Origin of the sequence: Wolbachia endosymbiont of Laodelphax striatellus (assembly GCF_007115015.1) — a bacterium.
Lineage (GTDB): Bacteria > Pseudomonadota > Alphaproteobacteria > Rickettsiales > Anaplasmataceae > Wolbachia.
The window spans coordinates 1,377,299-1,434,969 of record NZ_MUIX01000001.1 but is presented as its reverse complement, the minus strand read 5'-3'; the positions used below and the strand labels follow the sequence as shown (position 1 = coordinate 1,434,969).

Annotated in this window: 50 protein-coding genes, 1 other RNA gene and 3 pseudogenes (1 of these 54 cut by a window edge); 18 read left to right on the top strand and 36 right to left on the bottom strand. The window is 33.8% G+C overall.

Features of this window, described 5'->3' with window-relative positions:
- From BVG17_RS06970 to BVG17_RS06955, 5 genes are all read left to right on the top strand, one after another.
- Positions 1–202: the 3' portion of a hypothetical protein gene (locus BVG17_RS06970; RefSeq protein ID WP_063631150.1), read on the top strand. The gene continues 158 nt to the left of window position 1, outside the view; 202 of the gene's 360 nt are visible here — the last part of the coding sequence; the start codon falls outside the window, past its left edge; it ends in the stop codon at positions 200–202.
- A 204-nt stretch (positions 203–406) separates the two neighbouring features.
- The gene (locus BVG17_RS06965; protein ID WP_063631149.1) at positions 407–1,228 is read left to right on the top strand and encodes a hypothetical protein; all 822 of its coding nucleotides are present in this window, start codon (positions 407–409) and stop codon (positions 1,226–1,228) included.
- Between the two features lie 214 nt (positions 1,229–1,442).
- Positions 1,443–1,571: a hypothetical protein gene (locus tag BVG17_RS10020; protein ID WP_255359869.1), complete on the top strand. Its 129-nt coding sequence runs from the start codon at positions 1,443–1,445 to the stop codon at positions 1,569–1,571.
- 351 nt (positions 1,572–1,922) lie between these two features.
- Positions 1,923–2,456: an HK97 family phage prohead protease gene (locus tag BVG17_RS06960; RefSeq protein WP_063631148.1), complete on the top strand. Its 534-nt coding sequence runs from the start codon at positions 1,923–1,925 to the stop codon at positions 2,454–2,456.
- Between the two features lie 101 nt (positions 2,457–2,557).
- The gene (locus BVG17_RS06955) at positions 2,558–4,756 is read left to right on the top strand and encodes a coiled-coil domain-containing protein (protein WP_241654194.1); all 2,199 of its coding nucleotides are present in this window, start codon (positions 2,558–2,560) and stop codon (positions 4,754–4,756) included.
- On the opposite strand, the gene BVG17_RS06950 is transcribed toward BVG17_RS06955, so the two are convergent.
- Both BVG17_RS06950 and typA read right to left on the bottom strand, forming a co-directional pair.
- Positions 4,749–5,975 (bottom strand): CCA tRNA nucleotidyltransferase, encoded by a 1,227-nt coding sequence (locus tag BVG17_RS06950; RefSeq protein WP_007302692.1) that lies wholly within the window; start codon positions 5,973–5,975, stop codon positions 4,749–4,751. The two genes, BVG17_RS06955 and BVG17_RS06950, sit on opposite strands and share 8 nt — an antisense overlap.
- 333 nt (positions 5,976–6,308) lie before the next feature.
- Positions 6,309–8,138 (bottom strand): translational GTPase TypA, encoded by a 1,830-nt coding sequence (gene typA / locus BVG17_RS06945; protein WP_007302691.1) that lies wholly within the window; start codon positions 8,136–8,138, stop codon positions 6,309–6,311.
- 222 nt (positions 8,139–8,360) lie between these two features.
- Here typA and gltX point away from each other — a divergent pair, with 222 nt between their 5' ends.
- Positions 8,361–9,710: a glutamate--tRNA ligase gene (gene gltX, locus BVG17_RS06940; protein WP_063631147.1), complete on the top strand. Its 1,350-nt coding sequence runs from the start codon at positions 8,361–8,363 to the stop codon at positions 9,708–9,710.
- A gap of 186 nt (positions 9,711–9,896) precedes the next feature.
- Here the strand turns inward: gltX and holA are convergent, their stop codons facing one another.
- From holA to BVG17_RS06915, 5 genes are all read right to left on the bottom strand, one after another.
- Positions 9,897–10,916 (bottom strand): DNA polymerase III subunit delta, encoded by a 1,020-nt coding sequence (gene holA, locus BVG17_RS06935; protein WP_063631146.1) that lies wholly within the window; start codon positions 10,914–10,916, stop codon positions 9,897–9,899.
- A gap of 5 nt (positions 10,917–10,921) precedes the next feature.
- Positions 10,922–11,104: a hypothetical protein gene (locus BVG17_RS06930; RefSeq protein ID WP_015588477.1), complete on the bottom strand. Its 183-nt coding sequence runs from the start codon at positions 11,102–11,104 to the stop codon at positions 10,922–10,924.
- 114 nt (positions 11,105–11,218) lie between these two features.
- On the bottom strand, positions 11,219–12,028 hold the full coding sequence (locus tag BVG17_RS06925; RefSeq protein WP_063631145.1) for a metal ABC transporter permease: 810 nt from the start codon (positions 12,026–12,028) through the stop codon (positions 11,219–11,221).
- On the bottom strand, positions 12,022–12,369 hold the full coding sequence (locus BVG17_RS06920) for an Mth938-like domain-containing protein (RefSeq protein WP_017532635.1): 348 nt from the start codon (positions 12,367–12,369) through the stop codon (positions 12,022–12,024). The genes BVG17_RS06925 and BVG17_RS06920 overlap by 7 nt, the downstream gene beginning before the upstream one ends.
- 3 nt (positions 12,370–12,372) lie before the next feature.
- The gene (locus BVG17_RS06915) at positions 12,373–13,239 is read right to left on the bottom strand and encodes a 4-(cytidine 5'-diphospho)-2-C-methyl-D-erythritol kinase (RefSeq protein ID WP_063631144.1); all 867 of its coding nucleotides are present in this window, start codon (positions 13,237–13,239) and stop codon (positions 12,373–12,375) included.
- A 74-nt stretch (positions 13,240–13,313) separates the two neighbouring features.
- Between BVG17_RS06915 and BVG17_RS06910 the strand changes: the two genes are divergently transcribed.
- On the top strand, positions 13,314–16,622 hold the full coding sequence (locus BVG17_RS06910) for a UvrD-helicase domain-containing protein (RefSeq protein WP_063631143.1): 3,309 nt from the start codon (positions 13,314–13,316) through the stop codon (positions 16,620–16,622).
- Between the two features lie 59 nt (positions 16,623–16,681).
- On the opposite strand, the gene BVG17_RS06905 is transcribed toward BVG17_RS06910, so the two are convergent.
- The 8 genes from BVG17_RS06905 to dnaG form a co-directional block, all read right to left on the bottom strand.
- Positions 16,682–17,083, bottom strand: coding sequence for a cytochrome c-type biogenesis protein (locus tag BVG17_RS06905; protein ID WP_010401557.1), 402 nt, complete (start codon positions 17,081–17,083; stop codon positions 16,682–16,684).
- Positions 17,067–18,080 (bottom strand): hypothetical protein, encoded by a 1,014-nt coding sequence (locus tag BVG17_RS06900; RefSeq protein ID WP_063631142.1) that lies wholly within the window; start codon positions 18,078–18,080, stop codon positions 17,067–17,069. Before BVG17_RS06900 ends, BVG17_RS06905 begins: the two co-directional genes overlap by 17 nt.
- Before the next feature lie 7 nt (positions 18,081–18,087).
- Positions 18,088–18,435, bottom strand: a complete 348-nt coding sequence (locus BVG17_RS06895; RefSeq protein ID WP_063631141.1) for a ferredoxin family 2Fe-2S iron-sulfur cluster binding protein — start codon at positions 18,433–18,435, stop codon at positions 18,088–18,090.
- A gap of 239 nt (positions 18,436–18,674) precedes the next feature.
- A complete protein-coding gene (locus BVG17_RS06890; RefSeq protein WP_241654193.1) occupies positions 18,675–19,652 on the bottom strand; it encodes a TomO hydrophobic C-terminal domain-containing protein in 978 nt (325 codons plus the stop codon).
- Positions 19,649–21,130 carry a group II intron reverse transcriptase/maturase gene (ltrA, locus tag BVG17_RS06885; protein ID WP_143688845.1) on the bottom strand — a complete coding sequence of 494 codons (1,482 nt, stop codon included), beginning with the start codon at positions 21,128–21,130 and terminating at the stop codon, positions 19,649–19,651. The genes BVG17_RS06890 and ltrA overlap by 4 nt, the downstream gene beginning before the upstream one ends.
- 520 nt (positions 21,131–21,650) lie before the next feature.
- Entirely contained in the window at positions 21,651–23,174 is a 1,524-nt protein-coding gene (locus BVG17_RS10255; RefSeq protein ID WP_084241010.1) for a DnaJ domain-containing protein, read from the bottom strand.
- 266 nt (positions 23,175–23,440) lie between these two features.
- The gene (locus BVG17_RS06875; protein WP_063631137.1) at positions 23,441–24,739 is read right to left on the bottom strand and encodes a Na+/H+ antiporter NhaC family protein; all 1,299 of its coding nucleotides are present in this window, start codon (positions 24,737–24,739) and stop codon (positions 23,441–23,443) included.
- A 98-nt stretch (positions 24,740–24,837) separates the two neighbouring features.
- Complete coding sequence (gene dnaG / locus BVG17_RS06870) at positions 24,838–26,589, bottom strand: DNA primase (RefSeq protein ID WP_063631136.1); 1,752 nt, start codon at positions 26,587–26,589, stop codon at positions 24,838–24,840.
- A gap of 145 nt (positions 26,590–26,734) precedes the next feature.
- Between dnaG and ubiG the strand changes: the two genes are divergently transcribed.
- The 3 genes from ubiG to tsaB all read left to right on the top strand — a co-directional run bounded on the left by ubiG (position 26,735) and on the right by tsaB (position 29,741).
- On the top strand, positions 26,735–27,901 hold the full coding sequence (gene ubiG / locus BVG17_RS06865) for a bifunctional 2-polyprenyl-6-hydroxyphenol methylase/3-demethylubiquinol 3-O-methyltransferase UbiG (protein ID WP_063631135.1): 1,167 nt from the start codon (positions 26,735–26,737) through the stop codon (positions 27,899–27,901).
- A gap of 101 nt (positions 27,902–28,002) precedes the next feature.
- Positions 28,003–29,136 (top strand): cation:dicarboxylate symporter family transporter, encoded by a 1,134-nt coding sequence (locus BVG17_RS06860; protein WP_063631134.1) that lies wholly within the window; start codon positions 28,003–28,005, stop codon positions 29,134–29,136.
- Complete coding sequence (gene tsaB / locus BVG17_RS06855) at positions 29,136–29,741, top strand: tRNA (adenosine(37)-N6)-threonylcarbamoyltransferase complex dimerization subunit type 1 TsaB (RefSeq protein ID WP_063631133.1); 606 nt, start codon at positions 29,136–29,138, stop codon at positions 29,739–29,741. The genes BVG17_RS06860 and tsaB overlap by 1 nt, the downstream gene beginning before the upstream one ends.
- Here tsaB and BVG17_RS06850 read toward each other — a convergent pair.
- A complete protein-coding gene (locus tag BVG17_RS06850; RefSeq protein ID WP_172793471.1) occupies positions 29,711–30,295 on the bottom strand; it encodes an adenylate kinase family protein in 585 nt (194 codons plus the stop codon). The two genes, tsaB and BVG17_RS06850, sit on opposite strands and share 31 nt — an antisense overlap.
- Before the next feature lie 235 nt (positions 30,296–30,530).
- On the opposite strand from BVG17_RS06850, the gene BVG17_RS06845 reads away from it, so the two are divergent.
- Positions 30,531–31,241, top strand: a complete 711-nt coding sequence (locus BVG17_RS06845; protein WP_063631132.1) for a class II aldolase/adducin family protein — start codon at positions 30,531–30,533, stop codon at positions 31,239–31,241.
- A 168-nt stretch (positions 31,242–31,409) separates the two neighbouring features.
- On the opposite strand, the gene BVG17_RS06840 is transcribed toward BVG17_RS06845, so the two are convergent.
- A complete protein-coding gene (locus BVG17_RS06840; protein WP_015588462.1) occupies positions 31,410–32,057 on the bottom strand; it encodes a heme exporter protein CcmB in 648 nt (215 codons plus the stop codon).
- Between the two features lie 108 nt (positions 32,058–32,165).
- Here BVG17_RS06840 and BVG17_RS06835 point away from each other — a divergent pair, with 108 nt between their 5' ends.
- Complete coding sequence (locus BVG17_RS06835; protein ID WP_007302671.1) at positions 32,166–32,543, top strand: TraR/DksA family transcriptional regulator; 378 nt, start codon at positions 32,166–32,168, stop codon at positions 32,541–32,543.
- A gap of 35 nt (positions 32,544–32,578) precedes the next feature.
- Here the strand turns inward: BVG17_RS06835 and BVG17_RS06830 are convergent.
- From BVG17_RS06830 to ssrA, 9 genes and pseudogenes are all read right to left on the bottom strand, one after another.
- A pseudogene (locus BVG17_RS06830) lies at positions 32,579–32,945 on the bottom strand (transposase family protein); the annotation flags it as partial.
- A 68-nt stretch (positions 32,946–33,013) separates the two neighbouring features.
- Complete coding sequence (locus BVG17_RS06825) at positions 33,014–34,189, bottom strand: ankyrin repeat domain-containing protein (RefSeq protein ID WP_405054865.1); 1,176 nt, start codon at positions 34,187–34,189, stop codon at positions 33,014–33,016.
- A gap of 332 nt (positions 34,190–34,521) precedes the next feature.
- Positions 34,522–35,802, bottom strand: a complete 1,281-nt coding sequence (gene ispG, locus BVG17_RS06820; protein ID WP_063631130.1) for a flavodoxin-dependent (E)-4-hydroxy-3-methylbut-2-enyl-diphosphate synthase — start codon at positions 35,800–35,802, stop codon at positions 34,522–34,524.
- Between the two features lie 16 nt (positions 35,803–35,818).
- Positions 35,819–36,448, bottom strand: coding sequence for a TRP75-related protein (locus BVG17_RS06815; RefSeq protein WP_012481754.1), 630 nt, complete (start codon positions 36,446–36,448; stop codon positions 35,819–35,821).
- Positions 36,449–36,624: 176 nt separating this feature from the next.
- A complete protein-coding gene (locus BVG17_RS06810) occupies positions 36,625–37,182 on the bottom strand; it encodes a hypothetical protein (RefSeq protein WP_007302667.1) in 558 nt (185 codons plus the stop codon).
- 181 nt (positions 37,183–37,363) lie between these two features.
- A complete protein-coding gene (locus tag BVG17_RS06805) occupies positions 37,364–39,475 on the bottom strand; it encodes a DNA translocase FtsK (protein WP_012481755.1) in 2,112 nt (703 codons plus the stop codon).
- A complete protein-coding gene (locus BVG17_RS06800) occupies positions 39,476–39,754 on the bottom strand; it encodes a YggT family protein (RefSeq protein ID WP_063631129.1) in 279 nt (92 codons plus the stop codon).
- 490 nt (positions 39,755–40,244) lie between these two features.
- Positions 40,245–40,673 carry a ClpXP protease specificity-enhancing factor SspB gene (locus BVG17_RS06795; RefSeq protein ID WP_063631128.1) on the bottom strand — a complete coding sequence of 143 codons (429 nt, stop codon included), beginning with the start codon at positions 40,671–40,673 and terminating at the stop codon, positions 40,245–40,247.
- A gap of 16 nt (positions 40,674–40,689) precedes the next feature.
- Positions 40,690–41,027, bottom strand: a transfer-messenger RNA (tmRNA) gene (gene ssrA / locus BVG17_RS06790).
- A 462-nt stretch (positions 41,028–41,489) separates the two neighbouring features.
- Between ssrA and BVG17_RS06785 the strand changes: the two genes are divergently transcribed.
- Positions 41,490–42,473, top strand: a complete 984-nt coding sequence (locus BVG17_RS06785) for a hypothetical protein (protein ID WP_063631127.1) — start codon at positions 41,490–41,492, stop codon at positions 42,471–42,473.
- Positions 42,474–42,525: 52 nt separating this feature from the next.
- Here BVG17_RS06785 and cgtA read toward each other — a convergent pair whose 3' ends face one another.
- The 7 genes from cgtA to BVG17_RS06745 all read right to left on the bottom strand — a co-directional run bounded on the left by cgtA (position 42,526) and on the right by BVG17_RS06745 (position 48,387).
- The gene (gene cgtA / locus BVG17_RS06780; protein ID WP_015588452.1) at positions 42,526–43,539 is read right to left on the bottom strand and encodes an Obg family GTPase CgtA; all 1,014 of its coding nucleotides are present in this window, start codon (positions 43,537–43,539) and stop codon (positions 42,526–42,528) included.
- Entirely contained in the window at positions 43,527–44,801 is a 1,275-nt protein-coding gene (gene eno, locus BVG17_RS06775) for a phosphopyruvate hydratase (protein WP_063631126.1), read from the bottom strand. Before eno ends, cgtA begins: the two co-directional genes overlap by 13 nt.
- Positions 44,802–45,121: 320 nt before the next feature.
- Entirely contained in the window at positions 45,122–46,120 is a 999-nt protein-coding gene (locus BVG17_RS06765) for a glutamate ligase domain-containing protein (protein ID WP_177429434.1), read from the bottom strand.
- Between the two features lie 9 nt (positions 46,121–46,129).
- Positions 46,130–46,741, bottom strand: a complete 612-nt coding sequence (locus tag BVG17_RS06760; protein WP_063631124.1) for an SURF1 family protein — start codon at positions 46,739–46,741, stop codon at positions 46,130–46,132.
- A gap of 1 nt (position 46,742) precedes the next feature.
- Positions 46,743–47,219, bottom strand: coding sequence for a bacterioferritin (gene bfr, locus BVG17_RS06755; RefSeq protein ID WP_063631123.1), 477 nt, complete (start codon positions 47,217–47,219; stop codon positions 46,743–46,745).
- Between the two features lie 53 nt (positions 47,220–47,272).
- Complete coding sequence (locus BVG17_RS06750) at positions 47,273–47,746, bottom strand: RDD family protein (RefSeq protein ID WP_063631122.1); 474 nt, start codon at positions 47,744–47,746, stop codon at positions 47,273–47,275.
- Positions 47,746–48,387 carry an HAD family hydrolase gene (locus BVG17_RS06745; protein WP_063631121.1) on the bottom strand — a complete coding sequence of 214 codons (642 nt, stop codon included), beginning with the start codon at positions 48,385–48,387 and terminating at the stop codon, positions 47,746–47,748. Before BVG17_RS06745 ends, BVG17_RS06750 begins: the two co-directional genes overlap by 1 nt.
- A gap of 125 nt (positions 48,388–48,512) precedes the next feature.
- On the opposite strand from BVG17_RS06745, the gene BVG17_RS06740 reads away from it, so the two are divergent.
- The 3 genes from BVG17_RS06740 to BVG17_RS06730 all read left to right on the top strand — a co-directional run bounded on the left by BVG17_RS06740 (position 48,513) and on the right by BVG17_RS06730 (position 51,772).
- A complete protein-coding gene (locus tag BVG17_RS06740) occupies positions 48,513–49,586 on the top strand; it encodes a hypothetical protein (protein ID WP_063631120.1) in 1,074 nt (357 codons plus the stop codon).
- A 375-nt stretch (positions 49,587–49,961) separates the two neighbouring features.
- Positions 49,962–51,233 carry a hypothetical protein gene (locus BVG17_RS06735; protein WP_063631119.1) on the top strand — a complete coding sequence of 424 codons (1,272 nt, stop codon included), beginning with the start codon at positions 49,962–49,964 and terminating at the stop codon, positions 51,231–51,233.
- Positions 51,234–51,529: 296 nt separating this feature from the next.
- Positions 51,530–51,772 (top strand): hypothetical protein, encoded by a 243-nt coding sequence (locus BVG17_RS06730; protein ID WP_063631118.1) that lies wholly within the window; start codon positions 51,530–51,532, stop codon positions 51,770–51,772.
- On the opposite strand, the pseudogene BVG17_RS09240 reads toward BVG17_RS06730, so the two are convergent.
- Positions 51,767–52,912: pseudogene (locus tag BVG17_RS09240) on the bottom strand (IS3 family transposase). The gene BVG17_RS06730 and the pseudogene BVG17_RS09240 overlap by 6 nt on opposite strands.
- A gap of 104 nt (positions 52,913–53,016) precedes the next feature.
- On the opposite strand from BVG17_RS09240, the gene BVG17_RS06715 reads away from it, so the two are divergent.
- Positions 53,017–54,594 (top strand): hypothetical protein, encoded by a 1,578-nt coding sequence (locus BVG17_RS06715; RefSeq protein WP_241654191.1) that lies wholly within the window; start codon positions 53,017–53,019, stop codon positions 54,592–54,594.
- A gap of 20 nt (positions 54,595–54,614) precedes the next feature.
- Here BVG17_RS06715 and fumC read toward each other — a convergent pair whose 3' ends face one another.
- Positions 54,615–56,003 carry a class II fumarate hydratase gene (fumC, locus tag BVG17_RS06710; RefSeq protein ID WP_063631223.1) on the bottom strand — a complete coding sequence of 463 codons (1,389 nt, stop codon included), beginning with the start codon at positions 56,001–56,003 and terminating at the stop codon, positions 54,615–54,617.
- 192 nt (positions 56,004–56,195) lie between these two features.
- Positions 56,196–56,384 (bottom strand): hypothetical protein, encoded by a 189-nt coding sequence (locus BVG17_RS06705; protein ID WP_063631222.1) that lies wholly within the window; start codon positions 56,382–56,384, stop codon positions 56,196–56,198.
- A gap of 97 nt (positions 56,385–56,481) precedes the next feature.
- Here BVG17_RS06705 and BVG17_RS06695 point away from each other — a divergent pair.
- Positions 56,482–57,627 (top strand): annotated as a pseudogene (locus BVG17_RS06695) (IS3 family transposase).
- Positions 57,628–57,671: the final 44 nt, after the last annotated feature.

Sequence of the window (57,671 nt, the reverse complement as noted above, 5' to 3'; positions counted from 1 at the left end):
AATAACAGAGAAACTGCACACAGAAATATTAAAAAAACTGCTAGAAGCACCTCAAGAGGCAGCAGCATTTCAATTAGAAGAAAGAGATGAAGATCAGCAAGTAATAGAAGACATACTGGATATGCAAGAAGAATTTGAATCTTTACAAAATTTGGAAAGTACTACTATTGAACAAACAAATATTCAAGGACAGAGCACATAAACTTGTAATAGTTTCAAACTATTACATATAACTTTCCCTACTTCCTTCTTTATCGTTACCCAGTGTTGTGGCACTGGGTGCTCCGCTATTTTTGTATTTTACGACTAAGGAAAGGATATTATTTTTTAGTACTTATTTCTTAATATATTAATATATATCTTGATTAAGTAATTATATTACTATATTGTTTAATTATATATATTAATGTTAATTATTATGTACTTAGAACAATTAAAAAAATTACAACAAGAGTTGCTTGGAATAATTTTTCTCATACTTGCACCAGATAGTGCAGAAGAGGAAAAAGATATGAAAGATCAAGCATTAGAGATTATAGGTATATTAAAAGATCATATTAATGATGATATAGAAATGAATAATCTGAGAATGACAATTTTAGATTGGATTATCTTTTGTGATAGTCAAGATAACGTAAGGTTAAATAACAGATCATTGTTAGACTTAGAAGATGCCGTCAAAAGTATTGGAGGGAAAACTTCACAAGAATTAGGAAAACATTCAGGTTTAAATATAGATAATTTACTCAACAGGCTTATTCAAGTACTAATAAACACAGGAGCTGGTGTATTAGCTGCATCCAGTATAGTATATGTATCGAACCAGGGAGTTCAAAGACCAGAAATTGTTGGGGCAATACTTGGAGGACTATTGATTACGCCAACAGTACTTACAGGATCACTAGCGTTATCAAGACTAGGAGTATCAATACTAGAAAATAGGGGTGTTCAATATATAGAGCCAAGAAGATTATTGTTGCAATCTTTTCGTGAAATAATAAACACATCGAGTGTTGGGTTATCAGCAGCTTTAGGAGCAGGTATAATAACATTATTAAGAGCTAGAAGCGAAGCAACGCTTTCTGGAGAAAATATAGCATTCAGCCTTATATCTGGAACTGGTGCTGCATTGTCAACGGCTTTGGTGAAAAGAGCGTTTGCTCCCGTCTCTACAAATTTGGAAAATGTTGTTACTGAACAACAAAATATTCAAGAACAGAACATATAGCTACCTTTATCGTTACCCCGGGTGTTGTAAAACTAACCTCCCGCTACGCAAATCACCTACAAAACACAATCTTTTTATTTCCCCAAACAATTAGTTGTGAATTTAAGCAATCATATTAATATAGTAAATATTTACTTAATATACTAGTATTCACCTTGACTAAACAATTATAGTGCTGTATCATTCGCACTTAAGCTTTAATAGTGAGGTAGTGATGGACGCACAAGAGTTAGAGAACTTAAAGAAAAGTTCATCGACAAAATCCCAAGATACTGGTGAGAAAACATCAGAAGAGTTGGAAAGAAATTTAAACCCGAATGAAGCCAATAATGATATATTCTAAAATCTATCAAGAATACGAGATGGACAGAGTCATTAATGAATGGTTTTATAGCCGCTGTTTCATTGGGATTTGGCTTCCTTCTAGGAAAAGCTACAAACGAAGCTGTTTCTACAAATCTGGAAAACGCTGCTGTTGAACAACCCAATGTGCAACAAACCCTACCCTTATGTATATAAAATGACAAATTTTATAACTAAAAAAGTACTTCCACATTTTCAAAGCACTGCATACAATAGAATTATATTGTAGTGCCTTATACTCATCCTGAGATATAGGAAAACAATCTATACAACATTTTAAGCTGGTTCAGAGCGCTGGCAAACCCAATACCATAATTTACAAGGAGGACTTATGAATAAGAAATTTCTCTATTCACCATTATCAATAAAAAGCATAGAAGAAAACGGAGTATTTTCTGGCTATGCGAGCGTTTTTAATATAGTTGATAAGCAAAATGATCTGATATTACCAGGAGCATTTAAGAACAACTTAAATAAAAGTCAGATAAAACTTCTTTGGCAGCACAACCCAAGTGAGCCTATAGGTAATATTACAGATATTCGCCAAAATGATATTGGCCTATATATAACTGCACATTTGCTTTTAGGTATTCAAAAAGCAGAGGAAGCATATTTAATGCTCAAAACTGGAACTATTAACGGGCTTTCGATTGGCTATATACCAATAGAGTATGATGTTGATCATGAAAGCGGAGCTCGAGTGTTAAAACAAGTGGAGCTATGGGAAGTTAGTTTGGTCACTTTCCCTGCAAATTTGGCAGCTCAGGTAATCAACGTGAAAAATCAGCACAATGAACAAGAAATGTTAGCAAGAGCAATAGAAAAAGCAAATTCTGTGCTTACGAACATGTATATTTCTGCTTAAAATCTATAAAAATTTTCACATAATTTAACATTTATATTATTATTTATTTAATAATTATATTAATATATATAACTTCAATACTTTGAAAATTAGGTAATTTTATGCTGAATGCTAACAATAAGGTTAATTACGAAACTAGTATTAAACAAAAGGAAAAAAAATACAGCTTATCCACTGTGCTTGCTTGGCTATATCTAAAAACAATCGGACGAATATTGCCAGGGAGATGGAATAAATGGGCAGAGAATATCTTACATTACAATATTGCAGATAATGGGGTTCAGACTGATAATCTTTTCAACTCTGACAGAGAAAAGGAATTGAAGGATGAAAATGAGAAATTACAAGAAAAATTGAAAGAAATGAACGAACTTACAGAACAAGTGAAATCATTAGGAGAGGAAAAAGAAATATTTGCTAAATTTTTTGCAGCACAAGCACAGCAGATTGAAGACTTAGAATTAGAAAATGAAGAGTTAAAGTCTAAACTTGAAGAAATTAAAAAGAGTTATAAAGAATTAGAAGCAATTACACAAAAACGAGGAGAAGAATTTTTAGCACAGTTCAAGGAGAAGTCTAAGGAGATATTAGATTCGCAGAAAGAATTAATTGAGCGCAGTAAAGAATTTGCAAATAAAATAGAAATGCTCTCAGTAAAGGTAGAAGAAAAAGATGGGAAAATAGGTAGTTTAACGCAATTAAATAAAGTATTAGAACAAAAGAAAAAGGAATTGGAGACTAAAAATAACGAACAACAGCAAATCATACTTGATCGAGAGGAAAAAATAGACAAACAAGGCGCTTTAATTACTTCACTTACTGATAAAAATAAAGACATAAATGAAACTGTGAGGAAAGATAATGAAAGCCTAAGAGCGCAAAACACAGATTTAGAAAGTAAAGCTATTAAGTGGAAAAACAAATATGATACTAAAATAAAGGAATTAAAAAATCAACTTGAGGAGAAACAAGCAGAATTAGAACAAGCTAAGGAAAAAGATGCTGAAGTAGAGAATCTTAAACAACAATTAGAGAAAGAAAAGACTAATCTAAATACCATTGAAAAAGAGAAAAAAGAATTAGAAAGTGAAGTTGACAAATTGCAGGAAAAATCACAGAAATTAGAAGAAAGTAACGTTGAAATAAAGAAACAAAAGGCAGATTTGGAGGGAAAATTAAAATCTTCACAAGAAGAGAATAAAAAGTTACAAGAACAAGTACAGACATTAGAAAAAGGTAAAGAGTGGGAATCAGCTGGAATAGATGATAGCTTAAAGCAAACTTCTGCAAAGAAAGAGAAGCAGATTGAGCAGTTACAAGAGGAACGTAAGCAAGCAGAATATCAAGCGAAAGCTGATATTACAAAACCACAGGAAGAAAAAAGAGGTCTGTTAGTTAAAATAGATAGCTTAAAGGAAAATTTGTCAGTTGCGCAAGAACAGTTACAGAAACAACTAAAGTTAAATAATCAAGAGTTACTGGAATTGAAAAAAGAGAAGAGAAATGTTGATACAAAGTTAGAAGATATGGATAAAAAAACTAAAGAGGTAGATGCAATTAGTATAGCATCTACTACAAAAAAAACACTTTTTCATTCTATGAAGTCAAGCTTTTCAAATGGTTCTTGTGATCTTTTCAGTAATAAGAAGCTCAAGGAATTTTTATCTCATAAAAATAGAGAGTTGAAAAAAGGTTTTCCTGAACTTGAAGGAAAACACTTTTGCCATAACGTGCTTGGTGAAACTATAAAATCTCTATCAAATCAAAGTGATGGTAAATTTGAAAGCAATAAGTTACTTGAATTATTAAAAAATAATTTGAAAAAATTAGCAAGTGAGATCATAGAAGCTGAAGTTAAAGGAGTTGTCAAAAAATATTGTAATATTGGAAATATAGATAAGGAGTTACGTGATGGTGTGTTAAAAGGCAAGCTGTTACTTTCTATTAAAAAATGCATGAAAAATTTAAGTTGGGATGAGGAAGCTGCTAATGCAATTACAGATTCTGTCTTGAACAACTTTCATAGCAAAGATAATAGCAATCTCCAAGAAATTGTTTCGGAGGAGTTAATAAAAGGTAGAATGGAATTTTTTTCAAGTAATATCGAGTTGTTACAACTAGCATCAAGCATACGAGATAAATTTTTATCTCCAGATCAGAAAATGTGCGTTCAAACTTCAAAAGAAAACAATGAATATGAATTAACAGATAAAGCTAAAAAAGAATACACACCTAACTCTTCCATGAGTCACACTAATAGCACTCCGGTAAGTGTGAAGCAAGAAGCAAGGTCTAGATAAAACTTTTAGCATAAAGCAACAGCTCCTCCTTTGTTAAAGTGTAGGAGCTGTCTTCCCAGTGTTGTCGTAGCAATTCCAAGTTTCTACCTAAATTTTTTCCTGGCTGGTGACCTATAATTATTAGATCATCCCCAGATAAAGGAAATTTTGGAATATTGAATATATGAGCAAATGAAATATACTCATCAACATTTGTTCCAGACTCAATACCACAAATCTTCATTAAGTCACAATATAATTCCTTACCAAATAAAGATATGTATTTCTTTTGCTCTTTTTCTGAAAGCTCTGTTTTGATATCGTTTGATAATAAAAATAATAGCTTTTTCTTTTGCTTATTTGAAAGACGTAAAAACTTGCTCACTTCTTCTCCAAGACTAACTCTATCTTCAGCAGTCCTAATAAGCAACGCTAATTTTGTTAGTGCATCGATTGTGGGATCTAGGAAAGGCGTATGGCCATACGCTGAGGGTTTTGTAGGAGGTTTAGTGTTGATAAGAAGTGGTGAAGATAAAATTTCGCATTTTACTTCTTTTGGAATAATTTTTTGTAAAACATCAGATTTTTGCATGCTCTTAAGTGTTGGAGCAGGATCATTGCATTCCAAGAGTTTAAATATTTCTTCTCTTATTCTCTCTCCAGAGAGGTTTTGAATCATGTGCGAATGCTTTTTGCACACATCCAATATTTCATCACTTAAATCTCCTATGCATATTTTAGCGTGAAAACGAAACGCTCTTAAAATACGTAGATAGTCTTCCTTAATCCTATCTTCAGCGTTACCTATAAAGTTTAACTTTCGTGCTTTTAAGTCCTGAATGCCACCAAAGTAGTCGTATATATGGCCATATTTGTCTGCATAAAGAGCATTAAACGTAAAGTCGCGCCTTGAAGCATCAGCTTGCCAATCATTAGTAAATTCTACCTTCGCATGTCTACCGTCACACTTTACATCATGCCTTAGCGTTGTAATCTCAAAGGATCTTTTATTTAAAATCGCAGTAATAGTTCCATGTTTTAAGCCAGTTGGAATAGTTTTTATATTACGGAGTTTTAACGCTTTAACTGCTTGATTAGGCAGCAGATTAGTAGCAAGATCGATGTCGTGAATGTCACGCTGTAAAATTGAATCTCTAACACATCCACCAACAAGCCTTGCCTCACCACCAAATTTCTCTATGGCCTCAATAATTACACTAGTTTCGTGATCAATTTGCATTTAGGTTACACATACTGAAAATCATGTTACAAAAAATGCGAAACTTTTGCAAAAATCCTCATATAAAAATATATAGGCAGGAGAGTGGTAAAATAAGAGGGTAAAGTGATAGAGTAAGTCTACAACAAATCCAGTGCCTAGAAACTTATAAGTATAAAAGTAATGTTAAAATACAATGTTTTCGATGATTATAAAAAAGCTGGATGAGCTACTTGCATGACACCTTTGTAGCCTTCTCTTGTCATCCCAGTACCTGCTCAAGTAACTGACACTGGTTCCCTTTATGATGGTGTTATCCGAGTAGCTCATCCAGATTTTTATCAGGAACGTTGATTACTCTTTATTCTTCGCCCTTCCTGCACGTTTACGTTCATTTGGATCGAGGAACTTCTTACGCAAACGTATAGATTTTGGAGTTACTTCTACCAATTCATCATCGTCTATATATGCTATCATATCCTCCAGTGTCATTATTTTTGGTGGAGTAAGCTTTATAGCTTCATCGCTACCTGAAGCTCTTACGTTTGTTAATTGCTTACCTTTAAGTACATTTATTTCTAAATCATTGTCACGACTATGCTGACCGACAATCATACCACAATATACCTTATCTTGTGGCTTAACAAACATAATTCCCCTATCTTGCAGATTGAAAATTGCATACGCTACTGCTTCGCCTTTGTCTGTTGAAATTAAAACCCCATTACGCCTTCCGGAAATTGAACCTTTATGTGGAGCATAACTGTGAAATAAACGGTTGATTATACCAGTGCCGCGAGAATCAGTTAAAAATTCTCCTTGATAGCCAATTAATCCCCTTGATGGCACTAAAAATGTCAACCTAGTTCTGCCACTACCAGAAGGTCTCATGTCAGTTACTTCACCTTTTCGAAAGCTAAGTTTTTCCATGATGATTCCACTATACTCATCATCTACATCAATTACTACTTCCTCTATAGGTTCAAGTTTTTTGCCATCTTCTTCTTTAAACAGCACTCGAGGCCGTGAAACTGAAAGTTCAAAACCTTCCCTTCTCATATTTTCAATCAGTACCCCAAGCTGCAACTCACCACGTCCACCTACTTCAAATGCTTCACCACTTGGAGCCAAAGTTACAGTAATTGCAACGTTTGTTTCTGCTTCTGCATATAAACGATCTTTTATAACAGTTGAGGTAAGTTTTGTTCCCTCTTGCCCAGCAAAAGGTGAGTCATTCACGCTTATAGTAATCGCCATTGTTGGCGGGTCAACTGGAGTTGAGCTGATCGCAGTTGTAACTTCTGGTGCTGCTATAGTGTCTGAAACTGAAGCTTTCTCAAGTCCTGCAATGGCAATGATATCACCAGCTACAGCTTGCTCTACTGGAACGCGTTTTAAGCCAGAAAATGAGAGTAACTTAGTTAATCTCCCTCGCTCAACCACTTGACCATCAAGATCAATTACCTTAAGATCTGAGTTAACTTGCGCGATTCCTTGGTAAATCTTTCCTGTCAATATTCTGCCAAGAAATTTATCAGATTCAAGTAAAGTAACTAGCATAGCAAAAGGTGCATTTTGATCATAAACGGAAGGTTTTATGTAATCTATCACCGTTGAAAATAATGGGCTTAAATCTTTTCTCTCATCAGATAGCTCCTTAGCACACCAACCATTTCTACCTGAAGCATAGAGTACTGGAAAATCTAGTTGCTCGTTGGTTGCATCAAGGTTAAAAAATAACTCATATATTTCATTTAGTACTTCATCAATTCTGCTGTCTGGTCGATCAACCTTATTGATTATCACAATCGGTTTTAAATTTGCCTTTAGTGCTTTTGACAACACAAACTTAGTCTGTGGCATTGGACCTTCTGCAGCATCAACCAGTAGTAATACACCATCTGCCATGCAGAGCACCCTTTCCACTTCTCCACCAAAATCCGCATGTCCTGGTGTATCAATGATATTGATTTTCTCATCACCCCACATTATTGACGTACATTTTGCAAGTATTGTAATCCCACGTTCACGTTCTTGATCACCACTATCCATCACTCGTTCTTGAACTTCTTGATTCTCACGAAACGTGCCACTTTGTTTTAACATGTTATCAAGTAAAGTAGTTTTTCCGTGGTCAACGTGTGCAATTATTGCAATATTGCGGATTGATTTAAATTCACTCATTTCTTATCATTTCAAATTTAATTTAATAACAAGTATACGTATAATATATTTAGAGTAAATAACTAAAGCCGTGCTTTCAGAGTATTTTAGGCAGATCATGGAACTCTAACAAAAAGGTTTCATGTTCGCTGTACTTTGTAGCAACTAACACCAAGACAAAGAAGAATCTTGCTTTAGCAGTACATTTATATAAAATTAAAATAAACTAAAGTAATCATTTAAATGCTAACAAGATTCGCTCCAAGCCCAACTGGCTACCTACATGTAGGAAACATACGCACTGCACTCATTTGTTGGATGTACACACGTAATCAAAATGGAAAATTTTTACTACGTTTTGATGATACTGATCTTGAGCGTTCAGATATCAAATATGTAGATAATATCATAGAAGACCTAAAATGGATTGGCATAAATTGGAATTCAAGTTTTAAGCAATCAGAGCGTTTTGAGAGCTATAACGAGGTGTTCTTACAGTTAATGAAAGAAGGTCATATTTATGCATGTTATGAAACAAGAGAAGAATTAGACACTAAACGAAAATTGCAATTAAAACAAGGTCTTCCCCCTGTTTACGATAGAGGTGCGTTGCTTCTAACTGAGCAAGAGAAAATTCGTTATGAGCAAGAAGGACGAAAACCACATTTCAGATTTAAATTGAATAGAAACGAAATTGTAAAATGGAATGATGAAGTTAAAGGTGAAATAAATATTGCAACAATTCACATTAGCGATCCTGTGGTAAAAAGAGAAGATGGAATTTATACATACATGTTACCTTCTGTTGTTGATGATGTTGACTTTAATGTAACCCATGTTGTACGCGGGGAAGATCATGTAACTAATACCGCAGTTCAGATCCAAATTATTAAAGCATTAAAAGCGAAAATTCCTATATTTGCTCACCTTCCCCTACTACATTTTGATGATAGCAAGATATCGAAACGGAAAGGTGGGTTGGATATTAAGTCCATAAGAGAAGATGAGATTGAGCCAATGGCGCTAACTAGCTATTTAGCAAAACTTGGCACATCTGATCCGATAGAAGCTCATGTTGATATGCAGTCTTTAATTAACTCATTTGATATTAAAAAATTTAGCTCAGCATCTGCACAATTCAGCTTGAGTGAAATGTATAAGCTAAATAGCAAAGTGCTGCAACAAATGCCATTTGAAATGGTGCAAGATCGTTTAAGTCAAATTGGCTCAGAGTTTTGGTATTTTATAAGGAGTAATATAGAAAAGTTTTCTGAGGTGGCCAAATGGTGGAAAATATGCAAATTTGGTATAGAACCTGTGGTTCTTAATAAAGAGTTTATAAAAATAGCGCTAAGCACATTACCTCAAGGTGATTGTAATGAAAACACATTATCAGAGTGGGTTAAAAATATTCGACAGACAATTGATATAAAGGCAAAAGATCTATTTATGCAGTTGCGCCTCGCTTTAACAGGAACAGAAACAGGTCCAGAACTCGCTAAATTATTAATTTTTATCAGTAGAGAGAGCATTGTTGCAAGGTTAGAAGAAAATCATACAAAAGGTTTAAATGTACCGAATGTATTTGAATGACACCAATAAGCATTGTTCAGGAAATGTGAAAATATTAGATTTCTTGTCATTCCAGTGCTTGACACTGGAATCCATAATCTTGCCAAAACGTTGTATTTTAAAATAACTTCTACACATATCCCATATTTCTGGATCCCAGTTTCAGCTACTTTCATGACAACATTTAGTTGTTTTTTCTCGTCTACCTTATTTTACTACTCTGCTGAACGAATAACACCAATAGTTAATCTCATGCTGAAAGATCATTTTATGGTCCAAGTCAGTTCTTTTACAAGTCACTTCCAAGCTCATCAAATTTTCTAAGATCTTCTTAAGTTCTGAAAGTTGCAAACTTTTCAAATGAGATTTAAAACTCTGCAATTGTTTGAAGAACAATGGAGGACTCAGCTGGTCAATTGCAGCTTGTTCATTCATTCCATTTTGTATTAACAGCAAAACGCTTTCTAGCCGTAGAAAATAATTTGATATAATACGGATTAATGCTATCGGTGAAAAATTCTCTTGTAATATCAATACATCGGAAATTTTGATGAATTGTCCCATGTCTTTACTCACTATTGCAGAGCACAGATTATCAAGTGTAACATAATCATTGCCGGAGGTTGAAAAGCATAGATCTATATCAGCGAGTTTAAGATCTTTTCTTTTTCCTAGATATAAAACTAATTTTTCAAGCTCTGAATATATAGGCAGTTTGCTATGATTAAAATAAGACTGCAAGTGGTAGATTATCTCACTTGTGCACTCTATATCATTTTGTTTCAAGTAACTTGATATAATATCACAAAGATTACTACCGTTGTCCTTATAGCAGGTAATGACACCGAAAATTTTTGAGCTTTCCATATAACTTTTAGTTGTAGAACTATATGGAAGATCATTTGCTATCATTACTATATAATGATCGCCTATATTATGATCCAATATGTTTCTTAACTCTTTAGATATACTTCCACTGACATTTATCAGCTTAACTAACCTTTTTTTAGTAAACATCGAAATGTTTGCCAACTCGGAAAATAACAAGCTAGGCGACTTATTCACTACTGCAAAATCCATCACCTGAACTGAATACTCATTCAAGTTGGCAATTATTTCCTGTACAAAAATATCGACCTTACTATTGTCACTCCCATGAATTAATACACCACTTAAAGTATCGGGTTTCTCAAGGAATTTTTTAACTTTAGATGGCGTGATTCTCATGCCATCTATATTATATTATCACTACTTGGTGGTACATCATTTGATTGCACATCAGTTTCCAACAATTCTGAGCTTTCTTGATTTGCTGTATTCTGCATATCATCAGACACTTCTTTCTTTCCCGTAACATAATTATAAAAATTTTTTATAGGCTGTCCTATATATCTAGAAAAAAATCCTTCGGCCATATCTTTCACTCCACAAATTAACAATTAGCACATAAAAACAACGTAGCAAAAACTACTTTACGCTCAGATAGTTACACTCATTTGTTAATGAATTATGAACTTCCGAGACCAAAATTAAGTCGATCTACTTAACACCAATCTTATAAAATAAGCAATGATTAAATGCACAGCTGCGATAAGTATAATTGCAGGTCCAGTTAATAAGTCAAAACTTGCAGATAATATCAAACCTGATACTCCAGAAATCACAGAAAAAACTGTTGCAACAATAATCATTTGCATTGGAGTTTTTGAAATGAGTCTTGCTGATGCAGCAGGTATTAACAAAAATGCAGCAATGAGTAATATTCCTATTAATTGAGCAGAAATTGCAATAAAGATAGCGAGTATAATCAAAAATTCTAGCCTAACAAAATTAACATTTACTTTCTCAACTGTTGCCAAATCTTGATTAATCGAAATCATCAGCCAATAGCGCCATCTAAATATTAATATCAAAGTAACTATTACGGAGGTTAGAAAAATTGATATTATATTACTTTGGTCAATCATTAATATGTCACCAAAAAGTGAGCTAATAATACTATTATTACCTGATGGAAGAAAAGACATAAGTATTAAACTCGATGATAAAACTACATTGGTAACTATGTTCAATATCGTATCAGCAGAGTATAATTTATTAAAATTAAGAGAAAGTAGTATAGCAAACATAATTGCAATGAGCATTATACTTACCGATGGGCTGATATTAAAGATCAAAGCAAGTGCAATACCAAGCAATGAAGAATGGGACAAACTATCACCCAAATACGATAACCTTTGCCATATCATAAATGACCCTAGAGCTCCTGTTACGAGGCTAATCATAATTACCGCAATTAGACTGTTTATAAAAAAACTCTGTGTAAATATCTCTAACATGCTATCAGATAACTGACAACAAATCTATCTTCAGATATTAAAACGTTATGGGTTCTGCATGCAGAACCCGTCGTCATAAATTCAAAATTTAAATTCTTTTGCTCCATAAGATAAGATTTCATTGAACAATCGCGTATCTTACCAGTACCTATTATCAAAATCTCTATTTCCTCTGTTAAAAAAGATTTAAAATACTCCTTGTTATTTATATCACTTTCTTTCAATTTAATCACCTTTTCAGGAAAAATTATAATTGAGCCATGATATTCTTGATTATTTACCCAAAATCTTTCTTCCCTGTAACCATCTATAAGATTTTTCTTCTTGGAAATTAAGGGCATAAATCAAACCATTAATTCCGTGTCGCACACCCACCATTCTGGATATTCCTTTTTGATATTTGCCGCTGCAGCTTTTGCACTTTCTTCACTATCAAACATTCCAAAACACGCTACACCACTACCTGACATACGAGAAAGTATAGAGCCTTCTTGTGACTCTAGTGTTGATATTACATTCTGAATTTCAGGTACAAAACCTATTGCTGCTTCTTGAAGGTCATTTTTTGTCTCTTTAAGAAGCTCTAACAAATTCTCCTCAGTGTTATCACTCCACTTAATTGGATTAGAGAAATCCTCTTTATACTTGGAAAATACTTCTGATGTATTCAAAAACTTTTTTTTTGGTTTCACAAGTACCAGACTTATGGGTAAAGAGCATTGTTTAATGGGACATAATTCCTCACCAATACCTCTAACAAAAACTGGCTTACTATCTACACTTGCAGGCACATCAGCACCAACGCTTAAGGCTATATCACTTAAAATTTGCTTATCAATATCCCACAGCTCTCCTAGCGTGCGTATCACAGCTCCAGCATCTGAGGAACCACTACCAAATCCTGCAGCAATTGGTACATTTTTTACAACCTTCACAGTGACTTTAGTGCGTACAGGAGCATGCCTAAGCAGTAGACTCAATGCTTTCGTTATAGTATTATATCGATAATTTATTTTAAACTCAGAGTTTACAAATTGAACTGTAGAGTTATCATATCTAAAGTTTTTTTCTCCTACTTTTATCTCTAAAAAATTAGAAAGTTTAGCAAAGACAACCAAACTTTCAATTAAATGATACCCTCTTTCTTCTCTATTTATAATATGTAAAAAAAGATTGATCTTTGCAGGAGCCTTTACACAAAAACTTTCCATCTGTATATCTTCACTAACACTATCTTATTTACTATACTTGAAATGCCACTTCAGTCAAACTTTATACACTCCTAATGAGATCAGATGCCATAAATCCTAACTTCTCTGTATGGGTAAGTGCATCAGCTGGTACAGGTAAAACAAAGATCTTAATAGACAGAGTATTAAGACTTCTATTAGAGAATAAGAGAAATATTCTCTGCTTAACATTTACCAATGCTGCAGCAAATGAAATGGAGGATCGCATTTACAGTACACTTAGTAAGTGGGCAATATGTCCAGAGAGTATATTGGTTGCAGATTTAGAACAATTAGATTTCTTTCCCCAACACCCCTACTTGTCATTCCAGTGCTTGACACTGGGATCTAGAGAAAATAAAGATTATTTAACAAGAGCAAGAAGGCTCTTCTCTGAACTGGAAAATATTGGTCTTAATATTAAAACTATACACGCCTTTTGTTACAAATTAATCTCCAGCTTTCCTACAGAAGCTGGTATCGCTCCAAATTGTACGTTGAGCGAATGTAAAGAATTGCATTCCATCGTATTTGAAAAAACGCTTCATAATGAAACTGTGCAGGACGATATAAATATCATTGCAGCTGAAATTGATGAAAACAAGCTGAGTGATTTACTCTATACCTTATGTATAAAGAGATCAGCTCTAGAAAATAATTTAGGGTATATCAAAGATAAACTAAGTGCCCCAGATAAGATTCACAATTTACAGAGTGAAACGAGTGAGCAGATAAAAAGATTAGCTAAAATATTAAGTGAGGGCAGCAAAAGAGATCAGAGTTACAGTGCGATACTTTATGATTGGTGTAATAGCACAAAATCGTCCGTACCAAATGTTGTCATCCAAGTAGCTGACACTGGGATCCAGAAAAAAAGAAATATGGATCCCAGTGTCAGCTACTTGGATGACAACAAGATAGAGAACTTAGCTAAAGTATTTCTCAAATCAGAATCGTACGAAAAAAAGAGCATATCATCAATTATAACAAAGGGTGCTTTGGAAAAATTTGAAGACGTAGAGCAAATGATAGAAAGCATTCAAAATGCATTGTTTACCCATGTAAAGGATATAAATTCTTATCAAATATTCGCAAGAACCAGTAGTTTACTTAGTGTATTTAAAGTATATGTTGATCTATATAATAGTGAAAAATCAAAGAATGCACTGCTTGATTATGATGATATCATCAATTTAGCAACAGATCTCCTTAGCAATCCAGGCGATAAAGATTGGATATTGTTTAATCTAGACCAAAAAATAGACCACATTCTTGTTGATGAGGCACAAGACAATAGTATTAGTCAATGGAAAATTATAACAAGTCTCTGCGATGAATTTTTTACCGGCGGTGATGAAAAGAGAACTTTATTTGTTGTTGGCGATGTAAAACAATCAATTTACAGATTTCAAGGAGCAAATCCCCATCTATTTAATTACATGCAGCAATATTTTCACACGAAAACAGGTGGCAGAGATTGGGTATCATGTCAACTTGAAAAGTCATTTCGCTCAACTCCAGAAGTTTTGATGCTTGTAGACAGAATATTTAACAATTTTCGTGAAGAAATATCTTTTAATGATAACGAGATAAAACATATTCCACATAGAGAAAATGATCAAGGATACATTGAAATTTGGCCGTTATTGCCAAGTTATAAAGAGGAAGAGCAGCAAGCCTTACAAATTCATTTAACACAGAGGAAAGATTATGTAGTAACGGATCGATTACTTGCTCAGGCAATAGCCCAAAGAATTCACAATTGGTTAAACGAAGGGCGTATTTTAGTCGCCAAAGATCGCCATATAGAACCAAGGGACATTATGATTTTGGTACGGCAACGAAATGCGCTAGTTGACTACATAATAAGTGAACTAAAAAAAGTAAATGTACCAGTTATAGGCCGAGATTATTTTAGAATTATGGATTACATAGCTGTGCAGGACTTAATAGCTTTGGCTGAATTCCTCCTCCTTCAGGCAAATGATCTGGCTCTTGCAAATGTTTTAAAATCACCGCTATTCAACTTTACTGAGGATGATTTATTCAAGATTGCATATGATCGTAAAGAACAGTCGTTGTGGGAAAAACTTCATGATTATCATGAGATTACCTCGAATGAATTAAACTATCTGATTAATTTATCTAAGACAGAATCCCCTCTTACACTATTCACGCATATATTGCGCACAGGCAAAAAGAAATTTGCTGCAAGGCTAGGTCTTGAGTGCTTCGAGATTCTAGACGAATTTATGAACCTCGTATTGCAATTTGAGCACCCATCTCTTCAAGCATTTGTTCAGTGGATCAAAGAAAATAATCCTGAGATTAAAAATGATATGCAATCAGAACGCAATGCTGTACGAATAATGACAATTCATAAATCAAAAGGTCTACAAACTCCAATAGTGTTTTTAGTTGACACAAATACAGTGCCAAGAAACAGCAAAAGTATTTTGTTTGATACAACGGAAGCACCATTTTGGTGTGGCAAAAATAATAATGCTTATTGTGATCAAGTAAAAAGAGAGAAAAAACTAGAGGATTATAACGAATATTTGCGTTTGCTGTACGTGGCACTTACGCGTGCTGAAGATGAGTTATACATTTTAGGCAAAGAGCCAGTGCAAAAGGGCTCTTGGTATGATCTAGTTATTCAATATGGAGCATTATATGAGAGGAAAAAACTATACTTACAGCCGATATTTAAAGAAAAAGTTGAAGTACTATGCATGAATGCAAACTACCCTTCTATTTATAAAAAACGTGATTATTTTGATGTTCCAGTGATTTCACCTCCATCAAACCTATCAATGTCATTGCAGCACGTGACGCTGGAACCTGGAGAAAAAAAGCCAGTGTCAAGCACTGGGATGACAGATGAGAATGCTGGAATGACAAAAAGGAGCATTGGGACGACAGACAGCTATGCAAGAGGCTTAATAATTCACAGTATATTGCAATATATGCCCAAGATAGAGAAAGACAGGAGAAAAAATTGGGTTAGGAAATATCTTGATAGCATAAACACTAGTGAAGATAAGGATGAAATTTACAGCAAAATATTAACCTTTAATGAAAAATATGATTACCTGTTCGACTTGGAGGGCAAATCAGAAATTCCACTTAGTGGAACAATTGACGGAAAACCAGTATTAGTGCGGCTAGACAGACTGTGCATAACAGAAGACAAAGCAATCATAATTGACTATAAATCACACCATAACGTTTCTATTTCCTCATCAAATGAAATAAAAAAGCAAATGTTGATCTATAAAACCTTAGTGCAAGAAGTCTACCCAGATAAGCAGGTAGAGTGCGTGGTTATTTGGATGGAAGATTTAACCTTACAATCTTTGATCTAAACTCAAATGTTCGTATAGTAGCTACTTGCATTTGTTGTAAACTCACTTTTACTCTATAGTTATCTTTTTACTACCTTATCTATTTTCTGAACTGATTTTCGTATTAGAAAACATCCAATAAGAAGAATTATAAAAGGAATAAACCATAAAATGTAGGTACTAGATTTTACAGGTGGTACAATGATAATTGAATCTCCATAAGAATTTTTTAACTCTGAAACTATTTGCTCGTTAGTATATCCATCACTGATCTTCTTGCGAATTGTCTTACGCATACCATATGCAACTTGAGACTCAGATTCGGATAATAATTCACCAGAGCATACTGGACACTTTATTACTGCAAATAAGCTACTTGCTCGCTCTTCCATGCTTTCGTCTCTTAGTTTATCATCCAAAGTAAAAGCATTTATGCTTAAATGAAATATCAATGTAAAAAGTAAGCTAATTACTATTCTCATTTTTGGTGAATTGAGTGATAAAATCAGTAGTGGATAATTTTCCAATAAAGCCTGAACCTACATTATTGTCGTACTTTATTGAAAATTGAATGTCGTTATTAGTGATTTTTTCTGATAAGGAAGATATTGATTTTTCCAATTTATCTGCAGTCTTTGAATCATTAGTCACAAACGAAATTAATTCTTTATAATTTGATATGGCTACATTAATTTTATCTTCAAATGAAGATGTAACTAAATTGTAATTACTTACTCCACCATTCGCAGCAATAGAAAAGTTATTACTCTCAATCAAAAATTTTTCTATGTTGAAATTAATCTTAGAAGCTGAAATATGGTTTACAAATTCATAATCTAATTTAGCGTCGACACTAAGGTAATTTTCAGGACTTGCAGTATGTTTATAACGGTAAGTATAAAAATCAAATTCTAGTTTAGTATTTTCATTCAGTTCTTTATCAAAGTGAAATTGAATGTAATTACTTTTATCATTAACTTCAGTTATAACACTTTGCTGATTTTCTAAAACATCACATTTTAATCCATAATCTTCGTAACGAAATGTATCTATATAGTCTATTACAGTGCTATTTCTGCTGAATTTTAATGAAGATAGTAAATCATTTAGTTTAACAACAAAGTGGCTACTCACGTGTGTGTGACACTTTATATTCTTTTTCTCATCACTACGGACAGCAATGTTTACTTTATTGCTTGGTATATAGATATATACTGACTTATCAAATAATCTGTTTTTTATCACTAAAGCTTCAGATGAAACAGTTAATTGCTCATTAGAAAACTTTGGATTCGTTACACGAAAAACTAGGTTAAAAGGAAATCCCTTAAAATCATGTGAAATATCAACTTTTTCGTCATTAATGTAATCAGTTAAAAGACTTTTTACCTTAAATGCAGAAAAATACCAAAAACCACTATACGCTAGAGGAATAAACAAAGGTAAGGAGATGAGAATATAGACAAAAATTTTACGCATGATCCTCTTACTTATCTAATGATATATTTCTTGTACCTCTGGGCACGGTTACGCACAAACCGTCAATATCTTTTGTGATTTTTATTTGGCATCCAAGCCTCGATGTCTCTGTTAAACCGAAAGCTAGATCCAGCATGTCATTCTCCTCATCAGATATAGGATTATGTGTTTCTACAACATCATAAAATTTTGGATCAACAATCACATGGCATGTAGAGCAAGCAAGAGAACCTTCACATGCACCTTCAAGCAGATCTGGATCACTTCTATGGGCTAAATTAAGAAGAGTTTCTCCCTCTGCAGCTTCATAACTTTTCTTACTTCCATCAGGTAAAATAAAAGTAATGGATGGCATACTATTAAAATCTCTACTAATTTCTCTATATTCTACAAATAATAACTAGTATTTGCAAACTCTTTGCAATTCAATTATCTACCTCTTGTCATCATATACTTATCAGGGGAGTAAGACAGGTGCCACCAGCATCTCACAGAATTGTAAGTATAGAATTTCCTTAGTTTTAGATTTTACTAAATATATTACTGAATTAATATCATCAAACTTGATCTGCCATTTCTCCTGATCTTAAGTTATCATTTTACCGCTAGCGTTTGATCAACTACAACTTCAGCATTGCTATCTTTCAATAAATTTGCAGGACTATTACAATGGTATGTGATTGCAGCAACAACAAGACAACAAACTCCAATTCCTATCCCTACCGCTAACATTCCTGAATGAGCTGCAATAGCTACACCTAAAGCAACTCCAACTACTGCTAACGTAGAAGCAACTATGATAGAAGTATTACGACACTTAATACGAAGCTCATTTAGTTTATCTAATGCAGGAATACCATCTTTATATTTTAGCTCTCTTATATTTTCACATTTGTTAAGCAACTTCCAAGCATAACTTAACCTTGACGCTTGACCATAAAACCCCTTCTCAACATATTCAACCAAGAGATCAAACGAAGTTTCACCTTGGTTATTTTTAACGTCAAATCTTGCACCTACACTCGTAAGTGATTCAACTTTGCAAAGCATTGACTTATCGGAGTGCAAGTTTCTTAAAGCATGATGTAGAGCTGTATTCCCACCTTCATCTTGATAGTCAACTTTATTTCTATATAAAAAGTAACCAAAAATCTTTTTATTGCAATCGCTTGTAACGATATTTTTTAAAGTAATACTTGAAATTTTTATGTTATTTTCAACTAGGAGATCTAGAGCTTCTTTATGGTTACATTCAACAATAGTATCTACTAATCTATTCAACTCAGGAGTACCATTTAGACCTTCTGGTATAACTTTATGTTTGCCAAGTAACCTCACAACTAAATCTAAGCTTCGCATAGTTTTACGTTTGTCCTTCCTTAGAGAAAACTCGAACGAGTAAGAGTTTAGTGGACTAAGATATCTTCCACTAAACCCTCCTCTAGGAACCGTACTTGAAAGTTTCCCTTCATACGGCTCGAGCCATCTTAAGTCCTTTTCTTGAGAACCGGCAACATTTTCCTTCAAATATTCTGGCATTTCAAATTCCTTACTAGGATTAACGTTAATCATATCTTATCATCCTCATGAAGAGAAGGATTATTTGATCTACGTTTTTCAAAGTAGGCATACCATTCTTTATCGTAGGGATTTGCCTCAGCTTGAATTTTCTTATGGCGACGAATTGGTACGCTTGTTGCTTGAAAGAGTTCCTTCCACTCAACTGTACCTTCCTTATTAGTTAATGTTGCAAAGCACCATCTTCTGGCTTCTTTGGTTTTAAAGTATTTCTCTTTAATCCAACGTAAGCCTTTGTTAGGGTGTCTGCGTTTTGACCATTGCCATAAGGCTCTAAAAATCTCAGAATCCACTTTCTCATAAGCTTTTCTTGCGCATATTCCCCTGTGGTAATATACCCAACCTCGAATTTGAGGTGTGAGCAGTTCTATTACTTTTTCTTGGGTTGCTGCGCAGTTCTTACGAATCAAGCACCGGATGCGCTTCAGAAGTCGGTTTGTACTTTCTGCTGAAGGTTTGATGATTATCTTCTTTTTGTACTTACGTACTGTCTGACCTAGAAAATCAAATCCCTGTTCTACGTGTGTGATCTTGGTTTTTCCTGTGGATAGAGTTAACCCTCTGTCGCTGAGGAAATCCTCTACTAGCTGCTTGACTTTAGTCTCTAGGATTTCTTTTGATTTTCCAGTTACTATAAGGTCGTCCGCGTAGCGGATCACGTGCACACCATATTTCTTGCGTTTTCTTGTACCCTTCTTCCCGAAATGTTTACTGATAACATTTTCGAGACCATCAAGGGTCAAGTTGGCAAGTACAGGAGAGATAATTCCCCCTTGTGGAGTTCCTGCTATTGTAGAACGGAACATTTGCTTTTCTACGAATCCAGATTTTAACCACTTGCTGAGAATACTCTTTTCCATTGGGATTGAGTTTTCTAACCAGCAGTGGTCTATTTCATCAAAACACTTCTTAATATCCGCCTCTAGGATCCATTGCGGTCTGCTACGTCCTGCCAAAGTTGTGTGTATTTGACTTACTGCATCAGCCGCTGAGCGATACTTTCTGAATCCATATGAGTGAATGTCTCCCATTGTTTCTGCAATAGGGTCAAGTCCCATAAGATATAATGCTTGCATCGCTCGATCTTTCATAGTGGGAATACTAAGAGGTCGCTTGCTGCCTGTAGGTTTAGGAATATAGATTCGCCTCAAAGGTTGAGAGCGGTATCCTCGTTGCCTCAGGCTTGCAATTCCTTGAGATTTTGCTGAAGGGCTTTGCCACAACTGGTTATCAACACCTGCTGTGCATTTTCCTTTATTTGAAGTTACGCGTTTGACTGCTAATGCTTTAGCACTAAAACTACGTGTTAGGAGGCGTTGTAAAGTTTTCACTTTATTCCATCTCCTAGCTTTTGTTGCCTGAACAATACGAGCTTGTAGCCTTCTAGTATTTTTTCTGCACTGAAACCAGCTAATTTGATTCCAGTGTTCTGCCGTACCGGAAGGTGCACTTACAATTTTACCTGTAACCATCTGCTTTCCTCACTTAAAAGGTTTTACAAACAATCTTGTTCAAGATGACCGTAGTGGACGTCAGTTCTCTTTCGAGCCAGGTAACGTTTAAACCTGTATCTCATCCGTTACAGATGAGCGTTCACTTTTTCCACACTCCCAAACCCACATATCCATCGGTCTTTCTCACGATCAACCTTACTGAATTCCTAGGGATATATGGGATTTCCGTGTTCCACCTATCAAACAACGAGCGGGTTAGGATTGATCTATACACCGGTGGTGTTTATGTTTGCGTATCAGATGCGTTCACTCCGATAACCTACCACATACCTTTTGGTCCAAGCCTGTCAGTGTCTTTGGCTTGTTCGACTTAACGATGCTTACGATCATTCACTTCTGTTATCCATACCGTTCACCCTAGCCCCCGTGCCAACTTGACACTAATAGCATCGTCCTTCTTCACAGACCGAACTTCTCCTTTTCAGGCGGGTTCATTGTCCTAAACGCTTTGCATAAGACATTACTGTACTTATACAGTTTAGTAGGGTACGAGTGGCAAAACACTCGGTTTAGTCAGAGCTAAACAGTTCAATAGACGACTTTCACGTCGCACAAAAGCATTATCGTACTCAGAACACTCATTAACATAATCAACTAAGAGATCAAATGGAGTTTTATCTTTTCTATTTTTAACATCAAGCCTTGCACCTTTACTCAGAAGGAATCTAGCAAAACTTTCATATTCATAATCGTTATAACTAACCTCTTTTAAGGCATAATGTAAAGCTGTGTTACCGTCTTCATCACTTAAATTTGAAATCTGTATGTTATTTTTGGCCAAGAGGTCGAAAATTCCTTCGAAACGATACTTGGCAGCAAATTCTACCAGTTTATTTAACGCAGGAGTACCTTCTAGTTTTTTCAGTTCATCGGCTTTACAACAACCGAGCACCACCAAAACATTATTCAATCTTTCTATTGCTTCTTCCTTAGAAGAAAATTGTTTAGCATAATTAACCAAGAGATCAAATGGAGTTTTATCTTCGTGATTTTTAGTATTAAGCTTTGCGCCTTTACTAAGAAGTGACTCGACAAAACCTTGGTATTTCGATTCATTCAAATCCAACCATTTTAATGTATGATGTAAAGCTGTATTTCCTTCTTCATCTTTATAGTTGATATCTAATCTATCTAAGTACTTATTAAAAAAATAATCCAAAAACTTTTCAGATTGGTATTTATAAGCATAGTTTAAGATGTCATTTGGTGATATTTCTATCCTTCCTTCAAAGAGCTTGAAAATTTCCACACGATCGTACGCAATAGCAATTTGCACTAGAGATGTAATGTTATCATCAGCAATTTCAACTTTCCTTATTATAGAAGAGCACTCTTCAAGTTCACCTGATTTGATCTTTTCCAACAAGTTCATAATAGTGAATATATAGTTACCCTTGTCGTTTTTTAGTTTTGTTACACTTTCGGTTAATTTTTCAATCGATTCATCTTTGCCTACCTCGCTGTTTAGTTCAATGATCTTGTCTACTTTTTCTTTTTGCTCTTTTTTTAATTCTTCTTTTAATTCTCTATGTTTATCAAAAAGTATATTACGTATACCGTAAAAACTTTCTATTCGATTCACTTCTGCAATGTATTTAAGTTTCGTTTTGTTTAACTTATGTATTCCTTTTTTTATTTCATCTGCTTTTTCACAAAACTTTCTCATTTCTTTTTCCCATGACGACTCCCTCTTATAAGCTTGTTGACTAACATCCTCTCCCCTATCGTACTGAGCTTTGTTTGTTTGATCAGATAAAATTTCGTATGCTACTGATATTTGCTTGAATTTTCCCAATTTCTCTTTAAGCTCAGCCATTTGACCTTCTTCCGACTGTGATAGTAGCTCTCCGTCCTTCTTTTTTTTCTCTAACCTATCTAACTCTTGCGCTTCCTTATGCAATTTATCTGGATGAAGCTTAAGTGCCAATTTGTGATATGCTTTTTTTATCTCATCGTGAGTAGCATCTCTTTTTACTCCTAATATTTCATAATAATCAGGCATTTGTTTCTCCACTATTTTATACATTTTTGATTATACCACTAATACCACATCTTTATGAAAGCACGGTACTGACATATAAACATTTTAGCAAATATTGTAATAATTGTCAATTTATTAACAAATTGAGTGAAAATTTGTAGAAAAATGAGTTGTGAAAATGAAGGTTTAGAATTATTCCAATAACAGATTAATTTATATATGAATATGTCTCAACTTTACAGCATAATCAGTTAGCATAACTTGCACAAAGCTACAGAAAGAGTTGTTTATGGTAATTGAGGAGCTACAACCACATGACGTCTGCCATTAATAACTATTTCACTTATTGCAACTGCTGCAAAAACAAAACAATAATATACTTTTGTTAGTACAGCAATAGGTGAAAGAGAGGCAATGCTGCTTGCTAGCAATATTTGAGAACCATAAGGTAAGATACTTTTTGTGATCGCAGTAAATATTTCTAATAAATACGCACTACGGTGTGGTGCAATGTTATATCTTTGTGCAAGTCTTTTCGCAATATTACTAGTTAATAAAATAGCAACAATATTGCTGGAAACCAAAATAGTAAACATAGATGATATTCCTGCAATCATAAGTTCAGCTTGACTTCTTGTGAGATTCACCTCATCAGTGAATTTATCTATCTTTTTCTGACTGTATTCGTACATTAAGTGGCTTAATCCACTACTGAAAAGAATAAATATCATTACCTCATTCATCTTATTGAACCCCCTACATATGTCATGAGAATAATCAATAATCGAATAATCAAAAAAAGCTATTCCTAATATTCCAGCAACAACCATATTAACAGCTAATGTTACCAGTGTGTTTATTTCAAATAAACCCATAATTATTAAAGATATATAAGGGATAATTTTGACTATGGATAAATAATCCAGACTTGAGAGAGAAACAACTTCTGTGCTATTTGAAATCATTACTAGATAAGTAAGTATTATAAGACCTGTAACAGATCCTGTCTTTAGGGTTAGTTTTAGTTTATCCTTTACTGAAGCTCCTTGTGAAGAAGTAGCAGCAATAGTAGTGTCAGATATCATTGAAAGGTTGCTGCCAAACATAGACCCACCTATCACAGCTCCAACACCCACTGCACAATCAAAAGCTCCATTTTGTGCTAGATTCACAGCTATTGGTGTTATAAGTGCAATAACTCCGATTGATGTGCCTATTGCACTTGCAATAAACGCAGAAACCACAAACATTCCAGGAAGTAATAATTGTGCTGGAAGAAAGCAAATAGTTAAGCTAGCAATCACATTTATACTACCAAGCGATTGAGTAACAGTAGAAAATGCCCCAGCAAGGAGAAAAATCAAACACACGGTAAGAGTAGTTTTATTCCCCATACCTTTTATAAGAGTATCAACGCTATGCTGAATTTTGTTTTTATTGAATAGAATAGCAAAAAATAATGCTGGTAATAAGCAAACTAACGGTGAAATTTGATGAAGAGGATTGTCAAACCCAAAAAAAGAAAAATAAATACCACTACCAAGATATAAGGTTAAAAAAATAATGAGAGGAAGAAATGCAAACACTTGTCGTAATTAAATAAATTGAAAATATACTAGAACAAGCTATTTTAAGCAACTACCAATACAGTGTTTTTCTAATAATTTTGAACATCTTAAGCCATCTACTTTTGAATAAACTCCATTTGCATTTCTTGTATACTACTTTCTATTTGTTTTATTTGTTCTATCAATTTTTCCTCTAAATCTAAATTACCGCTCAACCTTGCTTTGATTTTTTCATCTTGTAATACATTTAATTCTTTTAGCAAGACTATGTTATTCCATACAATCTCTGCAGATTTTCTCTCGTTTAATTGGCTGCTCAGTACATTAGTTTTTTCAAGTATAAACTTTATAACATTAAGTTGTTCTAATTCTTGTAATAAAACTTTTTTACTGAGTTCGCTTCGACTATTTGTTACATCAATTATACGCTGTTGTAATCTTTTCATTTCTGTATTAGTAAATTCAAAATGAGAAAATTGCTCAAAAAATATAGGATGGTTTAAAAGCTCAGGAAACTCTATTACTATACGCAGGGTTATAGCTTGATTTTGCTCTGTTTCAATTAATTCTGGAGATTTGTTATAGAGATACTCCTCTTTTGTTTCTCTGAGTCTACTTTTAAAAATTTGCTTTTTAAAGCTACTTCTCAGTTCGTTAGCTTTATTGTAAAAATAATCTCTATAATACCTTCTAATACTGCTGTTGCTGATAGCGTTTACATATTCCATGAATTTGTGCTCAAGAATTGAATATTTTTCCGGAGCAAATTTGTCATAATTTTGCAAATTGCTATCGATTATGTGATTCCATAAATATTCAGAGTGCAGTTCTGTTGAGTGGTTAAAAGCAGAGAGTACGTCTTCTGTCTTATATTCTAGCTTATTGCATATATCGTATGGATCCTTATTGTTTGGCAAAGTCACGAATTTCAATGTGTATCCAGGCTCCAGTATCGGCAGAACAAGTTCTGCAATTCGAATAGCGGCATGACGTCCTGCACTATCGCCATCCATACAGATGGAAATTTCTTTAGCAAATTTCCAAAGATTTTTTATCTGCTCTGCAGAAATTGCGGTACCAAGCGGAGCAACTGTATTGCTAATTCCAGCTTGATGTAGTGCTATCACATCCATATATCCTTCAACAACAAATATGTGTTGTTTTTTGCGTATTTCGCTCAAAGCAAAGTTTATTCCATATAAATTTTCTCTTTTCTTAAAGAGCTGACTCTCTGGGCTATTTAAATATTTTGGTTGTTGATCAGGACTCAGCGCACGTCCACCAAAGCCAATAACTTTTCCTGCAATGTTCTGTATAGGAAACATGAGTCGATCATAGAAATAATCACGAAAATTTTTATTTATCAACCCAACATTAACCAAAACTTTGTCTTCAATACCGGAAGAGTTCAAGTATTCTCTCAAACCAGAGCTTGGTGCATAACCTATTCTAAATTTATCTATAATTTTGGGTGATATCTTACGCTGCTTTAAATAATCTACAATGCCCTGATTTTTTTGTGTAAACCAATTTGCAGCTAAATTCAATGTTGAAAACAGTTTGTCGTTTTCTTTAGCAAAGCTGAGGTTTTTGGGTAACTCAACACCTGCAACCGATGCCAGCCTTTCCAGCGCTTCCTTAAAACTTAAGCCCTCAGTTTGTGAAATAAATTCAAACGCATCACCATGAGCTGAACAACCGAAACAGTAATATAAGCCCTTAATATTGCTGACCGAAAAAGATGGAGTTTTTTCGTTATGAAATGGGCAGAGTCCAACAAAACTATCTCCTCTTTTTATTAGCCTGACTTTTTTACCTACTATGTCGGACAACAATAATTTTGACTTTATAATATCTATATGATCCATTTTACCGAATTAGTAGTGATAGGATAAAAATTATATAGAATTTATGCATACCTGACTCGAAATTTATTCAGAAAGATCAGGAGAGCTTGACAGAAAGCTCAAAATAAATTACCCATATAAATATCCTTAAGTTGCAATTTTTCGCATGTCAGATATAATATCAATTGCTTCAGACCATGCAGGTTATGAATTAAAATCAGAAATAAAGCCTTATCTAGAAACTTTAGGTTATACAGTGATAGACCGTGGCTGCACTGCTGAGCAAAAGAGTGTAGACTACCCTGACTATGCTGCTGAAGTTGTAGAAGATATAACAAATAAAAAAGCAAATTATGGGATATTAATCTGCGGTACAGGTTTGGGCATGAGTACTGTGGCAAATCGTTTTGAAGGAATCTACGCTGCTTTATGTAATAGTGTTGAGATTGCAAAATTAGCTCGCGAACATGGCAACGCGAATATACTTTGTCTTGGTGCGGAATTTACTGCAAGTGGATTAGCGAAAGACATAGTCAAGCAATTCTTCGAGACAGAATTTTCGAAAGAGAGTAGACATAAAAAACGCCTTGATAAACTCAGCAATATTAATAAGAAAAAAAAAACACAGACTTATAATGAAGATGAAGTATCAAAATTCACTAAAATGGCAGGAGAGTGGTGGAATGAAAATGGCAAATTTAAGCCATTGCACATGATGAATCCTGTTAGAGTATCATATATTGTTGAGAAAATAAAAGAGTTAAAAAAATGCGATTTAAAAGAACTATCATTGCTTGATGTTGGTTGCGGTGGTGGCATTTTGTCGGAGTCAATGGCGCGTATTGGTATTAGCGTTGCGGGAATAGATGTATGTGAGGAAAACATAAAAGTGGCACAGTCACATGCAAAGAAAGTAGGGTTAAATATAGAATACACACACACTAGCATTGAAGAGCTAAGCAATGACAAGAAGTACGATGTGGTTTTGTTGATGGAAGTAGTTGAACATGTGGATAATTTAGAGTTTTTCATGAAAAAAGCAATAGAACTGTTGAAACCAGAAGGGCTAATTTTTATATCGACAATAAATAGAACTATTAAATCCTTCTGTCTTGCAATAGTCGGCGCAGAGTACATATTAAATTGGCTGCCAAAAGGCACACATAATTGGAATAAATTTCCCAAGCCATCAGAAATTGCAAATCATCTAAGAGAGAACAATGTAGCACTACAAGATATGGCTGGTATGGAGTACAACGTAATAAGGCGTGAATGGAACTTAACCAAAGGTGTGGATGTTAATTATATACTTTGTGGAAACGTTGTAATTTGAAATCTCATTCGAATATTAGAAGATAATGCAAATATTTTAGGTGGCTTTGCTTTACTTAACAACTTACTTACTATATACATAATAAAACATCGCTATATAATATGCTACAATTGTTAACTTTATTTACTGTTATCATTTCAGTTGCATTTTTTGGTCATTTAGTCCCAATAGAAATGAAAACCTTCCTGTACTCAGTAAGCTTGAGCATCAAAGAGGTTTTGTTATTTATAATGCCTTTTATTGTTTTTGCATTAATATTTAGCAGCGTTAATAATCTTAAGCAATCAGCTATAAAGTTTATATTACTACTTATTGTAACAATTTTCTTATCGAACCTTACTTCAAGTTTAATAGCCTATTCTGTTGGGCATTTTATCTTACAAAGCACTTATTCAATACAGAATGTAACACAGCATAAAGAAACAATTTTCCCTTTATGGTCGATTGAGCTACCGATACTGCTTTCCAACTTTCGTGCTCTTGCTTATGGGTTTTTGTCCAGCTTAATAATGTCTGCTTTACTGCCTGAAAAAAGTAAAGAACTTTCTCACAAAATATCAGATTTAATTTTGTTTGTTTTGAAGACATTCTTGACACCAGTTATTCCAATGTTTGTACTTGGATTTGCTTTTAAAATGCAGCATGACCAGGTTCTATCTACAATATTTATGAATTACTCAATAATTTTTATTATTATAGCATCTGTAACCTACCTTTATGTTTTTCTCTTATATGGAGCAGCAAATTCATTCAAGATCACAAGCTGGATAGCTAGTATAGGCAATATGATACCTGCATTTATTACTGCAATGAGCACAATGTCTAGTAATGCAGCTATGCCTCTTACTATTGAAGGAAGCAAAAAAAATGTAAAGCAGCCTGATATAGCATCGTCTGTTGTGCCAATAACTGCTAGCTTTCATTTAGTAGGTGATTGCTTTTTTATTATAATATTATCAATGATAATGACTTTTGGTGGTGGATTGTCTGCAACAGACTATGTGACTTTCCTTCTCTACTTTCTGTTATTTAAATTTGCTATTGTTGCAGTTCCAGCGGGAGGGATTATGGTAATGTTGCCTGTTCTTGAGAAGTATCTTAAATTCTCTCCAGAGATGCTTTCATTAATTACGGCATTGTATATAGTGTTTGACCCAATAATAACTTCAGCAAATGTTATGGGTAACGGTGCTTTTACTATAATGTTTACAAAGCTCTATGATAAGCTTAAGTGATGTCCATTCTAGCAATTAATACTGTAGGTGCTGGTAGTTCAATAGCAGTAATTGATTACGATGGTAATTGTTTTGTAGAACGCAATTCTGCAAACAATAGTCATGCAGAATCATTTTTTCAAATACTGAATACTTTGTTTGATAAGCATAATTACAGCTACGATAAAATAGACCATTTAGCAGTGATAGTTGGACCAGGAAGTTTTACTGGAATCAGAGTTGGTATATCAACTGCACAAGGTATAAATCTTGCTACAAATAAGCCGTTATATGGGGTTAGTGCGCTGGAAGCTCAAGCATATGCAATATCGCTACTTTGTGCAAATAGCAAAAAAAATATTAAAGCTATAATCGAAGATGATCAAAAGTTTTATACGCAGTTATTTGATTTCAATTTGTTACCGCTATCAAATCCTGCTGTAGTAAGTGAACTCCAGCCTGAAACGGACTGCATTACATATATGGATTGCAGTTTACCAAAGTTGGATGCTAGCCATGCAGGGCTATTAGTCCGTTATAGACTAAAAAATAAACAAAAATTAAATGGAGTTGAGGCTCTATATTTAAATGAGCCTCAGTATATGAAATCGTTGCCTATTGCGTAAACACTATTAATTTGGCCAAGTTTGTACATCTGACTTACTATTTCTTCTGCTACTTCTTTTATACTCATATTTGAATTTTCTACCTCTATAGCATTTTGTGGTACAAATAAATCTTCCTCCCTAAATTTAATACTATTTATATTAGTAACCTTCCTATTTTTTCTTTGCTTTTTTGATATAGTACGCTCTTGTAATATCAATGGATTGCACCTAAGTACTATAGGGAGGATTTTTGTGCCCATTTTTTTACTAAGTTCTACTACTGAGTTATATATTCTTATGTTGTAATCATTATTTTTAATTAATTCATCAACAAATATATAATTTTTTGAGTCAATAGGATAGGCTTCTATTGCCTGAAACATAACATGTGTAGTGTTATATATTCTATCTCGAGCTTCTTTGGAAGTTTGATTATATTCAAGTCCACTTACAATTACTGCATTTATCATACTAGATAATACTATTGCTGTAGAAAGTTTACCACTTCCTGGAAAACCAGTGATATATATGAAAAATTTTGTTAGCTGTTTTTTTATGTCAATGTTTACCATATTGTTTTTAATATTAAAACCTACACTTATAATAACATAAAAACGAGGCTTTAAAACATATGAAATATTACATAAAAAGTCGTTTTTATAGTTAAAATACTATGTAATCTAGAAATGTAAACTCTAATCACCTAAGGCAAGTAAAAGTGCTTAGTATTTTAACGTAGGTTCACCTTTTAGTTTGTAATAAACTTTTTTTCACGTATAAATCTTTAGAAAATTTTAGTCAAAAGCTATGTTATTAACAAATAGTGAGTTGAAAAGAGACCTAGTTAACGCCTATCAGATTTTATCTTATCTTAAATTAGATGATCATACGTATACTCATCTCTCTGTACGTTCTGAAGATAAAAAGTCATTTTATGTTTATCCGTTTGGTATACGTTTTGATGAAGTAGATGAAAGTTCATTGATGAAAGTATCGTTTGATGGGAATATAATTGAAGGCAAAGAATATCAATATAATAAAACTGGCTATGTAATCCATGGCTTCATTTATCAAGCAAGGAAAGATATTCAAGCAATTTTTCATCTACATACACCTTCTATTGTAGCAGTTTCTTCTCTCAAGGATGGATTAATCCCAATAAGTCAGTGGGCGCTGCACTTTTATAATAAGGTATCTTACCATGATTATAATTCCCTGGCACTTGATGATACGGAAGGAAAAAGATTAATAGCTGATTTGAAAGAAAATTTTGTGATGTTAATGCGCAATCATGGATCTATAACATGTGGTCAGACTATACAAGAAGCAATGTTTTATACGTATCACTTAGAACAAGCTTGTAAAACTCAATGCCTGACGCTAGCAATGAATAGGGGGTTGTCAATTCCAAGTGAAGAAATTTGCTCAAAAGCCGTAAAGGATCTTCTGTCTTTCGAAAGCAATCTTGGTGAGAGAGATTGGCACGCATGGGTTAGGTTGATTAAAGGTAAGTTATAAAAGTTTCTGACTCTTCGATAGATATTAGATTTCTTGCATAACCAGCCAGTCTGAAATCCAATAATGGTTTCACACGCTGTAATTCATGCAAGAAGTCTAATGTCTCCATCTCTACTTAAGTTAACACCCTTAACTAAGCAGATACAAGTAAATAACTAGTAAGTTTTTTCAATCCTGCTCCACAGCAAATTTTAATGCTATGTGAGTAGTTATAGTGCTATTAACAATTAAAATGACAAAAATTAAGATGGTGATTAGTAGTGTATAAATATTCAAGGATAAATTTTCAAATTGAGTTAGCAATTTGAAATATACAAAAGTTGGCATTATCATTGGCAAAACAAGAATTTGCGACACTCCTGATGCTAAGTTATTTCGACCAATCATCAATGCATTTCCAGTAGCTGAAATATTAATGATTATCAGCGTATTAAATAATAAAGACACTCCAACTGCTATTGAATGTTCAATATTATTGCCTAGAATTGCAAAGCTGAACATGAAAGAAATCACTGAAATCGGTAACCCAAATAACAACCAGTGAGCGAAGATTTTATAAGCAACTATTAGCCTAGAAGAGAGTGGCTGTACAAAGATTTGCTCTAATATTCCATCATGATAATCAGATGTAAATAAATTATTTGTAGAGATCTGCAAAACAAATGTAGCACATATCCATGTTAATGTTAATATTACTTCTTGTTTACTGTTGTTTTCAAGTGTATATGAAGATAAACTTAACATTATAATAAAAATACATACTATATAAGTAAGATTATTATCATTTATTACTAATTTTTTTACCGAACTAATCATACCAGGATTTTAAATGTTTATTATAAATTATAGTGTTTACTTTGAGGGTAGTATAATTTTTTTTGTTTATAAGTTATATAAGTTTTAATATATTTTATTGATAATGCTATGGAAAAATTAATAAAAATAAAGTTACCGGAAGATTACGTTCCTTCAGAAAATGAAGAATATATGAACGTAAAACAACTGGAATACTTTAGCTTAAAGTTACAATCAATACTCTCTGAACTGGAGAAACAAGATCTAGAAGATAGTAGTATTTATTCTGATAGTGAAAATGGAGAATTAATTAAGCGCCGAAAAGATAGAAAAGAAAAAATTAAGGAGGCGTTGGAAAAAATAAAATTAGGCATTTATGGTTACTGCGATGGAACGGGAGAAGAAATAGGAGTCGAAAGACTTAAAGCTAATCCGCTTGCTATGTATTGTATTGAAGAACAAGAGAGAATAGAAAAAGAAAAGAACGTGTATAACATTAATGATTAGAACTTGTCCGGGAATTGATAAATTCAAGCATATATATGATTTTTTAAATGTTCTCCTTGGTATCCCATCAAAATTTTTTAACTTTAGTATCTTTTTTTCTTATATTATTTAATACCACCTTTATCATTTTCGTTATCAGCGCCTACGTAACAATCTAGTATAAAACCCTGAGTATCTGTAATTATATGCCTTTTTCTACCCTTTACTTTTTTACATAGCCTTTGATTCCCCTTTTTCTGTAGTCTGTACAGATTACTATACAAGCACTTGACTGATCATATAGTAAATACCGCCATTTACACCTGTACACAATACATAGAAAATTGCTTCTAATATTTCTCTTTTGCTATACTTTGACGACCTTCCTCCTTTCCTGTATGATACTCTGAAGTAGCTTTCTATTCCTGTCCATTCCCTTTGACTTAGGTCTGCTGGGTGCTTTTTTCTCGTCTTTACCCAGTACTAAAACTTTAGATATTATAGCCTCTTTTACTAATCTCTGGACAAGCTCTAGCTTCGGTAAACTCAGTAGAAGGTTCTTTTGCAAAAAATGCAGCATGTACAGCATTTTTAATAAAAAAACATGCAGCAAGTGCAAATATTGCTGTCGGTACATAGCGCACAGGAGAAGCTATACTAAAAAAAGTAGCAGAAGCGACTATTAAGCAACAACAAGTCAGTATCGTTTGATCACGTAGATAACGTCTATCAACTCCACCGTACTCAGCCATCAACCTTTTAACTTTATCATTGTTACCGTATGGCAGAGTAAGCGTTTTAATCAAATTCATTACACCATTATTAGTGAAATATGGAGCACACTCTATAACTCTGGAGCCATTAACCTTCTGATTAGGATCAGCACCATACTTTAGAAGCAACTCTACATATTTTTCGCGTTTATCGTTGTCACAATTGATTGCTTGATATAATGGAACTCGACCATTTTTATCTAACATATTAGGATTAGCACCATATTTCAAAAGTATTTCCATAGTATGATCATCATCACACAAAAACGCTTTAAACAACGGATTTTTACCATTTTTATCTAACATATTAGGATCAGCACCATATTGTAACAATAACTCTACAATTCTGCTGTCATCGATAACCCTACAATAGTATAACGAAGCTTCATTATGTAATAGCTTTATATTAGGATCAGCACCATTTTCTAAAAGAAGTTTCAAAATACTATAATTTCTTGAATCTTTAGCTTGCATTAAAGCAATAGATAATGGAAAGTAAATATAAATAAGTTTTTCATTGATGTAATCACCAAATCTTCCATCTTTACTGCTTTTGAATTTGGAAAAAAGCTTTTCAAGAAACTTTATATCCTGATTATATAGAGCCCTACTTAAGTAAAACCTCAAATCTCCAGGCGAATTAATTTCATTTAAATTTTCGTCAGTTAGATTTGTAACCTCTTCTATGCTTTCCTTAGTAAGAAATTCATATGCAGAACCTAGCTGCTTAAATTTTTCTTCATTTTGTTTCTTCACAACCTCATTTTTACCTGAATGTTTATCAGGATGATATTTCAAGGCTAATTTTCTATACGCTGATTTAATTTCTTGTTCACTGGGCGCATCGCTTGATTGAAAACCTAATATTTTTAAAGCTTCCTTTCTACCTACAATAAATTCCCCACTGAAATATGTTAAATTAAACGTAACCCAAAATTTCAAAAAGTAAAGCTTTTTATGTCAAATTACGTCTATTTCATAACTGTACAAATATTGTAGATCAGGAAACTTCAGTCCTTGATACTGGAATAACATCTCTATACTACTTAGAGTCAATCTCAATATTAAAAAATTTCTCAAATAGAAAAAAGGCAAAAGGAACCCTGTCAGATACTATCTAGTTTTTAAATTGGCGTTCTTTATTGTCTAATTTGACATCCACTCAATAGATACCATTTTTGCATTTAATTTACAGAATGTAGTCTAAGTACAAACTTGTGAAAGGCTTATGTGTAATGCTTCTCCACATAATCACTAATAATTTCCTTAAATTCTTCAAAAATATTATCACCTTGTAAAGTTTTGAAATATTTGCCGTCTTTGTAGACTGCTGAAACAGGTTTTTCTCCATACCCAGGCAGGCTGATCCCCAGATTTGCATGTTTGCTCTCTCCAGGACCATTTACTATGCATCCCATAACAGCAACGTTCATATACTCTACACCAGGATTCTTTTTCTTCCATACCGGCATATGAGTTTTTATGTAGCCATTTACTTCCTCAGTTAATATACGAAAACGATCGCTACTTGTGCGTCCACAACCAGGACATGAACTCACCTGAGGGTTAAAGTAGCGCAAACCTATAGACTGCAGTATTTCCTGACATACTACCACCTCATTAGTGCGTGATTCACCAGGGCGCTGAGTTAAAGAAGCCCGGATAGTGTCTCCAATACCATTTTGCAATAAATAAGTAAGCCCTGCTGTGGTATTTACTACGCCTTTGTTACCCATACCAGCTTCGGTTAAACCCAAATGCAGCGCATAATTGGAAGATTGTGCAAGTGCCGTATAAACTAAAATTAAATCTTGCACTCTACTGACTTTACATGAAATGATTATTTTCTCTGCATTAAGGCCAATCTTTTCAGCTTTTTTTGCACTACCAAGAGCAGACATTACAAGCGTCTTACGTAATATAACATCAGAAGTTTTTGGATTACTAGATAAGGAGTTTTCATCCATTAATTTTTGTGAAAGGTACTTGTCAAGACTACCCCAATTTACTCCAATTCTGACAGGAAGATCATGCGTTATTGCATACTCTATAATTTTTTCGAATTTTTCATCACGTTTATCACCAAAGCCTATATTACCTGGATTTATCCTAATTTTACCCAGAATTTTAATGTTGTCTGGATAATCCTGAATCAGCCTGTAGAGCTCATATTGTCCACAGCCTACTAATATCTTACCATCAAAGCCTTCTTTATTTATTTCCTCTACTATATAAGGTATTGCTTTTGCTACTTCCTCTGAGTTCAAAGCAATTCGCACCAATTCTGAACCTGCATGCGCTAGTTCTATTACTTCTTTTGCATATTTCTGAGCACTGCTTTTTATGTTGTCAGAATCTATATGTGCACCAAGTGCCATGGATTGAACAACTATAGGATTATTTCCACCTATCTTCACTTGTCCAACTTTTACAGTATGAGTTTTATGCCTGGAAACCGGCGATGACTCATATGCATCATCACTCAATGTCAGGTCTCTATCTAGCATATTATTAATCGTGACACTATTTTACTGTGTCAACTACACTGCCAAATGAACTTGAACCATTTAAACTATGCTGTGGTGTTCTATTTAGATCAGTAATAGAATCATGAGAGCACGTTCTTCTTGATGGAGTTTCTTTTATAGTAACATTTATAGGGGAAACTTTTTTTTCTCGTGTTGAAGTAACTTTTTTCCCTTTTTGTTGTTCACTTTTTTTATGCTGCTTACTTTCATACTGAGAAACTGGCTCTTGATCTATAAATACAGCACCCTTTAAACGTGCAAGATTAATACCATGCTGATTGATCATAGCATCCTCCCCATCTTCAACTATGCAAGCTCCCACGTTGTTTGGCTCGTTATCAAGGCTAGCAATTTTTTTTTCTTTTAATTTTTTGATTAGATCTTCTTTATTCATAGCTAGATCTTGTAACTTTTTTTTCTTGAGGAGCTCCCTACGCTTCTCATACAGTTTATATGACTCAGCAAAATCCTCGTCTGCATGAAAGTTTGCACCACCAGGGTTACCAGGAGGTATGTACCTCTTACTGAACTTTACCTTAGACTTCGCTTCAACATTATGTACAGTAAAGAAACTAGAAACCAAAAGTATTAATATAAATAAAACTTTAGAAAAGATCTTAAGCATACTATAGTGAATATTGTGCTTTAAAAGATACCAATTAACAAACTTCAAGTAAATCAGAATCTCTACCAACTTTATAATACAAACATCTTTCTAAAAAATTTACTACCAAAACCTACATAATCTAAAGGAAATTTAAGGTGTTACAAATTTTACGTAACACCCTTTCAAGAAGAGCATTACACTCTTCCTTGCTGTAAGTTATTCTTCAGTTTTTCGGTATCATTCACATTATTAAACTTTCCGCTTGGCATATCTTGAGACAAGTCGTTTTTCTTCTCTTTATCAAGCTTAACTCCCTGATAGATACAGAATGCAACAAAACTAGTTACAGCTATTGCAGCAACAGCACTGACTATGGCACAAGTTAGTATTGCTTGTTCTTGTCCCCCTACCATGTCTGCAAATGTTTCTACTTTTTCTTCTAAGCCTGTAAATTTTTCTTGCAAGCCGCTTAAGTGCTCTTGCATAGCTTGAAACTGCTCAGTACCAATCTTGTCTTCTAATGCACCAAAAACTTTTTCAAACTGCTCAACATCTATCTTTTGAGCTTCTTGCCACTCTTTTAATGCACTAAATACCTCTTCAAACTGTTTAGCATCTATCTTTTGAGCTTCTTGCCATTCTTTTAATGCGCTAAATACTTCTTGAAACTTTTTAGCATCAATATTTTGACTTTCCTGCAATGCTGTTACATCCGATTTATCAAAACCGAATACAAATTTGGTTATACCCATTTTTAACCCCCTAGCTAATTAATATATTACTATTGTACGTTTTTAGTAGTTAATTTAGTATTAAACACTATACAACTGGGATCCAATAAGAAATATCTGGTCATGCGCTGGAACTTTTGAATTCCAGTTATGCAAGAGATCTATTGATCTTAAAATAACTTTCTTTGGTTTAAGTTAAGGGTTATTCTACCAATATCTCTCTCTTTCCTGAGTAACTCGGAGCACTGACAATACCTTCTTTCTCCATTCTTTCAACAATATTTGCAGCTCTGTTATAGCCTATTCTAAGTTGCCTTTGAATGTAACTAGTTGAAACCTTTTGATCTCTCTGAATGATGGCCACTGCTTGCTTGTATAGATCGTTCTCTTCATCTTCTGTTTCACCTTCTGATTCCGCGAAAGAATTTTCATCTTCTTGAGTGATTTCCTCCATGTAGTTTGGCTCACCTTGCGTTTTCAGATGATCAACTATATTTTGCACCTCATCATCACTTACAAATGGACCGTGCACTCGAATAATCTTACCACCAGAGGCCATATAAAGCATATCACCCATACCGAGTAACTGTTCGGCCCCTTGTTCACCAAGTATTGTACGGCTATCTATCTTAGAAGTAACAGCAAAACTAATTCTCGTTGGAAAGTTTGCTTTTATCACACCTGTTATCACATCTACAGATGGGCGTTGTGTTGCCATTATGATGTGTATTCCTGCAGCACGAGCCATCTGAGCTAAACGTTGAATAGAGCATTCTATATCTTTGCCAGCAACAAGCATTAAATCTGCCATTTCATCTACGATCACCACAATATACGGAAATGTCTCCATTTTAAGTGGTATTTTTTCAAATAAAGGTTTACCCGTTGTTGAGTTAAAGCCAATCTGTACAACGCGCTCCAACTCTATTCCGCTATTCATCGCTTCTGTAATTTTTTGATTATAGTTTATTACATTGCGCACATTTAAATATGACATCATGCGATAGCGATTTTCCATCTCTTTCACTATCCACTTAAGAGCAATAACAGCTTTTTTTGGCTCTGTTACCACTGGCGTTATTAGATGCGGTATTGCATCATATATTGAAAGCTCGAGCATTTTGGGGTCGATCATTATCATCTTGCATTCATCAGGACTTAGTCGATAAACAAGCGACAGAATCATCGTGTTAATTGCAACCGACTTACCTGACCCTGTAGTTCCGGCAACAAGCAAGTGGGGCATTTTAGTCAGATCTGCAATAACTGGTTTTCCGCTTATTTCCTTGCCAAGCGCAATTGGAAGATTTAAGTTTGCATTTTGGTATTCTGGCGATTCAAGTAAATCACGCAGCATTACAATCTCTCGCTCCTTGTTTGGCAATTCTATTCCCATGGCATTTTGTCCACGAATTATTGAAATACGTGCAGAAAGTGCACTCATTGAACGTGCAATATCATCTGCAAGACCAATCACTCTTGCAGATTTTGTACCTGCTTGTGGTTCAAGTTTGTATAAAGTCACAACCGGTCCATAACATACACTTATAATTTTTCCTTGCACGCCAAAATCACTCAGAACCTGTTCGAGCAGAGATAAATTCTTATTGCTCTCTAATGCATTCAACTGTTTTCTCTGCAAAGATTCTTCTGCTTTGGAAAGTAAGTGAATGCTTGGAAACTCAAACTCGCTAGAAGGTGGTTTAACAATTTCTTCGGCAGCTTTTTTCTTTCTTTCTTTCGGTTGTTGTTTAGTGGTTATATATTTTTCCTCTACTACTAATGGTGCTATTGAATAATCAGTAGTTTTACGTAACCTGAAAAACAGAACCTTTGTAAAAAGGGAAAATATTTTTTTACATAGGAAAAGCAAAGAATAAACCGTTCTCTTCCAACCAATCAATCCTACAATACCTATTGATGCTACTACTGTGAATATGTAAAACGGGCAGTGGTCAATTAGAGCATTACCGACTATTCCACCGTGCATGTATCTAGCAGTAATGCCAAGCGAAAGTTGCGACAATATAGCATATATTGCTACATTGATTAACGTTAGGTAGATAATTTTCAGCAATGATGCTCTGAAAATTAAAAAGTAAACTATGGTTGTAGCTATTGTAATACTAGCGAGTCCAAGAAATTGAACCAATATATCAGCTAAATATGAACCTACTACTCCGCCCAAATTTGTTACTTCCTGATTTGTAGCTGTATTTAAGGATGGATCTTTATAATTATAGCTAAAAACCGATATATATATATACATTAATAGTGACAAGTATATCGCTGATTTTAGCTGTTTTTTTAACATCTACTTAAAGTAATAAGTAATTGTATATTTTACAAAGTGAATTGCTATTATCAATATCATCACGGATAAATCTAATCCATTGAATGGTTGTATATACCTTCTGATAACCTTTAGTGGAGGATAAGTGAGTCTGTTTAAAGTTTGCATTATGCTGCTTACAATCTCATTATACATGTTAACTACATTCAATTTAATCAACAAATCGAGAACAACTGAGCATATTAGAATGAAGCTGTAAAGATCAAGTAGCAGGTTAAGTAAGTATATGATTGGATGCATATTACTAATTTATACTAAAGTCTATTATGTGTAGTGATATATATAAAATCAAGCCTCACAATAATTTTTATGCTGAAATAGATATAAACAATAAGCTATAAGATATTATACCCTTTGATTCCACGTGGATAAAAAACTTATTGATAAATTAACGGAGAGATGTGTACTGTATGAATAGCTTTTTGATCATGTTTATTACATGCAGGATAAGTGTTCAGGTACGTATGAAACCAGCGCTTCTTTTCTTGTCACCTCTTGTTACCTAAATAGCCTCTGTTCAAGTAGCCCCTTTGTTGTCATCCCAGTGCCCAGACACTGGGATCCAGATTGGCACTAAGTTGGTAAACATGAAAGCGCTTTATAACGTTTTTTATGTGAAAGCTAATGTCAGCTACTCAAATGATACCATTTGTTATAAACTCACTTTTACTCTATGGCCTTGTCGATATCCTGAACAGATACAATATTTTTTATTTATAAAATGAAGTAACTACTTATCGTAAAGTTGATCTATAGATATAATACTACCATTTGATGACTTTTCAGCACATTTCTCACTTTCATATTCTTTATCAGAATCAACGCTAAATACTAAAGTATCTCCTGAAATTTTATCATGAAACTCACTAATAGCAAAAAACGGTACAGTGACTTGTTCTTGTTTTCCACGAAAGCTCAAACTGACGCTAAACTTATCCTCAAAAACTTTTAGACTATAAAATTGGTGCTGTAATATAATAAGCATTTGAGTAGGATATGATTCTTTCAAGTAGTCTGGTATGACAACACCATTAAATCGCGTAAAAAACAGTATCTCTAAGTGAGGAGTAAAAACATTATCTAATATAGTATCTAGAGCCTTTTTGATAACTTGAAATTTAGCATAACTAAGCGACTTCTGATAATCTGTTTTATCCATATAACCCTTACATGTTTGGGGGAACTTCTGTTACCCGGCGTTCCCTAAACCGTGCTTATAGCAATGAAGTTATAGTGCCTAAATTAAGCAGCTAATGCAACATTGTCTTCAGCAGCAAAGTTATCGTTTGCATCTAAATTGTGAACTCTTAGCGGTGGTATCTAACCGAGCAAAGCTACCATCTTTACTATGCATGTCGATCCTTACTCGCCCCCGTATCAATCAAAAAATATGGTGGAGGCGCCGAGTACTGCCCTCGGGTCCAATACACCTATTACAAGGTAATTTTATTGCCATAGTGTATAAAAAATACACATGTTTATTATACAGTAGTATTGAATAAATGTCAAGTTACTAAACACCAAATCGGCTCTTAGCTAAAAAACTAATATAAAAATTACTTCGCCTATTTATCTAATCTTAGTATAATCAAAGTAGAGGTATTTTTAGAGCTCAAAATCTATCTTCGTCTGCAGACTTTTTTATCAAATAATCAAACTCAGTAAAGAATGTAGCGTATCTTCTTCAGCGCAAATGGGTGCACACATATGCTTAATCTCTGTCGTATGTGCGTTACATTTTTTCTGAATCTTTTCTACGATGAGAATAAATTTAGCTCTTTTTGCAGCTGTATATATTTTAATTAGCAATAAAATAGACATAAGGTTTTTATAGCACAAATGCTTTTGATAAAAGCTTTTTAAGCATCTAGTTCTATTTCTTATACAAAGGAATTTAATTTATTAATAATATTTCTATTGATATTTACTACTACATATAGTATAATAAATTAATTTTTAGTATTAAAATATTAATATGAAGAAAAGTATAGAGATCTTTAACAAAAGTAATACTAATCTTCTGGTTATTTCAACAATAGCTGGTATAGCTTTCATAGCATCAATAATGTCTCTGATTATTGCCTTAAGGTTAACGTTACCTACAATCATTAGTCTATGTGTTGTTGCTCTATTATCTGCTGTGGTTGGTATTTTTTCAATGTATTATGCTATTAGAAACAACATTAACAGATTGGGAAATGTGCTTGATATAAACAATCTCTATGCAAAGAAAGTAGATATAAAATTCTCACAAGGTGACATAATAAATGTAACCTCTAACTATAAATATCCCCTAACTGCAAAAATTCAAAAAGAGTTCGATGGGTTATGTGATATACTTTGCAATTATGTTACTGAACACGATTTACTATTTGATATAGGTTCATCACAAAAACTTACAGAAAAAAGTAGATATAAAAATATTCTCAGTGAGTTAGAAGCACACACAGTACATTCACACATATTAAAAGCCTCATCCTTAATTGAAAAAATATTGGCACTTTTATTTGGAATTTATCCTTGTAACATATTAACATACCCTAATCAACTAAAAATAATCAATTATAATAGTAGCAGTGGATCTTATTGTATAAAAAAAGAAATACTTGAAAAAGATATTAATAGTATTGGTTCCGGAAATTATATCAAGTTCTGCACTTTTAAAAGAACACCAACTCAATTTCACGGTCATTCTATGTTAATAAGGAAGAATGGAAATGATGATTTTACATTTTTTGACCCTAATGATGGTATTAGATTTAACCTTACACTAAGTGAATTAGTAGCAGTTCTAAATAAAAAAATGTTCGATCATAAAAAAATGTGGTCTCATAATGATGTTGCTTTTATTGACAATACGAAGTTCTTAAAGAAAATTCAAAGCTACCCAAGCCAAGAATTGACACCTACAAACGTGAATATAGCTAAAGATGGGATCAAGGTCAATTGCAGTGTTTAATATACTGAAAGAATCGGATTTACCTTAAGTGACCAACTGTTAAATAAAAAATTCATGTCTTAAAAGGATCATATACATTAATTTCCTTAGTTTTCACTTTTTCATTTAACAACCTCAGAATGGGCTGTAAATCATCGTCGATTGATAAACACAGTACTTCTCTATCAAGATAATTGGCTAAATGATTCTTCTTCTCAAGAATTTCTGCTTCCTCCAATAAGTCGCATTTGTTTAACACGACAGTTTCTTCCTTCTTGATAAGGTCGCTATTGTAAAGCTTCAGTTCATTATGTGTACAATTATAAGCTGAAATAATATCATCGTGAGTTACATCAATTAAATGCAGTAAAATTTTGCACCTTTCTATGTGCCTTAAAAATTTGTGTCCGAGCCCAACTCCAAGATGAGCATCAGCGATTATTCCAGGAATATCTGCTATCACAATTTCGCTATAATCCACTTTTGCTACACCTAAATGTGGTCTTATAGTAGTAAATTCGTAATCGCCTACTTTCGTATCAGAATTTGAGCAGCGGGTTAAAAATTTAGATTTACCTGCATTTGGCATACCAATAATGCCAACATCAGATAAAACTTTTAGCTTCAATATTATATTTCTTTCTTCGCCAGGCTGACCATGGGTAAAATGTCTTGGTGCCCTATTGGTAGCAGATTTAAAGTTAGTATTTCCAAGCCCACCTTTTCCACCTTTCACTACTTGAAATTCCATATCAGGTTTATCAAGATCTACTATTATTTCCTCACTTTCTTCATCGATTATTTGTGTACCAACTGGAACTTTAAGTATAATATCTTTTCCTGCTGTGCCAGATTTATCTCTACTCGTACCACTTTTCCCACTACTTGCTTTAATGTGTCTTCGACAACGAAAATTAAGCAAAGTGTTGAGATTTGCATCACTGATGAAAATTATGTCTCCTCCCCTGCCCCCATTACCACCGTTTGGACCACCAAATTCAACGAATTTTTCTCGACGAAAACTAGCGCAGCCATCGCCACCATCACCTGCTTTTAAATATAATTTAACTTCATCTATGAAATCCATGCCAACCCACGATAATATTTAGCATTTTCTCCTAATGAACTTTCTATTCTCATCAATTCATTATACTTTGCAAGCCTATCAGAACGCGACAGCGAGCCAGTCTTTATTTGCCCACAACTCGACGCAACTGATATGTGGGATATCGTTGTGTCTTCTGTTTCACCTGAGCGATGTGAAATAATAGCCCTGTAGCCATTTAATTTTGCCATTTCAATAGCAGCAAAAGTTTCCGTAAGTGTTCCTATCTGGTTTGGCTTGATTAGTACAGCATTTGCCATTTTCTCCTCTATTCCTTTACTTATTAGTTTACAATTTGTAACAAATAAATCATCTCCAACCAATTGAACTTTATTCCCAAGTTTTACAGTAAGTAATTTCCAACCTTCATAGTCGTCTTCATTCATTGCATCTTCTATAGAAATTATTGGATATTTGCCTACAAGGTCAAAATAATACTGAACCAATTCCTCTGAAGTGAGTTCTCTGTTTTCAAATTTATAAACTCCATCTTCATAAAAAGTAGATGCAGCAACATCAAGACCCAGTGCAAAGTGATTTTTCATCGAATAACCGGCAGATTCAACAGCCTGAATTATCAAATTAAGAGCTTCTTCAGTGCTTCCAATGTTTGGTGCAAAACCACCTTCATCTCCTACGTTTGTGCTATAACCTTTTTTCTTAAGAATGCTGCGCAAGTTATGAAATACCTCTGCAGATATTCTGATTGCTTCACTGAAAGTTTCAGCACCAACCGGAAGAATCATAAATTCTTGAAAATCGAGTTTATTATCCGCATGTACTCCACCATTAATGACGTTAATTAGCGGAACTGGCATCTGCTCTTCCCCTACTCCCAAATACTTATATAACGGCATTTTAAAGCTGTTTGCTGCTGCTTTTGCAACAGCAAGAGACACACCCAAAGTTGCATTTGCTCCAAGTTTAGATTTATTTTTTGTTCCATCTAGTTCAATTAAAACTTTATCAATTGCACTCTGGTTTGCTGCATCCATGCCAATGATTTTATTTGCTATCACTCCACTCACAGATTGAACAGCTTTCAGCACTCCTTTACCACAATACCTTTTTTCATCTTGATCTCTCAGCTCCAATGCTTCTAGTTTACCGGTCGAAGCCCCAGAAGGGACAGCGGCTCTACCTGTTGCTCCATCACATAGTTCTATTTCTACCTCAATTGTTGGGTAACCCCTGCTATCTAAAATTTCTCTTGCAAATACACTGCTAATTGTCTTTTTCATCATGCTAAACCTCTACTAGATTCACAATTGTGTGCACGTTCGGGAAATGTCACCCCAGCGCTGTAACATTCCAGTGTACGAACATTGCAATATACAGGTAATTTGAGTAGCGGATGGTCAGTGCTTGACACTGGAATCCAATTTTTATTATACAGCCACTTATTTAAAGTTAAGTTTTCTGGATCCCAGTTTCTGGGCACTGGGATGACACCATTCTTAATGGAAGCTATCCCCATATCACAATGTCTGTACAGTTGTTTGCCTAGACACTGGGATCCAGTTTTACTACACAATTTTATCATATAAATCACCAATGCTTAAGTTTATTTTACTAGCAGCAGCTTTGCAGCTTCTCTTGCTAGTTTAGCTATATTACTACCAGCACCAATAAATAATACTACATCTCCTGAACTTGTCGAATTACTAATAAAATGTGAAATGAGTAAAGCATCATTCATAATCTTCACATCATTAAACCCATTACTGATCAAGGCTTTTTGTATATCATCAATTCCACAGCCAGGAATAGGCTTATCTTCTGGAGGATGGACAGGAGTGAGAATTACATAATCAAACATCATGAAAATTCGTACGAACTCATCAAAAAAATTACGAATACGAGCAAAACGAAGCGGCTCGATAATTCCTATTACCTTTCTTTTAGCAATCGAACGTGCTGCTGCCAGGGTTGCCTGTATTTCATTTGGGTGGTGAGCATAATCCTCAATTAACTTAACACCTTTAATATCGGCAATTAAAGAAAATCTCCTTTCTACTCCTTTAAATTCCAAAAGACCTTTTTTAATCTCTTCATCACTAACTCCAAGTTTCACTGCAGCTGATATTGCAGCCAGGGCATTGCTAACTTTATGCATTCCTATCGCATTTGATAGCACTACATTCTTTATAATTCTGGTACAAGGTTGAATATCTTCTTTTTGTCCTTCGAGAGAGAGTTCTTTTAATTGAAACACTATATGTACATTATCATCATCAATTTCAATGCGTTGAACTAATTTTCTAATTATATTAAGTTTAGTCTCCCAATCTGCCTCTGATAAATCACACTTTTCCTTCGTTATGTGCTCTCTTACCATCTTAACTTCTTCCCATACTACCTCTTCTAGTATATCCGCGCGTATTGATTTGCTGTTACATTCACCAAAACGTTTTCCAGGACAACAATAGTAACTTCTTCCTCCCTTAGCATTACTCATTCCATAATAAACGGATTTGCAACACTGACATATCACTAACCCTTGTAATAAGTATTTTCTTCCACTTTGTTGCATTTTTTCTATTTGTAGCTTTTCTTTTTCCACACTGTATCTCTACGACTTATATATATTTTGCCTATAGTAAAATACGCACATAATGAGCCAAATCAAGGAAAGTGCAAACCAAGTAATTGCGTATTCAAGATGCTTTATTGGCTGTATAGTCAATTTGCCACCAAAATTATCTTGCCACAATATACATTTCTCTAGCTTAATACCTAGATCATTGGAGATTTCTTCTGTACTTAAGGTAAACCACGTATTTGAAGCAATATCATTTTTGATAAACCAATTTTTGCTACCATCACAATACAAAACGCCATCAGCAGCTACTTTTTCAATTTTTGCTTTTTCTTCTTTTTTTTCTCTGACTATTCCTTTATTTATTAACATGTAATGTCCAGTGGTAAGCAACATAGGAGACAGCACATGATAGCCACGTTGACCTGCGAAAACATATAGTTCTATATCACTTAAAATTCCGTCGATTTTAACGTGTCTGTAGTTAAACTTTGAAAGATTATAACTAGGCAGTAGACGAATAACTGGAAGATCCATATTTTTGATAATATTGTTCTTCCAATTTAACCTAAATAATTGCCATAACCCGAGTGAAAAAAGAAGTAAAAAAGGTATAATGAAAATAAATAATGTTTTTCTTAACACTCTATATTTGTGTTCTCAAGTAATTTTCGATACCTACAAGTTCAATAAGGTCGATCTGTCCTTTAATCCAATGTAAGTGCTCTTCCTCATTTTTCATTAGCTCTTCTAATAACATTACACTAACGCAATCCTTTTCTTTTTCAGCAACGGAAATTGCCTCTTTGATGCCCTTTATACCTCCTTCTTCCAACTTAAAATTATCTTCTAAGATTTTCTGTATTGTATCTTTTGTGAACTTTCCTTCATACTTTGAGATTTGATTTGTATCTTGAAAATTTGGCACGCCCTTAAGCAGTAAAATTCTTTCTGCTAGCCTATTTGCATGCTCAAGTTCTTCATTAAGCTCGTTTTTCATCTTTTCTGCAAGTTTATTAATTCCGCTATCTTTAAGAATCGCAAAATGCAAAAGATACTGGCGTACAGAAGTCAGCTCATTTGTAAGTAATTTATTTAAATGTTCTACTATTTCTTTATTCATAACCTTTCTTTAGCTAATATACCAATGTAATCTACATAACAATCAAGGCAACATCAATTCATTTTTCTCACAACAATCGTATCAAATAGCACATCATGAAATGCCTGTTTCCTCTGAGAGAAGCAAGCAACTAAATACCAACTGAAGGTAAGCATCACTATAATCACTTCCAGTGTACTTAAAGCATTTACTGATGTTTGAAAAAGTTTGATAAAGGTGATAATTGAATTATTTAGCATAGGAAGAAAAAACTGAGAGATAGTGCGATCAAATGCTAAGTTCAAACCTATTTTAGAACTATCTAAAGTGATAGTATATATATTCATTAACTGTTGACCAGGAGTTGCTTGAGCTGTTGAAGATATAAAATATGTAAAGTAACCACAATTTATACACATGTATGACAGGTGTAAAATTAATGGAAAATCCCCTAATGACAACACAATTAGTAAGGTTGGAATTAATAAAATTGCTACATCTATTAAATATGCGCAAAAGCGCCTGTGTATACTAGCGATCTCTGTCATTACCACCTATCTTTCAAATACTTTACTATGAATTCTGTAAGTTTATTAAAATGTTGAAAATATAACAAATCTTCATAACCGCTTATTGATTGGCCGTATATAATAGGTAAGCAATTGGCATTTCGTGCACATAGAATGTCTGTGATGCTATCACCAACAAAAAACACATTTTCTCTATTTACAGGTAGCGTACTCTCCTCCAGTGCAAACAGCAGTGGAGTTGCAGATGGCTTATCTTCTGCAGTATCACATGAGCCAACTATTCTTTCAAAGTAAGAATCTAGTTTAAAGTAGGCAACTTCTTGACGTAAATTAGTATTTTTCTTATTACTAACTATCGCTAGGTAAATATTGTGGCTTTTCAGTGTCTGCAGCATTTTCTCTACTCCTTCATTCAGAGTAATATTTTGTAACAGTGCATTATCTAGGTATTTTTGATATATCTGGTTCGCTTTTTTCCACTGATCACCAAACAAATTAACCATGTAGCTCTTTCTTGATTCATGAGAATTTCTATCAGCAACTTTGTTGCTGCACCCCATTGAATCCAAGGTGTGCTGAATGGCATTAGAAATATTATCTTGAGTGTCAACTAAGGTATTATCCCAATCAAATACTACTACTAATGGGCTATTTTTCATTTTTATATTGTTACGTATTTTAAGCTAATAAGTAAATAATATTTTGATGATAAAGCTTCTATGTTAATCATTTTTACATAGTGGCCTAATACACTGGTTATATTATATGCTTTAAGGTAGTAGGTATGGCACAGTTTAAAGACACACCAAGTGTTGAAAAGAAGTTTAAAGACGTTTTTAAACGTTCTCCAGGTGCTTTTCCAGAGGGTACGTCACTGGAAGAGAAGGTTGATCGGATAGCAAAAGGAACAAAGGCCCTGAAGGCTGCAAGAAGTCAAGAACTTGAAGGCAAGATGAAAAATGTTGCTGAATTAAATAAAGAGCTTCAAAGACGACAAAGGCAAGAAAATGAGGAAATACGTAAACTCACAAGGTCAACACAAGAATTAAGAAAGGAATTTGGTATAAATAAAAGTAGTAGACCAGACAGCAATGATAAATCATTGCAGGAAACTAAGCAAATTTCTAAACAAAAAGACATAGGAGTTCAAGCTTCAATGACTACAAAGAGTAGTGAAGAGCTTAAGCAACCAGATAACAATGATAAACCATTACGGGAAATTAATCAGATTTCTAAGCAGAAAGGCATGGGAGTGCAAAACTCAAAGAGTAGTAAAGAGCTTAAGCAAGATGATACACCAAAACCGCAAGAAAATCAAAAAGAAGAAGGGTTTTTAGTACGTTTTCTGAAGAAAATATTCGAAAAACTTTTTGGTGGGGATGAAAAGAATGTGGAAAATGCTCGTGATACAAAAGAAGCTGCTCAAAAAAGTATATCAAATAACGGAATTCAGCAACATAGTATGAGTCAAAGCTCTTTCATAAATATAAATGGAAAAGAGTTCAATTTAGAACCAGGAAAAGCATTTAATTATCAAGATAAAGCTCTCAATATTAAGATTACATACAATAGTTCTGAGCAAGATACAACTTTTCCGAATGTTACTAATGCGATTAACTTAAATATTGATGGTAAGGAACATAATGTCCAACCCGGCAAGTCTTTCAATTATAAAGGTCCTGGCTTAGAAATTAGCGTGATGAATGGTAATCAACAAAGTAAAAACTTCGACAAAATTTTAAGTCAAGATCAAAGTATAAGTGAAGGTTTAAAGCAAGCAACAAAGCTTGATGATCCATCGGTAACGCCTGTCAATACTCCTGAAGTAGAAAAAACAAACACAGGTCGCGGAAGATAATGCACATAGCCTGTATAATAGACTTGCGTCATATAAGTTTATTATACAGGAGATTTTACTAACTTCTAGCTCTAGAATGAGGGTCGATTAATACATCTGTAATAAAGAATTCAGCTTCTAATTTTCATAGCATGCACATATCTAGGTGACAATTAAACTGCCGTCATCAGTATCATTCCAATATTCATAAGATACATTTATTCCTTCTTTTATATAGTAAACTGTTAATAATGATTAGAGTCACCTCATAACAAGAAAAAATTTAAAAATCCATAATCATAAGTGTCCGCATAAAGAGTTGCTCCTTCTATGTTAATCATTTTTACATAATTAAGTAATATACTAACTTTAGTATAAGATTTTATTTAGTTAGGTATGACACAGCTTAAAGATACACAAGATATTGGGAAGAAATTCAAGGATGTCTTTGCTGGTGCTTTTCCAGAAGGTACGTCGCTGGAAGATAAAGTGAAGATTATCAATGAGTTCCGCCAGGAACTTAAAGCTTACAAAAGGCAAGTAACCAAAGAAAATCTCGAGAAAAGGTTAAAAGATATTTCTGCAGCAGATAATTTTTCACTAGAAGATAAAATTAAGACTATTGCAAAATTGAATCGTAGTCTTAGAGATCGAATGAACCGTGCAGTTAAAAAAGTAGCTAAAGATTTTGAAAAGATCGTCGAATTGAATCGGGAACTTAAAGATGTTTTTCCAGAAAATTCTTCATTGGAAGATAAAGTAAAAATTATTGTTGAATTGCACCGAGAGCTTAAAGCTCAAAAAGGGCGTAAAGATGAAGTGGAGATTATTAAAAAATTGATTCATAATCTTGAAGGTCGAATGGATCGTGCAGCCAAAAAAATAGCTGAAGATTTTAAAAAGATTGCTGGATTTAAACAAAAATTCGAAGGAAAAGACGTTTTTACAAGTAAAAAAGTTGCAGAGTTTGAAAGTAATAAAAAATCTCAAACTACATTAGAAGGCAAAATTTCTGATCAAAATAAACAAGAAAAGACCTCTGTACAAACAGACAAAATTCGTGACTCAGTTAGCAAAATAGATACTCCTGGAAGAGCTATTTCAGAAAATAAAAACTTTGAACAAGAAAAGACCTCTGTACAAACAGACAAAATTCGTGACTCAGTTAGTGAGGCAGATACTTCTGAAAAAGCTGTTTCAGAAGATAAAAACTTTGAACAAGAAAAGATTTCTGTTCAAACAGATACAGTACAACCTTCAGTAAGCAAAGATCCTATAAAAGATAAACCTAGCGATAAAAAGCCTAAAATTTCGTTAAAACAAGTCTCAGTGGATAGGAATGCTACAGAAAAAAAATCTAATAATAAAAAATCTCAGTTGAGTGAAAAGAAAAATATAGCTCAACCGAAAGAAAATCAAAAAGAAGAAGGCTTTTTGGTACGTTTTCTGAAGAAAATATTCAAAAAACTTTTTGGTGAAGATAAAAAGAGTGTAGAGGATATAAAAGGAACTACTCAAAAAAGCACTTCAAATGATGAAGGGCAACAACAAAATAAGCTCCTTTCAAATCAAGACCAAAGCGCAAGTGAAGGTTTAAAGCAAATTGATAATCCATTGGTAACTCCTGTCACGAAAGTAGAAAAAACAAAGACAGACCATGAAAGATAATTCGCCTTAGATTTCTTGCATAGTCTGGGGTCCAATTTGTCATCCTATGGCTTGACCATAGCTAAAAATCTGGATTCCAGCGTTACGCGCTAACTTAAATTATTCATAAAATTTGCTTCGGTAAACCTAATTTGGGTTAGCTATAGAAAGCAAAACAGACACAAATCAGGAAAATAAAAAAAATTATAGATTTTCTGTTTTTATTATAAAAATAATTAATTTTTAAATATTTTATATTGATTTTGTCATCAAAGTTCATATAATATTAATATATTAACTTTGATGGTGGTAAAGAAATGCATGGTAGTATAAGCGACGAAGTGGTGAAAAATTTAGACAAGTTAACTTACTCTTACCAAACAAATAAATTTAGAAAGGCATTTAATAACCTTAGCACTAACCATAAAAATGAATATATAGAGCATGTTAAAAACAAGCCTAAAGGCTTTTTAGCTATGTCCGGCATACTGAATGCTCTAGAGCAGAAGATGACCTTACCCAGAAAAAGTAGACAGAAAGTTAAGACGTTTTTGCTATGAGAATGATGAATCAAAAAGCTCAGGAATGCAATAGTTAATAGTAGAATGTCTACGCTGTTTATTATAAAAAATTTCTATATATTCAAATATTGCGGTTTTAGCTTGTTGTGCAGAGTGTTGTGAAGTATCAATGAGTAACTCTCTCTTAAGTGAACTAAAAAAGCTCTCTGAAACAGCATTATCATAACAACAACCTTTGTGACTCATACTAGAAGTAATATTTTTTGTACTTAGTAAAAATTGATAATTTTTAGAGGTGTATTGCGATCCTTGATCGCTATGAAATAGTAGATTTTTAGGAGATTTGCGCCTACCAATAGCCATGAATAACGCATCTATAACTAATTGCCTATTTACTGCATTACTCATTGACCACCCAATCACCATGCGTGAATATAAATCTATTATTGCTGCCAAATATAACCATCCTTCATTAGTTTTTATGTACGTAATATCAGTTACCCATATCTTGTTAGGTTGATCAGCGATGAAATTCTGATTTAATATGTTAGGAGTTATAACTCTATTGTCTATTTGTGGTTTTTTACTTTTAAACTTTCGTCTAAGCTTAGCTTGAATGCCATTTTTCTGCATAATATTTTGCACTGTTTTGATGTTATAATTTTTACCTAAAGCCTTTAATTCAGCGTGAATTTTAGGAGCTCCGTATCTGCATTGTGATGATCGATATACCTTCTGAATATCTTGTATGAGCTCTTCTCTTATTGATTTTTTGTTGTTTTTTTCCTTAGTAATCCATTTATAATAACCACAAGCAGATACGTTCAAAAATCTGCATAATTCCCGTATTTTATAGCAGTTTTCATGTTCTTTTATAAAAGAATATTTTACTCTTTTTGGTTTGCAAAATATCCCAGGGCTTTTTTTAAAATGTCTCTTTCCCTCGTTACTCTTGCCAGCTCTTTCTTTAAATCAAACTTTTCTTTGTCACAATGAGCTACTTTCCCCTTTCCTGGAAACGCATCTACTCCAGACATTCTATCATTGTATGTTTTTACCCATCTGCTTACCGCTAATACCCAAATCTCTTGCTATTTTTGCTGATGATTGACCTGTTTCTTTTACTAGTCTTATAGCTTCAATTTTGAATTCTGCTGTATATTCTTTTCTTTTTGTCATACCACACCTCTTTGAAAAAACGTTTTATTTTACTTCAAAAACGTCTTAACTTTCTGTCTACTTTTTCTGGGTAAGGTCAAGATGCACTTTTAATCTTTAATCAGTTGCCTCAAGAGTTTGCTTTCAATACACTCGATCGTATTAGTCCCAAAATTACTTTATTTAAAACTCTACTTGGTGCATTAAATAAAAATCAATATATAGAGCATGTTAAAGCAAAGCCTCAAGGCTCTTCAGCTATGTCCGGCATACTAAATGCTCTAAAGAAGGAAGATGCACCTATAATCTTTAATCAGTTGCCTCAAGAGTTTGCTTTCAATACACTTGATCGTATTAGTCCCACAAATACTTTATTTAAAACTCTATTTAGTGCATTAGATCGATACAAAAATGAATATATAGAGCATGTAAAAGCGAAGCATAAAGGCTCTTCAGCTATGTCCGGCATACTAAATGCTCTAAAGAAGGAAGATGCACCTATAATCTTTAATCAGTTGCTTCAAGAGAATAAAGAGTTTGCTTTCAATACACTTGATTATATTAATCCCACAAATACTTTATTTAAAACTCTATTTGATCAACTGAATCCTCAGCAAAAAGAAGATTATAGAGTACATTTGGAGGCAAAATCAACGACCAAAGCTAAGTATACCCTAAGGGATTTTTATTCAAGCAATAAAGAGAGTTCTAGCAATTTAAGTACTGAAAACTCCAATGAATCGTTAGTACAAAACAGAGATGATTTGCCAGTAGCAAATTTCTCTCCTATATCTCCTGTATCAGAAGAAACAGTTGTTGAATATGCATTTGATACTAGACCAGAATTTTCTTCTGACAAAGAGAGTCAATTATGCAGCCAAATAGTACCTCCATTTGAGGGTTTTGCTGAATTCCATAATCAATTCCGCAATATAGTACCAGAAGATTCAACGATTAGTAGTAGTTTAACGTCGAATGAGAATATATCAGATAGCCTAGAAGGTGAGCAATTATCCCCAGAGTCTTATTATAACTATTTGATAAATGGAGTAACTAGTCTGCAATCCTCAATTGTGGATGATTTGCCAGAGTTAAATTTATCTCCTATATCTCCTGCATTCGAGGAAACAGTTGTTGAACATACATTTGATAGTAGACCAGACTTTTCTTATGAAAATGAACCGTTAGTAAACAAAAGAAAAAGAGCTGAAGAGAATCAATTATATAGCCAAATAATTCGTTCAATAACTGGAAAACAGCGATCACAAGACTTATGTTTTACAGCGTATAATAGTCTTACAGAATGTGAATTAGAAGAAATATGTACAGTGGAGCCACCAGCAAAGCGCCAATGCATATCAGTACCTCCATTTGAGGGTTTTGCTGAATTCCATAATCAATTCTGCAATATAGTACCAGAAGATTCAATAGTTAATGATAGTTCAGTGCAAGAAGAACATACTAGCCTGGAAGGTGAGCTAACTTTCCTAGACTCTCAAATAAATTGCGGAGAGCCATCAACGAGTCTGCAATCCTCAAATGTGAATCCATTGCCAGAGTTCAGTTTCTCTCTAAGCTCTGTTACTCTAGATGAGATGGTTAAGAGATATGGCTTTAATCACAATGACCACGCTCTAAGTGATTTAGAAGAGGTATATGTAGAGCAACCAGTAAAATTCCATACATATTGCCACAATAACTAGGGACAAAAAAAGGTGGTAGTTTAACCTACCATCTCCTCTGGTTTCACTATCCTTTCAAACTCCTCCTCAGTGAGCAGTTGAAGTTTTGCTGCTGCTTCTTTTAGAGTGATGTTATCCTTATAAGCAAGCTTCGCTATTTTTGCTGCATTGTCATACCCTATATGCGTATTTAATATAGTGACCAACATTAACGACTGATTCAGTAAATCCTTTATTCTTTCTTCATTTGCTTTAATACCGATTACACACTTTTCCATAAAATTTAAACTTGCATCAGCTAAAAGTCTTATAGACTGCAAAATATTGTGAATTATCATTGGCTTAAACACATTCAATTCAAAGTGACCATTTGAGCCACCAATTGTCACGGCAACATGATTTCCCATAACCTGAGCACATACCATAGTCACCGCTTCGCATTGAGTTGGATTCACCTTACCTGGCATGATTGAAGAGCCAGGCTCATTTTCTGGTAATATTATTTCTCCAATTCCGCATCTTGGACCAGAACCAAGTAACCTTATATCATTTGCAATTTTCATTAAACTAACTGCTACTGTATTGAGTGCTCCACTGAGCTCAACTAAAGCATCATTTGCTGCTAGTGCTTCAAACTTATTTTTTGCTGAAATAAATGGAAGATTAGTGATTTCTGCCACTTCTTTAGCAAAATTCTCAGCAAAACCCTTTTTAGTATTGATTCCCGTGCCAACCGCGGTGCCACCTTGTGCAAGTTCATATACATTGATCAGAGTTGACTTTACTCTCTCTATTCCCTTTTTAATCTGAACTGCATAGCCAGAAAATTCCTGCCCAAGTGTTAGAGGAGTTGCATCTTGCAGATGAGTACGCCCTACTTTTATTATATCTTTAAATTCATGAACCTTATTATTTAGCACTTTATATAATTCTTCAAGATTGGGAATAAGCAAGCGGTCTATTTGTTCTACTACTGCTATATGCATTGCTGTTGGAAAAGTGTCATTTGATGACTGACCACAGTTTACATGATCATTTGGATGCACTGGAGACTTACTACCTAAATCACCGCCCAAAATTTCTATTGCACGATTGCTGACCACTTCATTCACATTCATATTGGTCTGCGTTCCAGACCCGGTTTGCCAAACAACAAGCGGAAATTGATTATTAAATTTACCGTCTATTACCTCCTGTGCCGCTGTGCAGATTGCATTCCCTACTCTATTATCTATGCTACCCTGTTTCATGTTAACACGTGCTGCTGCAAGTTTTACTATTGCTAGCGCTTTAATCAGGGGCTCTGGCATTTTCTCTGTACCAATTTTGAAATTTTCCAAAGAACGCTGAGTCTGAGCTCCCCAGTAACGTTCACTTGGTACTTTTACTTCTCCTAAGCTATCTGATTCTATCCTAACTTTTTTATCCATATTTCCTCATTCTAGTGTTTGACATTACCTACATATATGAATTAGTTAAATCAAATTGTATTTCAGTGTCAAGTTGAGACATTTTTAGTGAAGACCTTAGAAAATTTTCAAGCCATATCTTTTGCTTCTATTATTTTTTTATTGTTATTAAGGCAATCATGCAACCTTAAGCAATAAACCTACTTTCACTCTCTATAAGGCTATTCTACTTAGAGCTTGAATAGTGAAAACATCTTTAAGCGCAGAAGCTATACCTTTGTTTGCTTTCTCTTTTTTTACTTCTACAATCACATAACCAAACATTGCAGCCAATGCTAGACTAACGGTCGCTGATGCTGCACAAACTACAATCGCTGCTCCCGCAGAACATGATATTGTCATACCTGCAACATAACCTATTGACCTTACCCAGAAAAAGTAGACAGAAAGTTAAGACGTTTTTGAAGTAAAATAAAACGTTTTTTCAAAGAGGTGTGGTATGACAAAAAGAAAAGAATATACAGCAGAATTCAAAATTGAAGCTATAAGACTAGTAAAAGAAACAGGTCAATCATCAGCAAAAATAGCAAGAGATTTGGGTATTAGCGGTAAGCAGATGGGTAAAAACATACAATGATAGAATGTCTGGAGTAGATGCGTTTCCAGGAAAGGGGAAAGTAGCTCATTGTGACAAAGAAAAGTTTGATTTAAAGAAAGAGCTGGCAAGAGTAACGAGGGAAAGAGACATTTTAAAAAAAGCCCTGGGATATTTTGCAAACCAAAAAGAGTAAAATATTCTTTTATAAAAGAACATGAAAACTGCTATAAAATACGGGAATTATGCAGATTTTTGAACGTATCTGCTTGTGGTTATTATAAATGGATTACTAAGGAAAAAAACAACAAAAAATCAATAAGAGAAGAGCTCATACAAGATATTCAGAAGGTATATCGATCATCACAATGCAGATACGGAGCTCCTAAAATTCACGCTGAATTAAAGGCTTTAGGTAAAAATTATAACATCAAAACAGTGCAAAATATTATGCAGAAAAATGGCATTCAAGCTAAGCTTAGACGAAAGTTTAAAAGTAAAAAACCACAAATAGACAATAGAGTTATAACTCCTAACATATTAAATCAGAATTTCATCGCTGATCAACCTAACAAGATATGGGTAACTGATATTACGTACATAAAAACTAATGAAGGATGGTTATATTTGGCAGCAATAATAGATTTATATTCACGCATGGTGATTGGGTGGTCAATGAGTAATGCAGTAAATAGGCAATTAGTTATAGATGCGTTATTCATGGCTATTGGTAGGCGCAAATCTCCTAAAAATCTACTATTTCATAGCGATCAAGGATCGCAATACACCTCTAAAAATTATCAATTTTTACTAAGTACAAAAAATATTACTTCTAGTATGAGTCACAAAGGTTGTTGTTATGATAATGCTGTTTCAGAGAGCTTTTTTAGTTCACTTAAGAGAGAGTTACTCATTGATACTTCACAACACTCTGCACAACAAGCTAAAACCGCAATATTTGAATATATAGAAATTTTTTATAATAAACAGCGTAGACATTCTACTATTAACTATTGCATTCCTGAGCTTTTTGATTCATCATTCTCATAGCAAAAACGTCTTAACTTTCTGTCTACTTTTTCTGGGTAAGGTCA

Coding starts and splice junctions, on each gene's coding strand:
- BVG17_RS06965 (WP_063631149.1), top strand. CDS start 407: ATGTTAATTATTATGTACTTAGAACAATTAAAAAAATTACAACAAGAG.
- BVG17_RS10020 (WP_255359869.1), top strand. CDS start 1,443: ATGGACGCACAAGAGTTAGAGAACTTAAAGAAAAGTTCATCGACAAAA.
- BVG17_RS06960 (WP_063631148.1), top strand. CDS start 1,923: ATGAATAAGAAATTTCTCTATTCACCATTATCAATAAAAAGCATAGAA.
- BVG17_RS06955 (WP_241654194.1), top strand. CDS start 2,558: ATGCTGAATGCTAACAATAAGGTTAATTACGAAACTAGTATTAAACAA.
- BVG17_RS06950 (WP_007302692.1), bottom strand. CDS start 5,975: ATGCAAATTGATCACGAAACTAGTGTAATTATTGAGGCCATAGAGAAA.
- typA (WP_007302691.1), bottom strand. CDS start 8,138: ATGAGTGAATTTAAATCAATCCGCAATATTGCAATAATTGCACACGTT.
- gltX (WP_063631147.1), top strand. CDS start 8,361: ATGCTAACAAGATTCGCTCCAAGCCCAACTGGCTACCTACATGTAGGA.
- holA (WP_063631146.1), bottom strand. CDS start 10,916: ATGAGAATCACGCCATCTAAAGTTAAAAAATTCCTTGAGAAACCCGAT.
- BVG17_RS06930 (WP_015588477.1), bottom strand. CDS start 11,104: ATGGCCGAAGGATTTTTTTCTAGATATATAGGACAGCCTATAAAAAAT.
- BVG17_RS06925 (WP_063631145.1), bottom strand. CDS start 12,028: ATGTTAGAGATATTTACACAGAGTTTTTTTATAAACAGTCTAATTGCG.
- BVG17_RS06920 (WP_017532635.1), bottom strand. CDS start 12,369: ATGCCCTTAATTTCCAAGAAGAAAAATCTTATAGATGGTTACAGGGAA.
- BVG17_RS06915 (WP_063631144.1), bottom strand. CDS start 13,239: ATGGAAAGTTTTTGTGTAAAGGCTCCTGCAAAGATCAATCTTTTTTTA.
- BVG17_RS06910 (WP_063631143.1), top strand. CDS start 13,314: ATGAGATCAGATGCCATAAATCCTAACTTCTCTGTATGGGTAAGTGCA.
- BVG17_RS06905 (WP_010401557.1), bottom strand. CDS start 17,083: ATGAGAATAGTAATTAGCTTACTTTTTACATTGATATTTCATTTAAGC.
- BVG17_RS06900 (WP_063631142.1), bottom strand. CDS start 18,080: ATGCGTAAAATTTTTGTCTATATTCTCATCTCCTTACCTTTGTTTATT.
- BVG17_RS06895 (WP_063631141.1), bottom strand. CDS start 18,435: ATGCCATCCATTACTTTTATTTTACCTGATGGAAGTAAGAAAAGTTAT.
- BVG17_RS06890 (WP_241654193.1), bottom strand. CDS start 19,652: ATGATTAACGTTAATCCTAGTAAGGAATTTGAAATGCCAGAATATTTG.
- ltrA (WP_143688845.1), bottom strand. CDS start 21,130: ATGGTTACAGGTAAAATTGTAAGTGCACCTTCCGGTACGGCAGAACAC.
- BVG17_RS10255 (WP_084241010.1), bottom strand. CDS start 23,174: ATGCCTGATTATTATGAAATATTAGGAGTAAAAAGAGATGCTACTCAC.
- dnaG (WP_063631136.1), bottom strand. CDS start 26,589: ATGGATCATATAGATATTATAAAGTCAAAATTATTGTTGTCCGACATA.
- ubiG (WP_063631135.1), top strand. CDS start 26,735: ATGTCAGATATAATATCAATTGCTTCAGACCATGCAGGTTATGAATTA.
- BVG17_RS06860 (WP_063631134.1), top strand. CDS start 28,003: ATGCTACAATTGTTAACTTTATTTACTGTTATCATTTCAGTTGCATTT.
- tsaB (WP_063631133.1), top strand. CDS start 29,136: ATGTCCATTCTAGCAATTAATACTGTAGGTGCTGGTAGTTCAATAGCA.
- BVG17_RS06850 (WP_172793471.1), bottom strand. CDS start 30,295: ATGGTAAACATTGACATAAAAAAACAGCTAACAAAATTTTTCATATAT.
- BVG17_RS06845 (WP_063631132.1), top strand. CDS start 30,531: ATGTTATTAACAAATAGTGAGTTGAAAAGAGACCTAGTTAACGCCTAT.
- BVG17_RS06840 (WP_015588462.1), bottom strand. CDS start 32,057: ATGATTAGTTCGGTAAAAAAATTAGTAATAAATGATAATAATCTTACT.
- BVG17_RS06835 (WP_007302671.1), top strand. CDS start 32,166: ATGGAAAAATTAATAAAAATAAAGTTACCGGAAGATTACGTTCCTTCA.
- ispG (WP_063631130.1), bottom strand. CDS start 35,802: ATGCTAGATAGAGACCTGACATTGAGTGATGATGCATATGAGTCATCG.
- BVG17_RS06815 (WP_012481754.1), bottom strand. CDS start 36,448: ATGCTTAAGATCTTTTCTAAAGTTTTATTTATATTAATACTTTTGGTT.
- BVG17_RS06810 (WP_007302667.1), bottom strand. CDS start 37,182: ATGGGTATAACCAAATTTGTATTCGGTTTTGATAAATCGGATGTAACA.
- BVG17_RS06805 (WP_012481755.1), bottom strand. CDS start 39,475: ATGTTAAAAAAACAGCTAAAATCAGCGATATACTTGTCACTATTAATG.
- BVG17_RS06800 (WP_063631129.1), bottom strand. CDS start 39,754: ATGCATCCAATCATATACTTACTTAACCTGCTACTTGATCTTTACAGC.
- BVG17_RS06795 (WP_063631128.1), bottom strand. CDS start 40,673: ATGGATAAAACAGATTATCAGAAGTCGCTTAGTTATGCTAAATTTCAA.
- BVG17_RS06785 (WP_063631127.1), top strand. CDS start 41,490: ATGAAGAAAAGTATAGAGATCTTTAACAAAAGTAATACTAATCTTCTG.
- cgtA (WP_015588452.1), bottom strand. CDS start 43,539: ATGGATTTCATAGATGAAGTTAAATTATATTTAAAAGCAGGTGATGGT.
- eno (WP_063631126.1), bottom strand. CDS start 44,801: ATGATGAAAAAGACAATTAGCAGTGTATTTGCAAGAGAAATTTTAGAT.
- bfr (WP_063631123.1), bottom strand. CDS start 47,219: ATGAATAAAGAAATAGTAGAACATTTAAATAAATTACTTACAAATGAG.
- BVG17_RS06750 (WP_063631122.1), bottom strand. CDS start 47,746: ATGACAGAGATCGCTAGTATACACAGGCGCTTTTGCGCATATTTAATA.
- BVG17_RS06745 (WP_063631121.1), bottom strand. CDS start 48,387: ATGAAAAATAGCCCATTAGTAGTAGTATTTGATTGGGATAATACCTTA.
- BVG17_RS06740 (WP_063631120.1), top strand. CDS start 48,513: ATGGCACAGTTTAAAGACACACCAAGTGTTGAAAAGAAGTTTAAAGAC.
- BVG17_RS06735 (WP_063631119.1), top strand. CDS start 49,962: ATGACACAGCTTAAAGATACACAAGATATTGGGAAGAAATTCAAGGAT.
- BVG17_RS06730 (WP_063631118.1), top strand. CDS start 51,530: ATGCATGGTAGTATAAGCGACGAAGTGGTGAAAAATTTAGACAAGTTA.
- fumC (WP_063631223.1), bottom strand. CDS start 56,003: ATGGATAAAAAAGTTAGGATAGAATCAGATAGCTTAGGAGAAGTAAAA.
- BVG17_RS06705 (WP_063631222.1), bottom strand. CDS start 56,384: ATGACAATATCATGTTCTGCGGGAGCAGCGATTGTAGTTTGTGCAGCA.